Annotated in this window: 43 protein-coding genes and 1 tRNA gene (2 of these 44 only partly in view); 19 read left to right on the top strand and 25 right to left on the bottom strand. The window is 59.6% G+C overall.

What is annotated here, in order from left to right; all coding sequences use genetic code 11:
- From QMK54_RS04075 to QMK54_RS04060, 4 genes are all read right to left on the bottom strand, one after another.
- A protein-coding gene (locus tag QMK54_RS04075; protein WP_178081855.1) for a FadR/GntR family transcriptional regulator crosses the window boundary here: on the bottom strand, nt 1–745 show its 5' portion. Its footprint begins 5 nt before the window's first position; only the first 745 of its 750 coding nucleotides appear in the window; it begins with the start codon at nt 743–745; its stop codon lies beyond the left edge, outside the window.
- A gap of 189 nt (nt 746–934) precedes the next feature.
- Nucleotides 935–2662 (bottom strand): ABC transporter ATP-binding protein/permease, encoded by a 1728-nt coding sequence (locus QMK54_RS04070; protein ID WP_110661190.1) that lies wholly within the window; start codon nt 2660–2662, stop codon nt 935–937.
- Between the two features lie 97 nt (nt 2663–2759).
- Nucleotides 2760–3320: a response regulator transcription factor gene (locus tag QMK54_RS04065; protein ID WP_007981466.1), complete on the bottom strand. Its 561-nt coding sequence runs from the start codon at nt 3318–3320 to the stop codon at nt 2760–2762.
- Complete coding sequence (locus QMK54_RS04060) at nt 3313–4575, bottom strand: ATP-binding protein (protein WP_110663068.1); 1263 nt, start codon at nt 4573–4575, stop codon at nt 3313–3315. Before QMK54_RS04060 ends, QMK54_RS04065 begins: the two co-directional genes overlap by 8 nt.
- A 313-nt stretch (nt 4576–4888) precedes the next feature.
- Between QMK54_RS04060 and QMK54_RS04055 the strand changes: the two genes are divergently transcribed.
- From QMK54_RS04055 to QMK54_RS04015, 9 genes are all read left to right on the top strand, one after another.
- Nucleotides 4889–5605 (top strand): SIMPL domain-containing protein, encoded by a 717-nt coding sequence (locus QMK54_RS04055; RefSeq protein WP_320402113.1) that lies wholly within the window; start codon nt 4889–4891, stop codon nt 5603–5605.
- Nucleotides 5606–6079: 474 nt separating this feature from the next.
- Nucleotides 6080–7705 (top strand): ABC transporter substrate-binding protein, encoded by a 1626-nt coding sequence (locus QMK54_RS04050; protein ID WP_110659986.1) that lies wholly within the window; start codon nt 6080–6082, stop codon nt 7703–7705.
- A 303-nt stretch (nt 7706–8008) separates the two neighbouring features.
- Nucleotides 8009–9610 carry an ABC transporter substrate-binding protein gene (locus QMK54_RS04045; protein WP_110659987.1) on the top strand — a complete coding sequence of 534 codons (1602 nt, stop codon included), beginning with the start codon at nt 8009–8011 and terminating at the stop codon, nt 9608–9610.
- Nucleotides 9611–9783: 173 nt separating this feature from the next.
- The gene (locus QMK54_RS04040; RefSeq protein ID WP_320402112.1) at nt 9784–11217 is read left to right on the top strand and encodes an OprD family porin; all 1434 of its coding nucleotides are present in this window, start codon (nt 9784–9786) and stop codon (nt 11215–11217) included.
- 78 nt (nt 11218–11295) lie between these two features.
- Nucleotides 11296–12891 carry an ABC transporter substrate-binding protein gene (locus QMK54_RS04035; protein WP_320402111.1) on the top strand — a complete coding sequence of 532 codons (1596 nt, stop codon included), beginning with the start codon at nt 11296–11298 and terminating at the stop codon, nt 12889–12891.
- A 73-nt stretch (nt 12892–12964) separates the two neighbouring features.
- Nucleotides 12965–13975, top strand: a complete 1011-nt coding sequence (locus tag QMK54_RS04030) for an ABC transporter permease subunit (protein ID WP_110659990.1) — start codon at nt 12965–12967, stop codon at nt 13973–13975.
- Between the two features lie 10 nt (nt 13976–13985).
- On the top strand, nt 13986–14897 hold the full coding sequence (locus QMK54_RS04025; RefSeq protein ID WP_110659991.1) for an ABC transporter permease subunit: 912 nt from the start codon (nt 13986–13988) through the stop codon (nt 14895–14897).
- Nucleotides 14898–14907: 10 nt separating this feature from the next.
- The gene (locus QMK54_RS04020) at nt 14908–15876 is read left to right on the top strand and encodes an oligopeptide/dipeptide ABC transporter ATP-binding protein (RefSeq protein ID WP_320402110.1); all 969 of its coding nucleotides are present in this window, start codon (nt 14908–14910) and stop codon (nt 15874–15876) included.
- Nucleotides 15876–16856, top strand: coding sequence for a peptide ABC transporter ATP-binding protein (locus tag QMK54_RS04015; protein WP_110659993.1), 981 nt, complete (start codon nt 15876–15878; stop codon nt 16854–16856). Before QMK54_RS04020 ends, QMK54_RS04015 begins: the two co-directional genes overlap by 1 nt.
- A gap of 172 nt (nt 16857–17028) precedes the next feature.
- Here QMK54_RS04015 and QMK54_RS04010 read toward each other — a convergent pair whose 3' ends face one another.
- From QMK54_RS04010 to QMK54_RS04000, 3 genes are all read right to left on the bottom strand, one after another.
- Nucleotides 17029–17286 (bottom strand): hypothetical protein, encoded by a 258-nt coding sequence (locus QMK54_RS04010; RefSeq protein ID WP_110659994.1) that lies wholly within the window; start codon nt 17284–17286, stop codon nt 17029–17031.
- 146 nt (nt 17287–17432) lie between these two features.
- Nucleotides 17433–18668 (bottom strand): MFS transporter, encoded by a 1236-nt coding sequence (locus QMK54_RS04005; protein ID WP_110659995.1) that lies wholly within the window; start codon nt 18666–18668, stop codon nt 17433–17435.
- A 206-nt stretch (nt 18669–18874) separates the two neighbouring features.
- On the bottom strand, nt 18875–20458 hold the full coding sequence (locus QMK54_RS04000; RefSeq protein ID WP_060541686.1) for a peptide chain release factor 3: 1584 nt from the start codon (nt 20456–20458) through the stop codon (nt 18875–18877).
- 440 nt (nt 20459–20898) lie between these two features.
- Here QMK54_RS04000 and QMK54_RS03990 point away from each other — a divergent pair, with 440 nt between their 5' ends.
- From QMK54_RS03990 to QMK54_RS03970, 5 genes are all read left to right on the top strand, one after another.
- Complete coding sequence (locus QMK54_RS03990) at nt 20899–21615, top strand: ABC transporter permease (RefSeq protein WP_110659996.1); 717 nt, start codon at nt 20899–20901, stop codon at nt 21613–21615.
- Nucleotides 21616–21635: 20 nt separating this feature from the next.
- Nucleotides 21636–22529, top strand: a complete 894-nt coding sequence (locus QMK54_RS03985; RefSeq protein WP_223594798.1) for a glycine betaine ABC transporter substrate-binding protein — start codon at nt 21636–21638, stop codon at nt 22527–22529.
- A gap of 12 nt (nt 22530–22541) precedes the next feature.
- On the top strand, nt 22542–23195 hold the full coding sequence (locus QMK54_RS03980) for an ABC transporter permease (RefSeq protein WP_320402109.1): 654 nt from the start codon (nt 22542–22544) through the stop codon (nt 23193–23195).
- Nucleotides 23192–24349, top strand: a complete 1158-nt coding sequence (locus tag QMK54_RS03975; protein WP_110659999.1) for a betaine/proline/choline family ABC transporter ATP-binding protein — start codon at nt 23192–23194, stop codon at nt 24347–24349. Before QMK54_RS03980 ends, QMK54_RS03975 begins: the two co-directional genes overlap by 4 nt.
- A gap of 684 nt (nt 24350–25033) precedes the next feature.
- Nucleotides 25034–26197: a type III PLP-dependent enzyme gene (locus QMK54_RS03970; RefSeq protein WP_110657157.1), complete on the top strand. Its 1164-nt coding sequence runs from the start codon at nt 25034–25036 to the stop codon at nt 26195–26197.
- A gap of 103 nt (nt 26198–26300) precedes the next feature.
- Here QMK54_RS03970 and QMK54_RS03965 read toward each other — a convergent pair whose 3' ends face one another.
- Both QMK54_RS03965 and QMK54_RS03960 read right to left on the bottom strand, forming a co-directional pair.
- Nucleotides 26301–27059, bottom strand: coding sequence for a tetratricopeptide repeat protein (locus QMK54_RS03965; RefSeq protein WP_320402108.1), 759 nt, complete (start codon nt 27057–27059; stop codon nt 26301–26303).
- Nucleotides 27060–27740, bottom strand: a complete 681-nt coding sequence (locus QMK54_RS03960; protein WP_223594792.1) for a Fe2+-dependent dioxygenase — start codon at nt 27738–27740, stop codon at nt 27060–27062. It abuts the gene before it with no gap.
- Nucleotides 27741–27946: 206 nt separating this feature from the next.
- On the opposite strand from QMK54_RS03960, the gene QMK54_RS03955 reads away from it, so the two are divergent.
- Complete coding sequence (locus QMK54_RS03955) at nt 27947–30271, top strand: TonB-dependent siderophore receptor (protein ID WP_320402107.1); 2325 nt, start codon at nt 27947–27949, stop codon at nt 30269–30271.
- Nucleotides 30272–30506: 235 nt separating this feature from the next.
- Nucleotides 30507–33035 (top strand): sulfite reductase flavoprotein subunit alpha, encoded by a 2529-nt coding sequence (locus tag QMK54_RS03950; RefSeq protein WP_320402106.1) that lies wholly within the window; start codon nt 30507–30509, stop codon nt 33033–33035.
- A 38-nt stretch (nt 33036–33073) separates the two neighbouring features.
- Here the strand turns inward: QMK54_RS03950 and QMK54_RS03945 are convergent, their stop codons facing one another.
- From QMK54_RS03945 to ptsP, 6 genes are all read right to left on the bottom strand, one after another.
- Nucleotides 33074–33973 carry a hypothetical protein gene (locus QMK54_RS03945; protein ID WP_320402105.1) on the bottom strand — a complete coding sequence of 300 codons (900 nt, stop codon included), beginning with the start codon at nt 33971–33973 and terminating at the stop codon, nt 33074–33076.
- 105 nt (nt 33974–34078) lie between these two features.
- Nucleotides 34079–36325 (bottom strand): alpha-xenorhabdolysin family binary toxin subunit A, encoded by a 2247-nt coding sequence (locus QMK54_RS03940; RefSeq protein WP_320402104.1) that lies wholly within the window; start codon nt 36323–36325, stop codon nt 34079–34081.
- A gap of 275 nt (nt 36326–36600) precedes the next feature.
- On the bottom strand, nt 36601–38190 hold the full coding sequence (locus QMK54_RS03935) for an alkaline phosphatase D family protein (protein WP_320402103.1): 1590 nt from the start codon (nt 38188–38190) through the stop codon (nt 36601–36603).
- A gap of 167 nt (nt 38191–38357) precedes the next feature.
- Entirely contained in the window at nt 38358–40097 is a 1740-nt protein-coding gene (locus tag QMK54_RS03930; protein ID WP_320402102.1) for a PTS fructose-like transporter subunit IIB, read from the bottom strand.
- Between the two features lie 11 nt (nt 40098–40108).
- On the bottom strand, nt 40109–41050 hold the full coding sequence (pfkB, locus tag QMK54_RS03925) for a 1-phosphofructokinase (protein ID WP_320402101.1): 942 nt from the start codon (nt 41048–41050) through the stop codon (nt 40109–40111).
- The gene (gene ptsP, locus QMK54_RS03920; RefSeq protein ID WP_320402100.1) at nt 41050–43911 is read right to left on the bottom strand and encodes a phosphoenolpyruvate--protein phosphotransferase; all 2862 of its coding nucleotides are present in this window, start codon (nt 43909–43911) and stop codon (nt 41050–41052) included. The genes pfkB and ptsP overlap by 1 nt, the downstream gene beginning before the upstream one ends.
- A gap of 290 nt (nt 43912–44201) precedes the next feature.
- Here ptsP and cra point away from each other — a divergent pair, with 290 nt between their 5' ends.
- Both cra and QMK54_RS03910 read left to right on the top strand, forming a co-directional pair.
- Nucleotides 44202–45197 (top strand): catabolite repressor/activator, encoded by a 996-nt coding sequence (gene cra / locus QMK54_RS03915; RefSeq protein WP_223594773.1) that lies wholly within the window; start codon nt 44202–44204, stop codon nt 45195–45197.
- Between the two features lie 3 nt (nt 45198–45200).
- Nucleotides 45201–45977 (top strand): TatD family hydrolase, encoded by a 777-nt coding sequence (locus tag QMK54_RS03910; RefSeq protein WP_320402099.1) that lies wholly within the window; start codon nt 45201–45203, stop codon nt 45975–45977.
- Here the strand turns inward: QMK54_RS03910 and QMK54_RS03905 are convergent, their stop codons facing one another.
- The 5 genes from QMK54_RS03905 to QMK54_RS03885 all read right to left on the bottom strand — a co-directional run bounded on the left by QMK54_RS03905 (nt 45978) and on the right by QMK54_RS03885 (nt 52580).
- A complete protein-coding gene (locus QMK54_RS03905; RefSeq protein WP_110657183.1) occupies nt 45978–46367 on the bottom strand; it encodes a hypothetical protein in 390 nt (129 codons plus the stop codon).
- A 244-nt stretch (nt 46368–46611) separates the two neighbouring features.
- Nucleotides 46612–47316: a methyl-accepting chemotaxis protein gene (locus QMK54_RS31175; RefSeq protein ID WP_411740867.1), complete on the bottom strand. Its 705-nt coding sequence runs from the start codon at nt 47314–47316 to the stop codon at nt 46612–46614.
- A gap of 1609 nt (nt 47317–48925) precedes the next feature.
- Nucleotides 48926–49762, bottom strand: a complete 837-nt coding sequence (ampE, locus tag QMK54_RS03895) for a regulatory signaling modulator protein AmpE (RefSeq protein ID WP_110657187.1) — start codon at nt 49760–49762, stop codon at nt 48926–48928.
- Complete coding sequence (ampD, locus tag QMK54_RS03890; protein WP_320402098.1) at nt 49759–50319, bottom strand: 1,6-anhydro-N-acetylmuramyl-L-alanine amidase AmpD; 561 nt, start codon at nt 50317–50319, stop codon at nt 49759–49761. The genes ampE and ampD overlap by 4 nt, the downstream gene beginning before the upstream one ends.
- 62 nt (nt 50320–50381) lie before the next feature.
- Entirely contained in the window at nt 50382–52580 is a 2199-nt protein-coding gene (locus tag QMK54_RS03885) for a DUF1631 domain-containing protein (RefSeq protein WP_320402097.1), read from the bottom strand.
- Nucleotides 52581–52844: 264 nt separating this feature from the next.
- Here QMK54_RS03885 and nadC point away from each other — a divergent pair, with 264 nt between their 5' ends.
- Nucleotides 52845–53693: a carboxylating nicotinate-nucleotide diphosphorylase gene (gene nadC, locus QMK54_RS03880; RefSeq protein WP_320402096.1), complete on the top strand. Its 849-nt coding sequence runs from the start codon at nt 52845–52847 to the stop codon at nt 53691–53693.
- Nucleotides 53694–53800: 107 nt separating this feature from the next.
- Here the strand turns inward: nadC and QMK54_RS03875 are convergent, their stop codons facing one another.
- The 5 genes from QMK54_RS03875 to truB all read right to left on the bottom strand — a co-directional run.
- Complete coding sequence (locus QMK54_RS03875; RefSeq protein ID WP_320402095.1) at nt 53801–54106, bottom strand: DUF6388 family protein; 306 nt, start codon at nt 54104–54106, stop codon at nt 53801–53803.
- 133 nt (nt 54107–54239) lie between these two features.
- Nucleotides 54240–54315: transfer RNA gene (locus tag QMK54_RS03870), tRNA-Thr, on the bottom strand.
- A gap of 138 nt (nt 54316–54453) precedes the next feature.
- Nucleotides 54454–56559 carry a polyribonucleotide nucleotidyltransferase gene (gene pnp, locus QMK54_RS03865; protein WP_053117036.1) on the bottom strand — a complete coding sequence of 702 codons (2106 nt, stop codon included), beginning with the start codon at nt 56557–56559 and terminating at the stop codon, nt 54454–54456.
- Nucleotides 56560–56765: 206 nt separating this feature from the next.
- On the bottom strand, nt 56766–57035 hold the full coding sequence (gene rpsO, locus QMK54_RS03860; protein WP_003177875.1) for a 30S ribosomal protein S15: 270 nt from the start codon (nt 57033–57035) through the stop codon (nt 56766–56768).
- Nucleotides 57036–57177: 142 nt separating this feature from the next.
- A protein-coding gene (gene truB, locus QMK54_RS03855; protein ID WP_223590049.1) for a tRNA pseudouridine(55) synthase TruB crosses the window boundary here: on the bottom strand, nt 57178–57671 show its 3' portion. Its footprint extends 424 nt past the window's final position; 494 of the gene's 918 nt are visible here — the last part of the coding sequence; its start codon lies beyond the right edge, outside the window; it ends in the stop codon at nt 57178–57180.

The following is a 57671-nucleotide window of genomic DNA, read 5'->3' as shown; positions in this document are numbered from 1 at the left end:
CGCGCTGCGCCTCAGCCTCTTCATGGGCATGACGCAACCGCTCACGGCTGTTGGTCAGGTGCAGGCGCATGGCCGCACGCGCCGCATCGGAATCCTGGCGGGCAATGGCGTCGTAGATTTCCTCGTGCTCACGGCTCAGGCGACCCATGTAGTGCTGCTGGTCGTCATGGGCCAGGCGCGCGGAGTTCAGCCGAGTGCGCGGAATGATGCTGGTGCCCAGGTGGGTCATGATGTCGGTGAAATAGCGGTTGCCGGTGGACAGCGCGATTTCGAGGTGGAAAGCGAAGTCCGAAGCCACGGCGTCACTGGCGTGGGCGGCACTTTCGTTCAACGCATCGAGGGCGGCGCGCATGTTGGCCAACTGTTCCGGACTGCGACGTTGCGCCGCCAGCCCGGCAGATTCCACTTCCAGGCTGATGCGCAGTTCCAGGATCGCCAGCACATCGCGCAAGGTCACCACGGTCGCCGGGTCGATACGGAAACCGCTCGGGCTCGGCGTGTCGAGCACGAAGGTGCCGATACCGTGGCGGGTTTCCACCTGCCCTGCCGCCTGCAAACGGGAAATCGCCTCGCGCACCACCGTGCGGCTGACACCATGGGCATCCATGATGGCCGACTCGGTAGGCAACTTGTCGCCACGCTTGAGATGACCGTCGCGGATCTGCTCGGACAGCACCGTCACCAGTTCCTGAGCGAGGCTGCGGCGCTTGCGAGGGAGGCGTGGTGTGTCGTTGAGGTTTTCCATGGTGAACATCTGTCTCGAAAGTTCGGCTGCTGAAAGCGCATCATAGCGCAACGCGGTTGTACGATCACCTTGCCCTTGTAGGAGCGAGCTTGCTCGCGATGGACTTGAACGCGCCGCGTTTATTCAGAAAGCACGCGTTATCGTTAGCCTCCATCGCGAGCAAGCTCGCGCCTACAAGGAACCGGGTGGTTATGCGGTCACCGCCTGGTCCACCAGATGGCCATTCTCGATACGAACATGCCGCGGATGGAAGCGCTTCAGGCTGCTGCGATGGCCGACGCTGACAATGCTCAGCCCCGGCAACTCATCGATCAACGCCTGATACAACGTGGCCTCGTCCTCTTCGTCCATCGCCGAAGTCGCTTCGTCCATGTACAGCCATTGCGGCGCATAGAGCAGTGCACGGGCAAAGGCCAGGCGCTGCTGCTCACCCGGCGACAACATGCGCTGCCAGTGGTTGGCTTCGTCGAGACGAGCAACCAGGTGCGGCAGGCGACAGGTTTCCAGCACCTGCACGTAGCGTTCGTTCGGGTAGGTATCGCCGGGCTGGGGATAACTAAGGACATCACGCAAGGTGCCAATCGGCAAATACGGCTTTTGCGGCAGGAACAGGTAGCGCGCCGCCGGCAGGCGAATACTGCCGTGGCCGGCCGGCCACAGATGTCCCATCGCCCGCAGCAAGGTCGACTTGCCGCTGCCGGAACGACCGCTGAGCATCACACGCTCGCCCTCCTCCACGGTCATGTCGGCGTTGGTCAGCAGGTGACGACCTTCAGCCAGATCGAGGCCGAGGTTGTGCACCTTCAGCGCCGAGCCCGAATTCTGTACGTCGATGGCCGGCGCACGCTCTTCGTTGTCAGTCATGGCCTGATGGAAGCTGAGCAGACGATCGCAGGTGGCGCGCCAGGAGGCGAGGCTCTGGTACGCACTGATGAACCAGCTGAAGCTTTCCTGCACATTGCCGAACGCCGAGCTGATCTGCATCAGTTCGCCGAGTTCGATCTTGCCGGCGAGATAACGCGGCGAGGCAACGATGAACGGGAAGATGATGGCGGCCTGACTGTAACCGGCGGTGAAGAACGTCAGGCGCTTGGACACCTTCATGATGTCCCAGAAGTTATGCCAGACCATCCCGAAGCGATTGCTCAACCGGCGATTTTCGTTCGGCTCGCCGTTGTACAACGCGATGCTTTCGGCATTCTCGCGAATTCGCACCATGGAGAAACGCAGGTCGGCTTCGAAGCGTTGTTGTTGGTTGTTCAGGCCGATCAGGCGACGACCGATCAAATGCGTCAACCAGCTACCGACCACCGCGTAAACCAGTACGCACCAGAACATGTAGCCGGGAATGGTGATGCCGAACACTTCAATACTGCCCGACACGCCCCACAGAATGATCGAGAACGACACCAGGCTGACGATATTGCGCAGCAGCCCGATACCCAGCTCAAGGGTGTTGGAGGTGAAGTTGTTGAGGTCTTCGGAAATCCGCTGGTCCGGGTTATCGGTGTAACCGCCCTGTTCCAGCTGGTAGTAATTCTTGTCGGCGAGCCAGCGCGCAAAGTGCTTTTCAGTCAGCCATGCCCGCCAGCGGATCGTCAGCATCTGGGTCAGATAGAGCCGGTACACCGCGCCGACGATCGCCACCGCGGCAATCGCGCAGAAGTACAGGATCAACTGCCAGAACGCCGCCTCGTCCTTCTTTTGCAGGGCGTTGTAGAAGTCCTTGTACCAGGTGTTGAACCACACCGAGATCCCCACGCTGATCAGCGACAGCGCAATCACCGCGATCAGCAGCGTCCAGGCCTTGGCCTTCTCTTCACTGCGCCAGTAAGGCGTGATCATCGCCCACACTTTGCGAAAAAACTGCCCGCGCACGGCGTCGTTGACCGCGGAATACTCAGCGTTCTGATTCATGGATAAGGCTCGATAAAGAAAAGTGCACACACGAACCGATCATAGATGATCGGTCCGGTTTGTCGCGAGATACGGCCCGCATTCGTTCAGCGCAGGTTCAGCGGCGAACGGGGCGCTTCTGCAGTTTGCGCTGCAGGGTGCGGCGGTGCATGCCCAGGGCACGGGCCGTGGCGGAGATGTTGCCCTCGTGCTCGGTCAGCACGCGCTGGATGTGCTCCCACTGCAGGCGGTCCACGGACATCGGGTTTTCCGGCACCAGGCTGTCGAGATCGGCGTGTTCGGACAGCAGCGCCGCCAACACGTCGTCCGCATCCGCCGGTTTGCACAGGTAATTGCAGGCACCGCGCTTGATCGCCTCGACGGCAGTGGCAATGCTCGAGTAACCGGTGAGGATCACCACGCGCATTTCCGGGTCCATTTCCAGCAACTTGGGCAGCAGCACCAGGCCGGAATCGCCGTCCATCTTCAGGTCCAGGGCGGCGTAATCCGGCAGATCGGCCTTGGCCAGCTCCAGGCCTTCCTCGGCGGAACTGGCGGTGCTGACGCGAAAACCCCGGCGGGCCATGGCGCGAGCCATGACGCGGGTGAATGTGGCGTCGTCATCGACCAGCAACAAATGCGGCAGTTCTTCGCCTTCGACTTGGATCTCTTCACTCATGTTCGTCTCCTCGGGCGACACGGGGCAGGCGCAGCTCGGTGAGCGTGCCACCTTCCTCATGACTGTAGAGTTTCACTGAGCCGCCGGCGCGTGTCACGCTGGCCTTGCTCAAAAACAGGCCCAGGCCGAAACCTTTGCCCTTGGTGGTAAAAAACGGTTTGCCGATTTGCTCGGCGATGGCCAGCGGCACACCGGCGCCGTGGTCACGAATGCTGATGGTGAGGTTTTCCCAATCCCAGTCCAGCGTCACTTGCAGCCCTTCCGGGCAGGCATCGGCGGCGTTGTTCAGCAGATTCAGCAACGCCTGGGTCAGGTCTGGTGGCGGCGCCATGCGAGGGACCGGGCCCTGGCCAAGGCGCTGGAAGCGATAGCTGGCTTCCGGGCGCATCAGGTGCCAGCGATTGAGGGCTTCGTCGAGCCAATCGGTGACATCCTGCATCTCCACCGCCAACCGACGATTGGCCTCCGCCGCCCGAACAAGCTGCTGCAAGGTTTCCTTGCACAGCTTGACCTGATCCTGCAGCACGCTCAGGTCGTCCTGCAACATCGGATCATGGTGATCCTGACGCATTTCCTTGAGCAGCACACTCATGGTCGCCAGCGGCGTACCCAATTCATGAGCCGCACCGGCGGCCTGGGTGGCGACGGCCAGCAGTTGCTGATCGCGTAGGCCCTCTTCGCGGCGAATGGCGCGCAATTCTTCCTGGCGGCGCAGCTCTTCGGCCATGCGCGCGGCGAAGAAGGTGATCACTGCGGCGGCGAGAGCGAAGCTCAGCCACATCCCGTATACCTGCAGGTTTTCCCGAGCGATGGGGAAGGTTTGCAGCGGGTAGAACTGCGCCAGCAACAGCGTGTACATCGTCAGCGCGATACCCGACAGGATCACCGAATAACGCCATGGCAACGTCACGGCGGCAATGGTCAGCGGCACCAGGTAATAGGAGACGAAGGGGTTGGTCGAACCACCGGAGAAGAACAGCAATGCGCTGTGGATAAACAGGTCGCAGGCCAGTTGCACAGCGTATTCGAGCTCGGTCACCGGCCACGAGGTGCGCAGGCGAATCGCCGTGAACACGCACAACAGCATTGAGCATGCGAGCGTCGCGGCCAGTTGAAACCAGGGCAGCGGCAACAATTCGAGCCAGTAGGCCAGGCCCACGGAACCTGCCTGGGCGGCCAGCACCAAGGTGCGGATGAACGTCAGCCGCCAGAGGTTCTGGCGAGTGGCGGAAGTGATTTGAACGGGGGCGAGCATGAGCTCTCCTGATGAGCGCTCCAGGCGGATCGCCGGGAGTATAACCAAGCACAGGGGCTGACAGGCAAAAGTGCGGCAAACGGCCACATGTAGGAGCTGGCTTGCCAGCGATGGACGTTAACGATAACGCGCGCATTCAGGATAAACGCGGCGCCCGCGACTCCATCGCTGGCAAGCCAGCTCCTACAAACAGCGAGTGGCAGCCATGCATCTGTATAGAAGTTGTAACTGTGCGAACCGGAACATAAAAGCTAGAGTCTGATGGTTTCACGCAGGACCGGATCATACCCCTGCGCACCTTCAAGGAGCCTTCATGCACACATTCCGCCGCAGCGCCGCCCTCCTCGCCCTGAGCCTTGGCACCGTCGCCAGTCTCCCGGCCCTGGCCGCCGACGAGCTTCATTACAACCAGATTTCCCTGCGCGCCGAAGTCAGTCAGGAAGTGGCCCGCGACCTGATGATCGTGACCCTCTATACCGAAGAACAGAACAGCGACCCGGCCAAACTCGCCGCCGACGTCAGCACCACCATGAACAAGGCGCTGGCCCAGTCCAAGCAAGTCAAGGACATCACCCTGCGTCAGGGCAGTCGCAACAGCTACCCGATCTATGACACCAAGGGCCAGAAAATCACCGGCTGGCGCGAGCGTGCCGAATTGCGCCTGGAAAGCTCGGACTTCGCCGCATTGTCGAAGCTGACCGGCGAACTGCTCACCGACCTGAAAATGGGCGGCATGGACTTCGCTATCGCCACCCCGACCCGCAAGGCCAGCGAAGACGCCCTGCTCAAGGACGCCGTGACCGCCTTCAAGGCCCGCGCCCAGCTTGCGACTGAGGCCCTGGGCGGCAAGGGCTACAAGATCGTCAACCTGAACCTCAACAGCAACGGTTATCCACAGCCTTACCTGCGCGCGCCGATGATGATGAAAGCCGCCGCCATGGACGCCGCACCGGTGACACCGGATGTTGAAGCCGGCACCAGCCAGGTGAGCATGACCGCCGATGGTTCGATTGAAGTGCTGATGCCTTGAGTCGATAGGCCCTGAACAAAAAAACGGCGATCACTCACATGATCGCCGTTTTTTTTGGGCAGTTTTCCGGCATGAGCTATAACTGGATAGACCACCGGGAAAAAGCCGGCAGTTGCATCGGGTGCAACTGAGTTCGATTGGCCACTATCGGCGCAACAATAACCACTCTTATTCACGCCATACCCACACCACAAAACAGGGGTATAAATAAGTAACACCCCGCCCTGATCGGGAGCACCCAGTGTTCATGGCGCACCGTAAAAGTGCGTCGTTTGCACCGTAAAAATGCCGCGCAAACGGTCAAATGCGTCAGGTTTTATACAAATGCGACATTAAGGTACGTTCGTGCCACCGTTTAAGGCTTGTAGTCGCTCTGGATCTTGCATTGGGTATGGCCCCTGCATAAGTATCCGCAGGCACGACTCACGAGGTCGTCCTCTAATTCCAAAAATGACAACAAATCATGAGGCCACCATGCTTAAACACGCGGTCATTCCGTTTCTAGTTGGCGCAAGCTTGCTAGCCAGCGCACCGTTCGCCCAAGCAGCGACCAACCTGGTGTTCTGCTCCGAAGGGAGCCCGGCCGGTTTCGATCCAGGTCAATACACCACCGGAACCGACTTCGACGCCTCTGCAGAAACCATGTTCAACCGCCTCACCCAGTTCGAGCGCGGCGGCACCGCCGTAATTCCTGGTCTGGCGACCAAGTGGGACATCTCCGATGACGGCCTGACCTACACCTTCCACCTGCGTGAAGGCGTCAAGTTCCACACCACCCCGTACTTCAAGCCGACTCGTGAGTTCAACGCCGACGACGTGCTGTTCACCTTTAATCGCATGATTAACAAGGATGACCCGTTCCGCAAAGCGTACCCGACCGAATTCCCGTACTTCACCGACATGGGGATGGACACCAACATCACCAAGATCGATAAAGTCGACGACCACACTGTCAAGTTCACCCTGAAAGAAGTTGATGCCGCGTTCATCCAGAACATGGCCATGAGCTTCGCTTCCGTACAGTCCGCCGAGTACGCTGCCCAGCTGCTCAAGGAAGGCAAGGCCGCCGACATCAACCAGAAGCCGGTCGGCACTGGTCCGTTCGTGTTCAAGAGCTACCAGAAAGACTCCAACATCCGCTACACCGGGAACAAGGACTACTGGAAGCCGGAAGACGTGAAGATCGACAACCTGATCTTCGCTATCACTACCGACCCGTCGGTGCGTATCCAGAAGCTGAAGAAGAACGAGTGCCAGGTCACCCTGTTCCCGCGTCCGGCCGACCTGAAAGCCCTGAAGGAAGACAAGACCCTGAAGGTGCCTGACCAGGCTGGTTTCAACCTCGGTTACATCGCCTATAACGTGATGGACAAGGTCAAGGGCAGCAACGAGCCAAACCCGCTGGCCCAGCTGAAAGTGCGTCAGGCACTGGACATGGCGGTCAACAAGCAACAGATCATCGACTCCGTGTACCAGGGCGCCGGTCAACTGGCCGTCAACGCCATGCCACCGACCCAGTGGTCCTACGACACTACCATCAAGGATGCGCCGTACAACCCTGAGAAAGCCAAGGAGCTGCTCAAGGAAGCTGGCGTGAAAGATGGCACGGAAATCGTTCTCTGGGCGATGCCGGTTCAGCGTCCGTACAACCCGAACGCCAAACTGATGGCAGAAATGCTGCAGTCCGACTGGTCCAAGATCGGCCTCAAGGTCAAGATCCAGAGCTACGAGTGGGGCGAGTACATCAAGCGCTCCAAAGGTGGCGAGAACCAGGCGATGCTGATTGGCTGGAGCGGTGACAATGGTGATCCGGACAACTGGCTGAACGTGCTGTTCGGCTGCGACTCGCTGGAAGGCAACAACTTCTCCAAATGGTGCGACAAGAAGTTCGACGGCATCGTCAAGGAAGCCAAGCGCACGACCGATCAGGCCAAGCGCACCGAACTGTACAAGCAGGCACAACACGTCCTCAAGGACGCGGTTCCAATGACACCTATCGCTCACTCGACGGTGTTCCAGCCTATGCGCGACAACGTGCAGGACTTCAAGATCAGCCCATTCGGCTTGAACTCCTTCTACGGCGTCAGCGTCAGCAAGTAAGGTTTTGCAACGGCGACGTTTCTGACGTCGCCGTTGCTTTATCTACCGAGCAAAGCAGGAATTTGCCTACATCCAAATCCGCAGCTGGCTACAGCATCGGGTAAGGACGCGTTGCCATTTCCTACGAGTCTTTAGGACTCTACGCATTTACTGCCGGACCCGTGGCTCATACCGTCGGGATCCGACCAGTGCATGCGTGGGTCATCGGTTACTGCTGCGTGCATGGCTTGAAATCAGTGATGCCTCTACGTCCGCGGACGGGACGGCGGCTCACTGACAACACATAAGAGAAAAGGGAGCGTTATGCGCCATACCTTGGTTTTATCCGCATTGCTGGGCACCGGCCTGTTGGCCGCCACTTCCATCAGCCAAGCCGCCAACAACAGCCTGGTGTTCTGCTCCGAAGGCAGCCCCGCCGGTTTCGACACGGCGCAGTACACCACTGCGACCGACAACGACGCCGCCGAGCCGCTGTACAACCGACTGGCAGAGTTTGAAAAAGGCGCGACCAACGTCGTACCGGGCCTGGCCACGAGCTGGGAAATTTCCGAGGACGGCCTCAAATACACGTTTCACCTGCGCGAAGGGGTGAAGTTTCACACCACCAAGTACTTCACGCCGACCCGCGATTTCAACGCCGATGACGTGCTGTTCACGTTCAATCGCATGCTCGATCCGCAACAACCTTTCCGTAAGGCTTATCCGACAGAGTTTCCGTATTTCAACGGCATGAGCCTGAACAAGAACATCGCCAAGGTCGAAAAGACCGGGCCGCTGACCGTGGTCTTTACGCTCAACAGCGTGGACGCCGCGTTCATCCAGAACATCGCCATGAGCTTCGCCGCCATCCTTTCGGCCGAGTACGCCGACAAGCTGCTGGCCGAAGGCAAACCGAGCGACATCAACCAGAAGCCGGTCGGTACCGGGCCGTTCGTGTTCAAGAGCTACCAGAAAGACTCGAACATCCGTTACACCGGTAACAAGCACTACTGGGACCCGAGCCGGGTCAAGCTCGACAACCTGATTTTCGCCATCAACACCGACGCCTCGGTGCGGGTGCAGAAACTCAAGGCCGGCGAGTGCCAGATCACCCTGCACCCGCGCCCCGCCGATGTGCCTGCGCTGAAGAACGACCCGGCGCTGCAACTGATCGAGAAGCCTGGCTTCAACCTCGGCTACATCGCCTACAACGTGCGCCACAAACCGTTCGACCAGCTCGAAGTACGCCAGGCGCTGGACATGGCGGTGAACAAGCAGGGCATTCTCAATGCCGTCTACCAGGGCGCGGGGCAACTGGCGGTCAACGCCATGCCGCCGACCCAATGGTCCTACGACGACACGATCAAGGACGCCGCCTACAACCCGGAAAAAGCCAAGGAATTGCTCAAGGCTGCCGGCGTCAAGGAAGGTACCGAAATCACTCTCTGGGCCATGCCGGTCCAGCGTCCGTACAACCCTAACGCCAAGTTGATGGCCGAGATGCTCCAGGCTGACTGGGCGAAGATCGGCCTCAAGGTGAAGATCGTCAGCTATGAGTGGGGCGAGTACATCAAGCGCACCAAGAATGGCGAGCACGACATCAGCCTGATTGGCTGGACCGGTGACAACGGTGATCCGGACAACTGGCTGGGCACGCTCTACAGCTGCGACGCCATTGGCGGTAACAACTACTCGATGTGGTGTGATCCGGCTTACGACAAGCTGATCAAGCAGGCCAAGGTCGTCACCGACCGAGACCAGCGCACCCTGCTCTACAAACAGGCGCAGCAGTTGCTCAAGCAGCAAGTGCCGATCACGCCAGTCGCCCACTCAACGGTCAACCAGCCGCTGAGCGCCAAAATCGAAGGGTTCAAGGTGAGCCCGTTCGGTCGCAATGTTTTCTCGGGTGTCAGCATAGAAAAATAACCGATTAGCCAGAAATGCCGGGGGGCGGATTTTCCGCCCTCACGCAGACGCTTTGCCGTCTTTCGCCAATTTGGCCAACAGCAAACGTTTGCGTTGCCGTGAATGAGTTCTAAACCAATAGCCGGATCACAAAAAAAGACCGGCATAAAAAAAGAAAGTCAGGAGCTTTACCCATGAAACTGAGCAGCACCGCGTTATTGGCCTTGGCCATCAGCAGCGTAACCGCCACGGCTTACGCAGAATCCCAAAGCCAGGCTTTCACCCCGGTTACCGTGAACGAGAAAAGCGCCCAAAGCGAAGCCACCGGCTTTGTCGAAGGCCAGTCGATCACCGGCACCACGCGTAACTGGTACGCCAACGAGCAACTGCAACGCGGCGCCAAATTCGCCTACAAGAAAGACGGCGTTTCGACCCCGACCGATCGCCGGATCAACTGGGTCCAGGGCACCATCCTCAAGTACAACTCGGGCTTCACCGAAGGCACCGTAGGCTTCAGCACCGAAGTGGCGGCCTACAACGCCATCGCGCTGGACCGGGACCGCAAGGACCTGGCGTCCAACAACGGCGGCGCACCGGGCACGCGTCCAGGCGCAGGCAACAACCGTACCCTGACCAAGGAGGGCGGCGACGCTCAAGGCCAGTGGAGCAAACTGGGCCTGGCCAACGTCAAGGCCCGTGTCTCCAACACCACCCTGACCGCCGGCCGCATGAACTTCAGCAGCCCGATGGTCGACGTGATCGGCAACCGTGCACTGCCTTCGAGCTTCGAAGGTCTGGCCATCCACAGCGAAGAGCTGAACAACCTGGCCTTCGACCTGGCCACCTTCGACCGCAACTCACCGCGTACCGAAGAAAGCCAGCGCAAATTCCGCACCGAATACGCCAACGGCATCGTTGAAACGGACCACGTCTACACCGGCGGCCTGACCTACACCCCTTTTGCCAGCCTGACCACCAGCCTCTGGGCGACCCAGGCTGAAGACATCTGGAACCAGTACTACTTCGGCGCTTCCCACGTACTGGGCGACAGCCAGGTACTGAGCCTGACCACCGGCCTGAACTACTACAAAACCCAGGAAACCGGTAAGGCACTGATCGGCGACATCAACAACGACACCTACTCCCTGTCGTTCGGCCTGACCCACCAGGCCCACACCCTGACCTTCTCGTACCAGGAAGTGAACGGTAACGAGTACTTCGACTACCTGCACGAAACCAACGGCATCTACCTGGCCAACTCCCTGCTGTCGGACTTCAACGGCCCGAACGAAAAATCGTTCCAGGTGGCCTACGGTCTGAACATGGCCGAATACGGCGTACCAGGCCTGAAGTTCAACATCTACCAGGCGCGCGGCTGGGGTATCGACGGCACCCACTACACCGGCAACGGCGGCGTGGTTGGCAAAGGTTATGACGGCATCCAGTCCCAGGATGGCGAACACCACTATGAATACGGCATCGGCGCGACCTACGCCGTGCAGAGCGGCCCGCTCAAGGCCACCACGATCCGCGGTACCTACACCGCTCACCGTGCCAGCGAAAACCAGGCTGACGGCAGCATCAACGAGTTCCGTCTCGTGACCACGGTTCCATTCAACATCCTGTAATGCCGCTGCCGAACGGCGGGTTCCGCGATGAATCGGCCGTTCGGCTTTTGTCCTTTAACTGATTGCAGAGGGTTCTTGATGAAAATGCTTCCCCTACGTGCGGCCATCGCGGCTGCTTTGCTCAGTGTCGCTGTCGGTGTCTCGGCCAAGCCCCTGGTGGTTTGCACCGAAGCCAGCCCCGAAGGCTTCGACATGGTCCAGTACACGACTGCAGTCACCGCCGATGCCGTGGCCGAAACCATCTTCAATCGCCTGGCGGACTTCAAACCGGGTACCACCGAGGTGATTCCGGCGCTGGCTGATTCCTGGGACATCAGCGAAGACGGCCTGAGCTACACCTTCCATCTGCGTAAAGGCGTCAAGTTCCACACCACCGAATACTTCAAGCCGACCCGCGACATGAATGCCGATGACGTGGTCTGGAGCTTCCAGCGCCAGCTGGACCCGAATCATCCATGGCACAAACTGTCGAGCGTGGGTTTCCCGTACTTTGAAAGCATGGGCTTCAAGGAACTGCTGAAAAGCGTCGAGAAAGTCGACGACAACACAGTCAAGTTCACCCTGACCCGTCGCGAAGCGCCATTCCTGGCCGACATCGCCATGGCCTTCTCGTCGATCTACTCCGCCGAGTACGCCGATCAGTTGCTCAAGGCCAACAAGGCCGGTGACCTGAACAACAAGCCAGTCGGCACCGGTCCGTTCGTCTTCCAGCGTTACAACAAGGACGCCCAGGTTCGCTTCAAGGCCAACCCGGATTACTTCCGTGGCAAGCCACCGGCCGACTCGCTGATCCTGGCCATCGCCACCGACAACAACGTGCGCCTGCAAAAGCTCAAGGCCAACGAGTGCCAGGTCGCGCTGTATCCGAAGCCGGATGACATCCCGAGCATCAAGAAAGACCCGAACCTGAAGGTCGACGAACTGAACGCGATGACCGTTTCCTACGTCGCCATGAACACCACGCACAAGTTCATGAGTGATGTGCGGGTGCGCAAAGCCATCGACATCGCCTTCGACAAAGAGGCGTACGTCAATGCGTTGTTCGGCAAGGGCAATGCAACCGCTGCGGTCAACCCGTACCCGGACACCCTGCTGGGCTACAACCACGACCTGAAGAACCCGGCCCATGACCTGGACAAGGCTCGCGCCCTGCTCAAGGAAGCCGGCGTACCGGAAGGCACCACCTTCACCCTGTTCACCCGCAACGGTGGCGGTCCGACCAACCCGAACCCAATGCTCGGCGCGCAGATGATGCAAGCCGACCTGGCCAAGGTCGGAATCAAGATCGACATCCGCGTAATGGAATGGGGCGAAATGCTCAAACGCGCGAAAAACGGCGAGCACGACATGGTTTCCGCCGGATGGGCGGGCGATAACGGCGACCCGGATAACTTCCTGACGCCTATGCTCAGTTGTGAAGCGGCCAAGAACGGAGAAAACTACGCCCGCTGGTGCAATGACAAGTTCCAGGCGCTGCTCGACCAGGCTCGGGAAAAAACCGATCCAGTCGAGCGTGCAGCGCTCTACGAGCAGGCTCAGGTTATTTTTAACCAGGACCAGCCATGGATCAGCATGGCACACACTAGAATGTTTACCGCAATGCGCAACAACGTAGAGGGCTATCACATTAGTCCCCTCACCACGAATAACTTCGCCACCACCCAGGTGAAGTAGATAAGAAAACTCCCGGCATTCCTGACACAGGAATGCCGGGCACGCCTAACCGGCTGATGAGGTACACCTTACGATGTTTAGTTTTATTGCCCGCCGACTGGGGTTACTGATCCCCACGTTTTTCGGCATCACCTTGCTGACATTCGCGTTGATTCGCATGATCCCTGGCGACCCCGTGGAAGTCATGATGGGCGAACGCAGAGTCGACCCCGAAATGCACGCTCAGGCAATGGAACGCCTAGGTCTGAACAAACCCCTGTATGCCCAGTACCTGGATTACATCGGCAAACTGGCCCACGGCGATCTCGGTGAGTCCCTGCGCACCCGTGAAAGCGTCTGGACCGAATTCACCTCCCTGTTCCCCGCGACCCTGGAACTGTCCATGGCCGCTCTGCTGTTCGCCGGCGTCCTCGGCCTTCTGGCCGGGGTAATCGCGGCACTCAAGCGAGGGTCCCTGTTCGACCATGGGGTGATGGGCATCTCCCTGGCGGGATACTCGATGCCGATCTTCTGGTGGGGCCTGATCCTGATCATGTTCTTCTCGGTGAGCCTGGGCTGGACTCCGGTGTCCGGGCGGATCGACCTGCTCTACGACATCGAACCGCGCACCGGCTTCATGCTGATCGATACGCTGCTGGCCGATGACGTCAGTGCGTTCTTCGATGCCCTGCATCACCTGATCCTGCCGGCCATCGTGCTGGGCACCATCCCGCTGGCGGTCATCGCGCGGATGACCCGCTCCTCGATGCTCGAAGTGCTGCGCGAAGACTACATTCGCACCGCCAAGGCCAAGGGCCTGTCTCCGTCGCGCGTGGTGTTCGTGCACGGTCTGCGCAACGCCTTGATTCCGGTACTGACGGTGGTCGGCCTGCAAGTCGGCACCCTGCTGGCCGGTGCGGTCCTGACCGAAACCATCTTCTCCTGGCCCGGCATCGGCAAATGGCTGATCGAAGCCATTGGCGCCCGAGACTATCCCGTCGTGCAAAACGGCATCCTGTTAATCGCCTGCCTGGTGATTGTGGTCAACTTCGTAGTGGACATCCTCTACGGCTTTGCCAACCCACGCATCCGTCATCAGCGCTGAGATCATGACCATGACCACTCCAATTCCATCGGTAGCAGTCGATCAAAGCCTGCTGTACCCGTCTCCGTACAAAGAATTCTGGCAAGCGTTCGCCAAGAACAAAGGTGCCGTCGCCGGCCTGATGTTCATGCTGCTGGTGATTTTCTGCGCCATCTTCGCCCCGTGGGTCGCCCCTCACGACCCGAGCGAGCAGTACCGCGACTTCCTGCTGACCCCACCGGCCTGGCTGGAAGGTGGACAATTGCAGTTCCTGCTCGGCACCGATGAACTGGGCCGCGACCTGCTGTCGCGCCTGATCAATGGTTCGCGCCTGTCGTTGCTGATCGGTTTGTCGTCGGTGGTGATGTCGCTGATCCCGGGGATTCTCCTCGGCCTGTTCGCCGGGTTCTACCCGCGGGTGCTCGGCCCGACCATCATGCGTCTGATGGACATCATGCTGGCCCTGCCGTCGCTGCTGCTGGCCGTGGCGATTGTCGCCATCCTCGGCCCTGGCCTGATCAACACCATCATTGCCATCGCCGTGGTTTCGTTGCCGTCCTATGTTCGTCTGACCCGCGCCGCGGTGATGGGCGAACTGAACCGCGACTACGTGACCGCCGCGCGCCTGGCCGGTGCCGGCCTGCCACGCCTGATGTTCGTCACCGTGCTGCCCAACTGCATGGCGCCGCTGATCGTTCAGGCCACCCTGAGCTTCTCCTCGGCGATCCTCGATGCCGCCGCACTGGGCTTCCTCGGCCTTGGCGTACAACCGCCAACCCCTGAGTGGGGCACCATGCTGGCCTCGGCCCGCGACTACATCGAACGCGCCTGGTGGGTGGTGAGCCTGCCTGGCTTGACCATTTTGCTCAGCGTGCTGGCAATCAACTTGATGGGTGACGGCCTGCGCGACGCGCTGGACCCGAAACTCAAGAACGCCGCCTGAGGAGATTCCCATGTCATTGTTAGAAATCAAGAATCTCAACGTGCGCTTCGGCGACAAGAACGCCACGCCAGTAGTCGACGGCCTCGACCTGAAAGTCGACAAGGGCGAAGTACTGGCCATCGTTGGCGAGTCGGGTTCGGGCAAGTCCGTGACCATGATGGCGCTGATGGGGCTGATCGAGCATCCCGGCATCGTCACCGCCGACTCGCTCAGCTTCGACGGCAAGGACATGCTCAAGTTGAGCAATCGTCAGCGTCGGCAGATCGTCGGCAAAGACCTGTCGATGGTCTTCCAGGACCCGATGACCGCACTCAACCCGAGCTACACCGTCGGTTTCCAGATCGAAGAAGTGCTGCGCCTGCACCTGAAATTGTCCGGCAAACAAGCGCGCAAGCGCGCCATCGAACTGCTGGAGAAAGTCGAGATCCCGGGCGCCGCCAGCCGCATGGACGCCTACCCGCATCAACTCTCCGGTGGCATGAGCCAGCGTGTCGCGATTGCCATGGCGATTGCCGGCGAACCGAAACTGCTGATCGCCGACGAACCGACCACGGCACTCGACGTAACCATCCAGGCACAGATCATGGACCTGCTGCTGGCGTTGCAGAAAGAACAGAACATGGGCCTGGTGCTGATCACCCACGACCTCGCCGTCGTCGCCGAAACCGCCCAGCGCGTGTGCGTGATGTACGCCGGCCAAGCGGTCGAAGTCGGTCAGGTGCCACAGTTGTTCGACATTCCGGCGCACCCGTACAGCGAAGCGCTGCTCAAGGCGATTCCGGAACACAGCCAGGGTGCCGCGCGCCTGTCGACCCTGCCGGGTATCGTGCCCGGTCGCTACGACCGTCCGCAGGGTTGCCTGCTATCGCCGCGCTGCCCGTATGTGAAAGACAACTGCCGTCAACAACGTCCGACCCTTGACCCGAAAAGCAACAGCCTCGCTCGCTGCTTCTACCCGCTGAACCAGGAGGTGGCGTAATGGCCGTCGTTCTTACCGCCCGCGACCTGACCCGTCACTACGAAGTGTCCCGTGGCATGTTCAAGGGGCACGCCACCGTACGCGCGCTCAACGGTGTGTCGTTCGAACTGGAAGCCGGCAAGACCCTCGCCGTCGTGGGTGAATCGGGCTGCGGCAAATCCACCCTGGCCCGGGCCCTGACGCTGATCGAAGAACCGTCCTCCGGCTCCTTGAAAATCGCCGGCCAGGAAGTCGCCGGTGCCGACAAGGCCCAGCGCAAGCAACTGCGCAAAGACGTGCAGATGGTGTTCCAGAGCCCCTACGCGTCGTTGAACCCACGGCAAAAAGTCGGCGACCAGTTGGCTGAGCCGCTGCTGATCAACACCAACCTGAGCGCCGCGCAACGTCGCGAGAAAGTCCAGGCGATGATGAAGCAGGTGGGCTTGCGGCCCGAGCACTACCAGCGTTATCCGCACATGTTCTCTGGCGGTCAACGCCAGCGGATTGCCCTGGCCCGAGCGATGATGCTGCAGCCTAAAGTACTGGTGGCGGATGAGCCGACCTCGGCGCTGGACGTATCGATCCAGGCACAGGTGCTGAACCTGTTCATGGACCTGCAGCAGGAGTTCAACACCGCCTACGTGTTCATCTCCCACAACCTGGCGGTGGTGCAACACGTTGCCGATGACGTGATGGTGATGTACCTCGGTCGCCCGGTGGAAATGGGCCCGAAGAACGCCATCTACGAACGCCCTCTGCACCCTTACACCCAGGCGCTGTTGTCGGCCACGCCGACCATTCACCCGGACCCGAACAAACCGAAAATCAAGATCGTCGGCGAGTTGCCCAACCCGCTGAACCCGCCACCCGGCTGCGCCTTCCACAAGCGCTGCCCATACGCCACCGAGCGTTGCAGCACTGAAGAACCGGCCCTGCGCCTGCTCGACAGCCGCCAGGTGGCATGCCACCACGCCGAGCAATTCCTCGACGGCGCGGCGTAAGAATGTGGGAGCGGGCTTGCTCGCGAAAGCGTCATTCCAGTCAACATCAATGTCGACTGACAGATCGCCTTCGCGAGCAAGCCCGCTCCCACAGGTTAAGCGTTGTTAACCCAACCCCTTCTACTTCGATTGCGCATCGGTCTGGTAGAGGGGGTTTTGTTTTATCGGCGGCTCACGTCTGGCTATCGCCCTCATCCTCATCATCGGAGTCCGGCTCATCGGTGGTCGAATCATCGCCGTTGTCAGCCCCACCCTGCCCCTGATCTCCCGGTTCCGATTCGGATTTGGCGAGCATCAACCCCGCGTATCCCGCTTGCCCGCTCGAAGCCTGCTCCCCGTGATCGATACACTCGGCCCACGCCGTCGACGTCCCGAGCGAAAGCATCACCAACACCTTCAACAACAGTAAAACGCGAAACAACCTGTTCATAGCCGATTCCTTCCTTTCGTAGAGTGCCTGTCTGGCGCTGAGTCAAATCTAGTTGCGATCAGCCGGGTTCTCCAGATTGGACGCTAATGAGCGAGTAGAAATGCCTTCGGCAGAAAGACTGGTTTCGAATAAATCCAATAGCCGGATCAGCTAAGCGAAACAGTTCGGCGGGGTTGTCCTTCAATTTGGTCTGGAGCGCGAGAGCGGGTGGCCTGATAAATCAGCGGTATGGACAATAGCGCCAACGCCGCACTGACCAGCCACACACTGTGCCCGCCAAAGTGACCGTACAACTGACCGCCAAGCACCGGCGACAACAGCGCACTCGCACTCCAGCTCATAAAAAACACGCCAAAGTACTGTCCGCTTTTTCCACTTTGCGCGTGCTGCATGACCAGCATATTCAGTGGCGGCACGAACAGTGCCTCGCCCAATGTCCAGACCACTGTCGACAGGCAGGCGTAGAACAGCCCGGAACCCAACGGCAACATACCGAGCCCACAGGCCAGCAACAGACTGCCCGCCACCAGTTGGCGGCGCGTACCCCAGCGTTCGCCCCAATGTGTCAACGGAATCTGTAACGACACCACCAATACGGCGTTCAATGCGAACTGCCAGCCGATGGCTTCGGTGCCCAGGCGATAGTAATCACGCAGATAGTTACCCAGCGTGCTGTAGACCGTGTCGAATGCCATCCCGAGCAAGGCCGTCGCCGCCAATAACCAGAGGAATGGTTTGTCGCGATAGGGCACGCTTGAGCCTGAGCCGCTGTCAGGTTTCTCGTCCGGGATCAGCACCGGTCGGCGCCATGTCGTGCGGACAAACCAGAGCAAGGCCAGCAGGGTCATGGCCGCGCTGGCGAAGAACACCCAGCGAAAATCGGTCTGCGCCAAAACGCCGCCCGCCACCCCGGCAGCGGCCATTCCGAGGTTCCGGGCTACCCGGCTCAAGGCTTGTGCCCGGGAACGCTGCGCAACCTCGCAATACTCCATGATCAACCGTTGATGCAGCGTACGGATCGCCCCGTCGACGGCCCCGCTGAGCACCAGCAATCCGGCCAGCAGCGGCACCTGCGTAACCAGCCCCAACAGGATCAGCCCCCATACTGAAATGAAGAACAGCGCTGCGGTCAGTCGCGCCGTGCGCACATGGTCGCTGAGCAACCCGCCAAGCATCGAACCGATCAGCAATCCGGCGCCATACGCCGACAACAGCCAGCCAACGGTTTCAATGGCCAGCCCCAGCTCCTGACGCAGGTACAACGCCATGAACAACTTGACCATGCTGCTCAGTCGATTGATGAACAGCAGCGCCGCGAGCACCCAGGCCATAACGCTGAAATAGCCGTCCAGCCTCAGTAGATGCGTCATTCCCTTGATCATCAAAATGGCCGCTGTTTGCGAAAGGTGCCTTGAACACTAAACGCCAACGACTTCCTTGTCGCGGGCAAATCTCCCCATAGGGCAAAAGCGGAGACGAGCTACAAATACGCAGGAAAAGACCTACGCAATCGTCTCCAGCGCAAAATCAATCCACAAAAAAAGCCCACTGTTTTCACAGTGGGCTTTCGGGTGTCGCCACTCAGCGCTTAGTGATGCTCTCGCGTCGCACGGAATTTCACGTCCGGCCAGCGCTCTTCCATCAGTGCCAGGTTAACCCGTGTAGGCGCGAGGTAGGTCAGGTGACCGCCGCCGTCCAGTGCCAGGTTTTCCACGGCCTTGTTGGAGAATTCCTCAAGCTTCTTCTTGTCGCTGCATTCGATCCAGCGTGCCGAGTAAACAGTGATCGGCTCGTAGGAGCATTCGACCTTGTATTCCTCTTTCAAACGGCTGGCAACCACATCGAACTGCAGCACACCGACGGCGCCGAGGATGATGTCGTTGCTGCGCTCCGGGAAGAACACCTGGGTCGCGCCTTCTTCGGCCAGCTGCTGCAGGCCCTGGCGCAGTTGCTTGGACTTCAGCGGATCTTTCAGGCGTACGCGGCGGAACAGTTCCGGGGCGAAGTGCGGGATACCGGTGAAACCCAGGACTTCGCCTTCGCTGAAGGTGTCGCCGATCTGGATGGTGCCGTGGTTGTGCAGACCGATGATGTCGCCGGCAAACGCCTCTTCCAGTTGCTCACGCTCGGAGGAGAAGAAGGTCAGCGCGTCGCCGATCCGCACGTCCTTGCCGGTGCGCACGTGGCGCATTTTCATGCCTTTTTCGTACTTGCCGGAGCAGATACGCATGAAGGCGATGCGGTCGCGGTGTTTCGGGTCCATGTTCGCCTGGATCTTGAAGATGAAGCCCGAGAACTTCTCTTCCACCGGCTCCACGGTACGCTCGTTGGCCACGCGTGCCAGCGGGCGCGGCGCCCAATCAACCACGGCGTCGAGCACGTGGTCGACACCGAAGTTGCCCAGTGCGGTACCGAAAAACACCGGGGTCAGTTGGCCGTCGAGGAACTCCTGCTGGTTGAACTCGTGGCAGGCGCCCTGCACCAGCTCAAGCTGTTCGATGAAACGCTCGTACTCGTCACCCAGGTGGGCGCGGGCTTCATCGGAATCGAGCTTCTCGATGATCTTGGTTTCGGTGCGCTCGTGGCCGTGACCGGCGGTGTACACGATGATGTAGTCGTCGGCGAGGTGATACACGCCCTTGAAATCACGGTAGCAACCAATCGGCCAGGTGATCGGCGCCGCCTTGATCTTGAGGACGGCTTCGATTTCGTCGAGCAGTTCGATCGGGTCGCGAATGTCACGGTCGAGTTTGTTGATGAAGCTGACGATCGGCGTGTCACGCAGACGGCAGACGTCCATCAGGGCGATGGTCCGAGGCTCTACACCTTTACCGCCGTCGAGAACCATCAACGCCGAGTCCACCGCCGTCAGGGTGCGGTAGGTATCTTCGGAGAAGTCTTCGTGGCCCGGGGTGTCGAGCAGGTTGATCATGTGCTCGCGATATGGGAACTGCATGACCGACGTGGTAATGGAAATACCACGCTGCTTTTCCATTTCCATCCAGTCGGAGGTGGCATGGCGGTCGGACTTACGAGATTTCACCGTACCGGCTACCGCAATCGCCTTGCCCATCAGCAAGAGCTTCTCGGTGATGGTGGTCTTACCGGCATCGGGGTGGGAAATAATGGCGAAAGTGCGGCGTTTCGCGACTTCGGCGGCCTGTTTGGTCATGGGAAATCGCCTGGCAGGTGATTCAAAAAAGGGCGCAGATTATAGCCCAAGTTGATCGAAGAACCGAACCGTTGAGCACATTAGGGGTGGCCAAATGCTGCTTCAGATGGGAACCTTTTAAAGCACGGAGACGTCCACTCCCCCGTTACGACCACTCGTCGGGGGCCTGAAACACCTGCAATTCGGCCTGACGAGGCTGTGCTCATGGCTCAACAAGCCGTGTGCGTACCCCCTGTAGGAGCGAGCCTGCTCGCGAAAAACGTCCAGACAATGCGTACATTCAGGTACCCAGCGTTATCGTTGACGACCATCGCGAGCAAGCTCGCTCCTACAGGGAAACGCGCTCGGCATGAGCTGCTTATCGCGATCACTTTTTCGGCAGCCAGGAATGGCCTTGCCACACGAAAAAGCGTTCGCCGACTGAAAAAAGGAGTCCGCCTGTGGCTATCCACTATGGCAAAGGGCTGATAGGAGGCGCGCTGGTATTCGCCCTTCTGGCCCTGCTGATCAACTGGATCGGCATCAACACGATCGAACACTACCGCGACGATTTGTTGTTTTACCTGCAAGCTCATCTGATTCTCGTCCTCGCTTCCATGCTGGCCGCCCTTGTCGTGGGCATTCCTGCCGGCATCCTCCTCAGCCGCCCGAACATGATCGGCCGTGCCGAGCGCTTCATGCAGTTCTTCAATATCGGCAACACCGTCCCGCCCCTCGCCGTCCTGGCCATCGCCCTCGGCATCCTCGGCATCGGCAGCGGCCCCGCCATCTTCGCCCTGTTCCTCGCCTCGCTACTGCCCATCGTGCGCAACACCTACGAAGGCCTGAAAAACGTTCAAGGCTCGCTCAAGGAAGCCGCCGTCGGCATCGGCATGACCCCGCGCCAGGTGCTGTGGAAAGTCGAATTGCCCAACGCAGTGCCGATCATCATCGGTGGCGTGCGCGTGGCGTTGGCGATCAATGTCGGGACCGCTCCGCTGGCGTTCCTTATTGGCGCCAACAGCCTTGGCAGCCTGATATTCCCCGGCATTGCCCTGAACAATCAGCCGCAATTGCTGCTCGGTGCCGCGTGCACCGCGTTGCTGGCCTTGTTGCTCGACGGCCTGGTGACACTCGCCAGCCGCCTCTGGCTCGAACGCGGCTTACGCCCGTCTTAAGCCCCGGCAAAGGAATCGTCATGAAAACATCAAGCTTTTTACTAGGCTGCATCCTGCTGTGCGCAGGATTTGCCCAGGCCGCGGAAAAACCGTTGATCCGCATCGGCGCCCGGGTGTTCACCGAACAGACCCTGCTGGCGGAGATCACTTCGCAGTACCTGCGCACCAAGGGTTACGACGTACAAGTGACCGGCGGCCTGGGCAGCAATCTGGCCCGCAGCGCCCACGAAAGTGGTCAGTTGGACATGCTCTGGGAATACACCGGCGTTTCGCTGGTGGCCTACAACCATGTCACTGAAAAACTCGACAGCGAACAGTCCTACGCACGAGTAAAAGAACTCGACGCGAAAAAAGGCCTGATCTGGCTCACCCCGTCGAAATTCAGCAACACCTACGCCCTCGCCCTGCCGAAGAACGTCGCCGACCAATACCCGCAGATCAACACCATCAGTGAACTGAACAGGGTGCTGCGCAAGGAGGCCAAGACCAACAACCTGGTGGCGCTGGACACCGAGTTCGCCAACCGCTCGGACGGCCTTGATGGCATGGTCAAGCTCTACGACATGAACCTGACCCGCAAGAACATCCGGCAGATGGATGCGGGTCTGGTCTACACGGCACTGCGCAACGGCCAGGTGTTTGCCGGCCTGGTCTACACAACTGACGGCCGCCTCAACGCTTTCAAGTTGAAACTGCTGGAAGACGACAAGCATTACTTCCCCGACTACACCGCAGCGCCCGTGGTGCGTCAGGCCTACCTCGATGCGCATCCGCAACTGGCCGCACAGCTCAAGCCGCTGGCTGAACTGTTCGACGACAACACCATGCGCGAGCTCAACGCACGGGTCGATGTCGATCACCAGAGCCCTTCAGCCGTTGCCGCCGATTTCCTGCGCCAACACCCGATCAATTAAGGAGGAAAAGTCATGGAATTTTTGAACGCCTTTTCCCATCTCGACTGGCCATTGGTCTTACACCTTACGTGGCAACACATCACCTTGGTCGGCATTGCCGTGACCCTGGCAATCCTGGTCGGCGTGCCGCTGGGCATCCTGATGACCCGCTTCCCGAGTCTCGCCGGTCCGTTGCAGGCCAGCGCCACGGTGTTGCTGACCGTACCGTCGATTGCCCTGTTCGGCCTGCTGCTGCCGTTCTATTCAATATTCGGCCAGGGCCTGGGGCCGATGCCGGCGATCACGGCGGTGTTTCTCTATTCGCTGCTGCCGATCATGCGTAACACCTACCTGGCCCTGACCAGCGTCGAACCAGGCATCCGTGAAGCCGCACGCGGCATCGGCATGACCTTCGGCCAGCGCCTGCGCATGGTCGAATTGCCCATCGCCGTGCCGGTGATCCTCGCTGGCGTACGCACTGCCGTGGTCATGAACATCGGCGTCATGACCATCGCCGCCACCATTGGCGCTGGCGGCCTCGGCGTACTCATCCTCGCTTCCATCAGCCGTAGCGACATGTCGATGCTGATCGTCGGTGCCGTGCTGGTCAGTGTGCTGGCAATCATCGCCGACCTGATCCTGCAAGTGCTGCAACGTTCGCTGACTCCAAAAGGACTCCTGAAATGATCGAACTTCAAAACCTCAGCAAGACCTTCCAAAGCAACGGTAAAGATGTGAAAGCCGTGGACTCGGTAAGCCTGACCGTCAATGAAGGCGAAATCTGTGTGTTCCTCGGGCCATCGGGTTGCGGCAAAAGCACCACGCTGAAAATGATCAACCGCCTGATCAAACCCACCTCGGGCAAGATCCTGATCAACGGCGAAGACACCACCGGCCTCGATGAAGTGACGCTGCGCCGCAACATCGGCTACGTGATCCAGCAGATCGGCCTGTTCCCGAACATGACCATCGAAGAGAACATCGTGGTCGTGCCGAAACTCCTCGGCTGGGACAAGCAGAAATGCCACGACCGCGCCCGCGAGTTGATGAGCATGATCAAGCTTGAACCCAAGCAATACCTGCATCGTTATCCACGAGAACTGTCCGGTGGCCAACAGCAGCGGATCGGCGTAATTCGCGCACTGGCGGCGGATGCACCGCTGCTGCTGATGGACGAACCGTTCGGCGCGGTCGACCCGATCAACCGCGAGATGATCCAGAACGAATTCTTCGAAATGCAGCGGGCGCTGAACAAGACCGTGATCATGGTCAGCCATGACATCGACGAGGCGATCAAGCTCGGCGACAAGATCGCGATCTTCCGCGCCGGCAAGCTGTTGCAGATCGATCACCCGGACACGTTGCTCGCGCATCCGGCGGATGAGTTTGTCAGCAACTTCGTCGGCCAGGACAGCACGCTGAAACGCCTGTTGCTGGTGAAAGCCGAAGACGCGGCGGACAACGCGCCCTCCGTCAGCCCGCAAACCCCGGTGGCCGAAGCGCTGGAGTTGATGGATGAGCATGACCGACGCTACGTGGTGGTCACCTGTACCGAGAACAAAGCCCTGGGTTATGTAAGACGTCGCGACCTGCACCGTCAGACCGGCACCTGCGCGCAGTACCAACGCGAGTTCAACGCCACGGCGGCGTACGACGAGCACCTGCGCATCCTGCTATCGCGCATGTACGAGTTCAATCGTGCGTGGTTGCCGGTGATGGATGCCGAGCGGGTGTTTTTGGGTGAGGTGACCCAGGAGTCGATTGCTGCTTATTTAAGCTCAGGTCGTTCGCGCGGGATGAAGACCAATATCGTGTCGCCGGCCGAGGCGGTGGTGGCTTAAAAAAAAGCACACTTAAACACTGAATCTGTGGCGAGGGAGCTTGCTCCCGCTGGGTCGCGAAGCGGCCCCTCTTTCAAAAAAGAAGAGGACTGCTACGCAGTCCAGCGGGAGCAAGCTCCCTCGCCACATTATTTTTTGAACCGCTGATTTTTCAGCGGGTTTTAGGGCCTCGGATTTAGCGGAAAAAAATATCAACACCCACAGCCAAGCACGGCCTTCGAAAACCTGTGGTGCAACAGTCAAAATCCCCCTCAACCGACCTTCTCGCAGCCAACGTCGCCGAAGTTGACGCTATCGCACTTTCTAGCGAGTTAGCGCGCAAAAGCGTCGAACGTGCAGGTATTTTTAACACTTCGCAATTCTTCGGGAACATCCGGCTGTCATCTGAGTCGGTTACAAAGAGTGATGCCCGCGACGCGCGTCAGAAGAGTGCAAAAACGCGACATTTTTTGTTGATCTCAAGCCCCTCACGCCCTAAAGTTCGCGCCGAACGTCCATGCTGGAAACGATCCATCCGGCTCAAGTACTGACGACGAGACAGCAAGGCCAAGGGAAAGCGGCACTTCCCATGGCCTTTTTGCTTTCGGCGACATGCCTTGGGAAGTAGGCGAACCAAAGTGGGGATACGGAGGACGTTCATTTGCACCCATTGATTACTAATGTTTGCCACTAGGAGTCCCAAGTATGTCGATCCAGGTCGAAGACTATTTCGCGCGCGAAACCTTTCAGAAAATGAAGGCGTTCGCCGACAAGCAGGAAACCCCGTTCGTGGTGATCGACACCGCGATGATCAGCCAGGCCTATGACGACCTGCGCGCCGGTTTCGAATTCGCCAAGGTCTACTACGCGGTCAAGGCCAACCCGGCCGTCGAAATCATCGACCTGCTCAAGGAGAAAGGCTCGAGCTTCGACATCGCCTCTATCTATGAGCTGGATAAAGTGCTGGATCGCGGCGTCAGCGCCGACCACATCAGCTACGGCAACACCATCAAGAAGTCCAAGGACATCCGCTACTTCTACGAGAAGGGCGTGCGCCTGTTTGCCACCGACTCCGAAGCCGACCTGCGCAACATCGCCAAGGCTGCACCGGGCTCGAAAGTCTACGTGCGCATCCTGACCGAAGGCTCGACCACCGCCGACTGGCCTTTGTCGCGCAAGTTCGGTTGCCAGACCGACATGGCCATGGACCTGTTGATCCTCGCTCGCGACCTGGGCCTGGTGCCTTACGGCATCTCGTTCCACGTCGGCTCGCAGCAGCGCGACATCAGCGTCTGGGACGCGGCGATCGCCAAGGTCAAAGTGATCTTCGAGCGCCTGAAAGAAGAAGATGGCATTCACCTGAAGCTGATCAACATGGGTGGCGGCTTCCCGGCCAACTACATCACCCGCACCAACAGCCTGGAAACCTACGCCGAGGAAATCATCCGTTTCCTGAAGGAAGACTTCGGTGACGATCTGCCGGAAATCATCCTGGAACCAGGCCGTTCGTTGATCGCCAACGCCGGTATCCTGGTCAGTGAAGTGGTACTGGTCGCGCGCAAATCCCGCACTGCGGTCGAGCGTTGGGTGTACACGGATGTGGGCAAGTTCTCCGGCCTGATCGAAACCATGGACGAAGCCATCAAGTTCCCGATCTGGACCGAAAAGAAAGGCGAGATGGAAGAAGTGGTCATCGCCGGCCCAACCTGTGACAGCGCCGACATCATGTACGAAAACTACAAATACGGCCTGCCGCTGAACCTGGCCATCGGTGATCGCCTGTACTGGCTGTCGACCGGCGCATACACCACCAGCTACAGCGCCGTCGAGTTCAATGGCTTCCCGCCGCTGAAGTCGTTCTACGTGTAACACCCCCCTGTAGGAGCGAGCTTGCTCGCGATGAACCTGAGGATAACGCGCACATCCTGTATGAACGCGTTATCGTTAACGACCATCGCGAGCAACCTCGCTCCTACACGGTTTCCAACTGGTCGGCGCGCTGGAGGTACACGCTCGCCAGAGCCTGAATCCGCGGATCCGTTGCACTGGCCAGCGTCTGGCTCGCCACTCGCAGAAATTTCGGGTTGCCGTCGGACAGCGCCTTGCGCAGCCAGCCCAACGCCTCGTCGATATGGCCGGTGTGGGCCAATACCGCGGCGTAACTGAACTGCCCCCGAAAGTCCCCTCCCTCGGCCGAACGCCGGTACCAGTCGCGAGCCGCGCGCAAATCCATGGGACACACTCGTCCTTCTTCCAGGTATCGACCCAGCAGGTTCATCGATTTGGCATGGCCCAAGTGTGCCGCGCGTTGATAGAAACCGAACGCCGACGCCTGATCCTTGTTTACCCCGCGCCCGGTCGCCAGCAGATTGGCGTAGTTGTACATCGCCCAATCCAGCCCGGCCTGCGCCGCCACTCGATAATGCCGCGCCGCTATCGAAGTATCAGCAACACAGCCCCAACCATGTTCATGACAACGACCAAGCATGTTGCGCGCCATCAAGTGCCCTTGGCGGGCAGCGATGCCGAACCAGCTCAACGCCAGTGGCTGATCCTGGGCGATACCCTGGCCGTCGAGCAGGATCTGCCCGAGCAAGGCCTGGGCCTCGACTTCACCTTCACGCGCGGCGATCAGGATCGCCTGGGCCGCTCGCGCCGGGCTTTCGTCGAGCATGGCGCGCAGGCGCTCGCCGTCGAGCATTTCCTCGCGGCGCAAACGAAAGTCCGCCACTTACACCTCGACCCAGCGACGCAGCAGGTTGTGATAGGTGCCGGTCAGTCGGATCAGAGATGGATGATCGGGCACATCGCGGGTCAGTTGCTGGATGGCCCCATCCATCTCGAACAACAGGGCGCGCTGGCTGTCTTCGCGCACCAGGCTTTGGGTCCAGAAAAACGAGGCGAGGCGCGTTCCGCGTGTCACCGCGTTGACCTTGTGCAGGCTGGTGCCGGGGTACAGCAGCATGTCGCCGGCAGGCAATTTCACCCGCTGGGTGCCGAAGGTATCCTGAATTTCCAGCTCGCCGCCGTCGTAATCCTCGGGCTCGCTGAAGAACAGCGTGGCGGACAAATCCGTGCGTACCCGTTCGACGCTGCCCTTGGGCTGACGCACTGCGTTGTCGATGTGGAAGTCGAAACTGCCCCCGGCGGTGTAACAGTTCACCAGCGGAGGAAAGACCTTGTGCGGTAGCGCAGCCGACATGAACAGCGGATTTTTCCATAGCCGCTCCAGCATCGCCGCGCCGATCTCCTTGGCCAGCGGATGCCCTTCAGGCAATTGCAGATTGTGCTTGGCCTTGGCCGATTGGTAGCCGGCGGTGATCTTGCCATCGGCCCAATCGGCTTGCTCCAGAGCCTCGCGAATGCGCTGCACCTCATCTTTTCCGAACAGGCCGGGAATGTGCAGCAGCATGACAAGACACCTGGAAACAAAGGGACGCCAATGGTATTGATTCTTATTGCCCGTGTAAAACCCAACAGACGAATGAGTCAGCAAAAACCGTAAGGGTAAATTGTAAAGAATGTAAATTCAGTGCGAATAGTAATGTTTCGCAATTGTTACGAATACGTATTTACCCTATATTCCGCCGCCTCAAATCCTTGGGGAGGGGAATTCAAATGTCGCGTCAACAACCACAAGTACCGGTCAGTTCACCACGTTTGCTCGCATCCGCCATCGGCATGGCGATTACTGCCGGCTCCGCGGGCCACATGGCTTTCGCGGCGGAAAAAACCGACGAAAAAGCACCGGACAATGTGATTTCGCTGGGCGCCACCGCCATCACCGGCGAAGCTCAGGACGAGACGACCTACAACGTCGAGAAAGCCTCCTCGCCCAAGTACACCGCGCCGCTGATCGACACGCCGCGCTCGGTGACCGTGGTTCCGCAACAAGTCTTGAAAGACACCGGTTCGCTCAACCTGCAGGACGCGCTGCGCACTGTTCCTGGCATCACCTTCGGTGCCGGTGAAGGCGGTAACCCGCAAGGCGACCGTCCGTTCATCCGCGGCTTCGACGCCCAGGGCGACACCTACCTGGACGGCGTGCGCGATACCGGTTCCCAGAGCCGCGAGATCTTCGCCGTTGAATCGATCGAAGTCAGCAAAGGCCCGAACTCCGCGATCGGCGGCCGTGGCGCTGCCGGCGGCAGCATCAACCTGGTCAGCAAGAAAGCCCACCTGGGCGATTCGCTCGACGGTGGTTTCACCTGGGGCTCCGACCAGACCCAGCGTTATACCTTCGACGGCAACTACCAGTTCACCGACACCGCCGCTGGCCGTCTGAACCTGCTGAGCCACGAAAGCAACGTCGCCGGGCGTGACAGCGTCAACTACGACCGTTGGGGTGTGGCACCGTCCCTGGCTTTCGGCCTGGGCACCGACACTCGCGTCAACCTTGACTATTACCACCTCGAAAGCAACGACACGCCGGATTCGGGCATTCCCTACTCCATCCCGACCGGAGGCTCGACTGCGCGTACCAAGGCCAACCCGGACAAGCCGAATGACGGCGGCGACAGCAGCAATTTCTATGGTCTGACCGACCGCGACTTCCGTAAGACCCGCGTCGATACGGCGACCTTCGCCATCGAGCACGACCTGAGCGACGCACTGACCATCAAGAACACCCTGCGCCACGGCACCAGCATGCAGGATTACATCCTGACCCAGCCGGACGACAGCAAAGGCAACGTCAACAATGGCAGCGTGTGGCGCCGCGCGAATACCCGCGTGAGCAACACCGAGACCACCACCAACCAGACCGACCTGTTCGGTGATGTCTACATCGCCGGGTTCAAGAACAGCTTCTCCACCGGTGTCGAATACACCCACGAGGAAAGCGAAAAGTCCACGTACAACGTCAACACGGACACCACCCCGGGAACAGCCGCAGCGACCACCAACTGCTCGCCGGCACTGATCGGCGCACCTAGCGGCTACAACTGCACCTCGCTGTCCAACCCGAACCCGAATGATCCGTGGAACGGCGCCATCTCGCGCAACTATGCCGGCACCGACACCAAGGCCAACACCTACGCACTGTATGTGTTCGACACCCTGACGTTGTCCGAGCAGTGGCTGGTGAACATGGGCCTGCGCTACGACCATTTCGACACCGACTACAAGACTTTCAACGGTTCCAGCGTGACCACCTCCAAGGGCGATGACACCAGCGAATTCGTCACCGGTCAGTTCGGCGTGGTGTACAAACCAGCGGAAAACGGCAGCATCTATGCGTCCTACGCGACGTCCGCCACGCCACCGGGCAACGTCCTCGGTGAAGGCAGTGACGGCAACCCGCTGGGCGGCACACCGGATCGTAACGGCAACCTGCTGAAAAGCGACATGGAGCCGGAAACCACCAAGAACTACGAAATCGGCACCAAGTGGGACCTGCTGAACGATCGTCTGTCCCTGACCGCCGACATCTTCCGCACCGAGAAAGACAACGCTCGTGTGCAGACCAACACCACCACCTACGAAAACGTCGGCAAAACCCGCGTTCAAGGTGTCGAGCTGTCGGCCAGCGGCAAGCTCACCGACAAATGGCAAGTGTTCGCCGGTTACGCCTACATGGACAGCGAGCAAGTCGATGGTGGTGACCTGCCGGCAAACAAGGCCAACAACGGCAACGAACTGCCTAACACGCCGAAAAACAGTGCCAGCCTGTGGACGACCTACCAGGTCACGCCGAAGCTGACCATCGGTGGCGGTGCGTTCTATGTCGATGACGTGTTCGGCAGTGTTGCCAACACCACCATGGTTGATTCCTACGTTCGTTACGACGCGATGGCAGCCTACAAGCTGAGCAAAAACGTCGACCTGCAACTGAACGTGCAGAACCTGACCGACGAAACCTACTACGACAAGGCGTTCTCGACTCACTTCGCCAACCAGGCGGCTGGTCGTACCGCATTGCTGAGCACCAACTTCCACTTCTGATAGATGCGGAACCTGTGGGAGCGGGCTTGCTCGCGAAGGCGGTCCGTCGGCTGACATTTAAGTCGACTGACACACTGCCTTCGCGAGCAAGCCCGCTCCCACATAAAGTTCGCTCGACAGTCCAGGCCCCGCTCAACAGAACGGGGCCTTTGTGCGTAAAAAAGAATGCTTCTCGACAACCCCACGGCATAATGCGCGTCGTGATGAATAAATTTGAACGAACAAGGCGAGCGACGTGTTGAAGAAAACCCTGTTCCAGTTGCACTGGTTTTTCGGCATCAGCGCCGGGCTGGTCCTGGCCCTGATGGGCATCACCGGGGCGATGGTGTCGTTTCAGGACGAAATCCTGAATGCGCTCAACCCTTCTGTGTTGCAAGTCGAGAAACAGGTCGCCGGTGTGCTGCCGCCCGCCGAACTGGTGGAGCACATCGAAGCCGCGTCGGGCAAAAAAGTCGCGATGCTCACGGTGGAAACCGACAGTGGCAACGCCGCCAAAGTGTGGTTCACCCCGCCGCCGGGTGAGCGCCGAGGCGAGATGCGCTACTTCGATCCCTACACTGCCGAGTTCCTCGGTGATGCCACCGGCCAGGACTTCTTCGGGTTGATGCTGCAACTGCACCGTTTCCTCGCCATGGGCGATACGGGTCGGCAGATCACTGGCGCCTGCACCCTGATCCTGGTGTTCTTCTGCCTGTCCGGCCTGTACCTGCGCTGGCCTCGCCAGTGGAAAAGCTGGCGTGCCTGGCTGACCCTGGACTGGAAGAAAAAGGGTCGCAGCTTCAACTGGGACCTGCACTCGGTGGCTGGCACCTGGTGCCTGGTGTTTTACCTCCTGGCAGCGCTGACCGGGCTGTCCTGGTCCTACGAGTGGTACAACAAGGGCCTGACCCGGTTGCTCTCCGACTCACCGCAGACCGAACGCGTTCGCGGCGGACGTGGCCCCGCGCCGCAAGGTCCGGCACCAACAGCCGATTACGCGGCGATGTGGAGCAGCATCTACAGCGCAGCCGGCCCGCAACTCAGTTCCTATAACGTGCGCATGCCGCCAGTGGCCGGTCAACCAGCGACCGTTTACTTCCTGCTGAAAACTTCGCCGCATGACCGCGCCCTGAACCAGATCACCCTCGACCCGGCCACCGGCGTGGTCAAACGGGTTGATCGCTACAGCGACAAGAGCGTCAAGGCGCAACTGCTGACGAGCATCTATGCGCTGCACGTCGGCAGCTACTTCGGCACTGTCGGTCGGATCATCCTGACCCTCACCGCGTTGAGCATGCCGTTGTTCTTCGTCACTGGCTGGTTGCTGTACCTGGATCGTCGCCGCAAAAAACGCCAGATCAAGGATGCTCGCCAAGGCCTTGTACAACCGGGCAACGATGCACCGGCCTGGCTGATCGGTTTCGCCAGCCAGAGCGGGTTCGCCGAGCAACTGGCCTGGCAGACCGCCGGGCAATTGCAGGCCGCAGGCCTGCCGGTGAAGGTACAGCCGCTGGCGGACGTCAGCGAGCAGGATTTGCAGGACTCGAACAACGCACTGTTCGTCGTCAGCACCTTCGGTGACGGCGAAGCACCCGACAGCGCCAGGCGTTTCGAACGCAAGGTACTGGGCCGCACGCCGAGCCTGGATCGCCTGAACTACGCAGTCCTCGGCCTCGGCGACCGGCAGTACCAGCACTTCTGCGGATTCGCCAAGCGCCTGCACAGCTGGCTCGGCGAACGCGGCGGCAAGACCCTGTTCGCTCCAGTGGAAGTCGACAGCGGCGATCCTTACGCCCTGCGCCACTGGCAACAGCAACTGGGCCTGCTGACCGGCCACGCACCCGTCGACACCTGGCAGGCGCCCAACTACGACAACTGGACCCTGGTCCGGCGTGAACTGCTCAACCCGGACAGCAGCGGATCGCCTGTGTACTTGCTGGCCCTCAGCGCCCCGACCACCAGCAGTTGGCTGGCCGGTGATCTGGTGGAAGTCTTGCCGCGCAATTGCCCGTGGGCCATCGAGCATTTCCTCGACGGCCTGGGCATTCACGGAGAGACCAAGGTGCAGCTCAACGGCCTGGAGGAAACCCTCGAACAGGCCCTGGCCAGCCGCCAGTTGCCGCAAAACCGCGCCCATCTGGTCGGCCTGCACGCGCAGGCGCTGGCCGAGGCCCTCGTGCCGCTGGCCATGCGCGAATACTCGATTGCTTCGATTCCAGCCGACGGCGTGTTGGAATTGATCGTGCGCCAGGAAGTGCATGCCGATGGCAACCTCGGCGTCGGCTCCGGCTGGCTGACCGAACACGCGCCCGTGGGCAGTTCCATCAGCCTGCGCGTGCGGCGCAACAGTGGTTTCCATCTGCCAGCCCAACCGGTGCCGATGATCCTGCTGGGCAATGGCACGGGGCTGGCCGGCTTGCGCAGCCTGCTCAAGGCCCGGATTGCCGATGGTCAGCAACGTCACTGGCTGCTGTTTGGCGAGCGTAATCGTGAGCACGATTTCCTATGTCGCGCGGAACTGGAAGAATGGTTGATCAACGGTGATCTGGCGCGCCTCGACCTGGCCTTCTCGCGGGATCAGGCCGAGAAGATCTACGTACAGGATCGCTTGCGGGAGTCGGCCGAGGAACTGAAAAAGTGGCTGGCAGAGGATGCGGTGATTTATATCTGCGGCAGTATGCAGGGGATGGCTAGCGGGGTTGATCAGTTGCTGCAGGAAGTCCTCGGAGCAGCGCAGGTAGAAACGCTTATCGAACAAAACCGTTACCGCCGCGACGTCTACTGAGTGCAGCCGGATCTCATCCGGCTATAACTCTATGTTGCTCATTGTTCTTCAACAGCATATTTACCTTGATGGCGCATGAAGTCCGACCATTCCTGCAATCTGTCCATACGCAGTTGCAGTGGACCCAGCAAGCTGGCGACCAGGTCCAGCACCAAGAGCAAAGTCGAATACGTCGAGGAAGCGGTTATCGAGCAAAGCCTGTCAATCATCACCATCAATAACTGCTTGATCCTGTTCAGAAAATGACCGAAGTTGAACAGTGCGGAGGAGGAGGAAGCGTACACGCCAGTCAAACGATACAGCTCCAGCGTTTGAGGAGCAGGATCTCCTTTGTACGGTCTTCTGAAATCGAAGGGTGAGGTCCCGGAACCCGAAGGAGGCTTTTGCGGTGAGTAGCCGTACGCCTCTATTTTTTGTTTTCTTGCCGCAACGATGCGGTAGAACATTGGATGAATCCCTCGCTCCATCGAGGAAACATTCAATCTGTACCGTTCAACTGTTTTCAGGTGGGTGCGGCACCGGTCAACGAAAAAGCTCACGACTCCGGAAACGTTGTAAAGGCTGCAAATGGCAAGGTGCGGTTGCCAGAGGTCGAAAGGAGCGCACCCCAAAGTATCAATAGTCACCCGTCGGTAGCGTGTCACGCCTGGTTTGGCCTCAAGGAAAACCTGTCGAAGGTCGCGGGCTTGATCGATGCAGGCAAGCACTCCCGCCCGTAACTCCGCCACATCTTCCACCAGGGAGTGAAATCTGCAGAGTTGCGCATCAGCCTCTTCGCTCAACGCCTGCACATAGGCGCCTAGCACCTTTGATGTCTCAGGGGTTGAGTGAGTAATGAAATCCTTGTGGAGCACCTCGTTCAAGAACAATTTGTATGCGCGCAACGCAATAAAATCATCCTCCTGAAAAAATATGACATCCCTGTTCTCGTCGCTCATCGGCGTCTCCTGCGAGTATTCAATCCCGAGTAACACAATCAATAAAAAGCCGTGCATCGAGAGGCTCGACGCACGGCCATTCAAGGGCGGTATGAAACGTAATACTTACAGATTAGAAAGCTGATTCAGATAACCGGCAAAACCATTGGCGGTAGAGAGAAATTCTGAAATCTGCTTACTCAAGGGCGTAGCCTGATGAGCCCTCATCGAGTTCAAGAAACGCGACACTGTTTTGTCGATCTTTTCGAACTCTGCTACGTAGAGTTTGCGCTGCTCATTCATCTCGCCAAAAACATCGATGAGCTTTATTTTGTCGGTAGTGCTTCGTGCGCCTCGTTTTTCGGCAGTGATTTGCGCCTGCACCTCCACAGTCTTATCACGAAGGACTTGGTTCTGTTTTACCATCAAGACAAAGGAAACATCCTTTACTGCGCCCTGCAGATCCTGTTTCACTTTCTCGACCGCTGCCAGTACAAGTTCAACCTGAGATGGCTTCGCACCGAGCTTTTTAACCGTCTCGACATTCAGTTCGATATTCTTGATAACGCCGGAAATTCCGAGTTTATTGAGTTCATCCACAGCTTCGTTGATGACTGCACGTTTTTTTTCAAGATCAGTCAGGCTGGCATTCAAACGTTCCAATACGACTTCACGATCTGCAGCGTCATTAATCAACGAGGCTTTGAATCCCCGCACGGTTGTCTCATCGTAGACTGCGTTGAATTTCTCGAGACTTTCACTCAACGAATTGGAAATCTCACTGACGGATGCCTGTGACTCTTTTAACAACTCAGCCTGCTCCCCATGAATTTCATCGACCTCTTCAGAACCTTCTTGCAGTTCTTCCTCGAGTGACATTAACTGCCCAAGTGTGGATCTAAGTGCAAACTCGGTTTTCAGAGCCTTTTCCCTGACTGCGTTGGAGCCGATCGAAACATCGAGCGAAAGTGCTTGAAACTTTTCGCTCAAATCCGGGAGATAATCAGTTTTCAAGAACAACAACTTCGCCTCCACCGCGCTGTTGCGCAGTTTCGAACAACTGTCCTGAAAGACATTGGTTTGCACGGCAGGGTACATATCACTTTGCATTAAAGACCTCCTTGATCTTTTTCCTTGAAAACCGTATTCCCTCATGTATTCAACTTCCGCCTCGCGGAATAACTCAACCAGGGCATCAGCACTGTTGTGGATCGCGGCCCATGGCGCAGCGACCAAACGAAATTGAGTAATGAAGGCGAATAACCGAACACCGCCTTCGATCTTCGAGACCGCTTTTTCGGAGCTTTCGATGTACGCATGAAGCACGTTCCAGGTATGGACCACGTTATTTGTCGCCACTTCAGCATCCAGAGCGACCGTCTGCATATCCTGCATGTCACTTCTGATCCGTGCGATCGAGCCCAGGGTCTTGGACTTGCTCTCAAGGCTCTTGATGGCAGCTTCCTGAATGCCGCTCAGATCATTGCGCCGGGATCGTACATCTTCAGCTTCCACCCCGATATAGATGGCAACTCCCAACCCGATGAGCGAAAAGTTGCTAAACGACTCAAGCGATTTCAAAACCAGCGCCTTGTACTCTTTGTTCAACTCATCAATTTGATTGGCGCGCTCCTTGATCTCGTTATTCAAACTCTCGATGTCCGACGCGTACGTATTACTCTCGAGAGCCAGCGCCAGCAACTTGATAGTAGGAATGACATCGTTCGTCAGTTGTTGACTAAACGCGTTGAGATCGGTTTTGATTTCAACGGCCGTGCGCAGATACTCCTTGACGTGCTCGAAGATCAGATCCAGAACATCCCCCATATCCGGGATGGTGTCCGCTTCCAACGCAAGATCCGGGAACGGCTTGCCTTCTTTCACTTCCCAGTCGCGCAGTTCCTTGTAGTTGGTGATCTTGTGTGTACCCAGCGTCTTTGCCAGTTTGACTTCAGTGAAAATCTCCTCGACCGAAAGAAGATATACCCCCATGTTCAAACCAAACAGTTTCAAATGGGTTCCCGTCAGCATGATGCGAGAGCGCAGGGGGGACCACAGACTGGCATGCGAGTTTATCTTTCTAAAAGACGCGAGAAAGTCTTCAGTCGTGAAACCTTTGCCACCCTCTTCGTCGCCAAAACTCAGGTAAATCGCAAGGGCTCGCTCGTTGGTCGGAAGTGCCAGCCCTGCGGCTTCGTATTTTCGCAGGGAAATGATTTGAGCTTTGGTCAGTACCAATCCGTTTGCGCGAGTAATGTCATTCGCGGCCCCGGTCGACAAAGACATGAGCGTCTGGGGGACAACGGCTGCAAGATCTGCAATTTCTTCGTGATTTTTGCCTTCCAGGCTTTTTTCCCACAACACAGCGGACATAGCGATCCCTCTCTAAAAGTTAGACTCTTAACCAGACCATACAACTCTCACAGCCTGCTTATTCGTCATTAAGTTCAGAGAAGAAATTAAGCACACACCCAATATCGATCAAGCGATTAAATATATGAAAATATGAGAATTAGAAAACCTCAACAAACAAACATCAAATTCATCGACTAACGAGAACCACTGAAAGCCTCAATCAACATCAACACAGCAACCTCCAGACGCCAGCATTTGACAGTAATTACAAATAAACCCCGCAACTTTCAGTATCAGCTTCTTTTGCAAAAATCATTTCCCATAGAGCGAGCAAATACCGAGTCACACGGAGACAGTCTTTGCTCAAACACCGCCATGCCGTCCAGATCCCGCAACACCACGCTCAACTCCCCACTCTGCCCATCGATATTCACCTCGCCAAAAAACTGAAACCCGGCAAACGGCGAGGCGTTATGTGTAGGGGATGCCTTCTCGAATACCACTTCAGGGCCAAAGGTTTTATCCAGTGAGTCAGGCCCGAAACTGCCCGCATTCAACGGCCCGGCAATGAACTCCCAGAACGGCTCAAAGTCCTGGAACGCCGCCCGATCCGGATGGTAATGATGGGCCGCGCAGTAATGCACATCCGCCGTCAGGAACAGAAAATTACGCACCTGCCGCGCCCGCAGGAAGCCGAGCAATTCGGCGATTTCCAGTTCGCGCCCCTGGGCCGGGCCGGGGTCACCGTTGGCCACCGCTTCCCACCTCGTGACACCGGGGCTGACTTCACCGTCAGGCGCGCCAAGGCCGATGGACATGTCGGCGGCGATCACTTTCCATTGCGCGTTCGAGGCCTGCATTTCGCGCTTGAGCCAGTCCAGTTGCTCACGACCGAGAAACGGCTTGGCATCCCCCAGATTGTCGTCATTGGCCCCGCGATAGCTGCGCATGTCGAGCACGAACACATCGAGCAACGGCCCGTAACCGAGCTTGCGATAGATCCGCCCGCCGCCATCGGCACTCTGCATGCGCATCGGCGCGTATTCGAGCCAGGCCTGGCGTGCGCGGTCCACCAGGCTGTGGATATCTTTGCTCTGGTAACGCGCATCCAGCTGCTTTCCGGGCGACCAGTTGTTCAGCACTTCGTGGTCGTCCCACTGCCAGATCTGCGGAACCTCGGCATTGAAGCGGCGGATGTTTTCGTCCATCAGGTTGTAGCGATAATTACCACGATACTCATCGAGGGTCTCGGCGACTTTGCTCTTGGCCTCGGTGGTGATATTGCGCCACACCCGCCCGCCTTCCGTATTGAGCTGCGCCGGGATCGGGTTGTCGGCGTAAATGGTGTCGCCGCTGTGGATAAAAAAGTCCGGCAGACGCCGGCGCATCGCTTCGTAGATGCGCATGCCGCCGATATCCGGGTTGATCCCGAAGCCCTGGCCCGCCGTGTCGCCGCTCCAGATAAAACGGATGTCGCGCCGGGTCTGCGGCACGCTGCGCAAGTGACCGAACCAGGGTTCGCTGGCAACGCCGCTCTGGGCGTCTTCAAATTGCACGCGATAGAAAATCGCCTGGTCGGCGGGCAGCCCGGTGAGCTCGACCCGGGCGGTGAAATCGCTGCGCGTATCGGCCAGAAGCGAGACGAATCGCCGGGGGTTGGGAAACAGGCTGCGGGTGTCCCACTCCACCACCATCCGTGCGGGGCGGTCGCAGCGGCTCCAGATGATCGCCCGGTCGCCCTGCACGTCGCCGGACTGCACGCCATCGGTGAGTTGCGGCCGCTCCTTGAGCGAAGCGATCACCGCCGGCGCCAGCCCTGGCAGCAGCAATCCGGCACCGAGCGCTTGAACAACACGACGACGCCCGGGGTTGAAATCGCTCATGGTGTTCTCCCTGGAGTGGAAAACTAAAGCATGGTCTGACACACATCTTCCCAACACCACAGATCCCTTGTGGGAGCGGGCTTGCTCGCGAAGGCGTCGTGTCAGCCGAAACATTCTTTGCTGACACTCCGCTTTCGCGAGCAAGCCCGCTCCCACAGTTATTTGTGTCAGGCGGTGACGGGGTCTACCGCCAACTCCACCCCCTCCGGCCGCTTGACCAGCGCATACACCACCGCCGTCAACAGGCTCCCCGCCACGATCGCCAACAGATAAAGCAGCGCATGGTTGATCGCATTCGGGATCGCCAGCACGAACAACCCACCGTGGGGCGCCATCAGTTTGCAGCCGAAATACATCGACAGCGCACCGGTCAGCGCACCGCCGGCGATGCTCGCCGGGATCACCCGCAGCGGATCTTTCGCCGCAAAAGGAATCGCCCCTTCCGAGATGAAACACAACCCCAGCACCAGTGCGGCCTTACCGGCTTCGCGCTCAGTCTGGGCAAACTTGCGGCGGGCAATGAACGTGGCAATGCCCAGGCCAATCGGCGGCACCATGCCCGCGGCCATGGTCGCCGCCATCGGCGCGTAACTCTGCGACGCCAGCAGCCCGACCGAGAACGCATAGGCCGCCTTATTGATCGGCCCACCGAGGTCGACGCACATCATGCCGCCCAGCAATACACCCAGCAGAATCGCGTTGGTAGTGCCCATGCTGTCGAGGAAATGCGTGAGGCCGGCGAGCATCCCGGCCACCGGTTTGCCGACGACGTAGATCATCACCAGACCGGTGAACAGACTCGCCAGCAGCGGGATGATCAGGATCGGCTTGAGTGCCTCAAGGCTCTGCGGCAAACGCGCATATCTATTGATCGCCCTGGCCGCATAGCCGGAAAGAAAACCGGCAATGATCCCGCCGATGAAACCGGCGCCCAGGGTGCTCGCGAGCAGGCCGCCGATCATCCCCGGCGCCAGGCCCGGACGGTCGGCGATCGAATAGGCGATATAGCCCGCCAGCAGCGGCACCATCAACTTGAACGCGGTGTCGCCGCCGATCTGCATCAACGCCGCCGCCAGCGTGCCCTCTTCCTTGAACGCGGTGATGCCGAACACGAACGACAGGGCGATCATCAGGCCGCCGGCCACCACCATCGGCAACATGAACGACACGCCGGTCAGCAGGTGTTTATAGACGCCCGTCTTCTCCTGTTTGACCGTAGCTTGAGAAGCGCTCGATGCACTTTCCTGCCGGCCTTCGGCCAAGGCTTTGTTCAAGGTCGCTTCGGCTTGCTTGAGGGCAATGCCGGTGCCACAACGATAGATTTTCTTGCCGGCGAAACGCTCGGTGGCGACTTCGATATCGGCGGCCAGCAGCACCACATCGGCCTCGGCAATCGCCGCTGCGCTCAATGGATTGCGCGCGCCGACCGAACCCTGGGTTTCCACCTGCAAGTCATAGCCAAGGCGCTTGGCCGCTTGTTGCAAGGCTTCGGCGGCCATGAACGTGTGCGCCACGCCGGTCGGACACGCGGTAACGGCCACCAGTCGCGGTGTGCTTGGCGCAGCCGCCACAGGCTCTACGACGGCTTCGGCAGCGGCATAGACCTGAGCCTCCTGCGCACCGCGCCGCAGCACGCTTTCCACGTCTTGCAGGGCCTGGGCCGGGGTGCTCTGGAACACCCGCTTGCCGACAAACCGCGACATGTCCACCGGTGCGCTGGTCACCAGCAGCACCCACTCCGCCGCGTCGAGGGTGGCCGCCGACAGTTGCTTTTCGGGGTGCGCGGCATCGCTGACTTCGACACTGGTGCTCCAGCCCTGACGCTGGGCCGCGGCATCGAGCAGCCGGGCACACAGCACACTGGTGACCATGCCATTCGGGCAGGCCGTAACGATGGCTAACTTCATGACAAACCCTCTTATTGTTCTGTCAGGGGACGCACGCGCACACCCTGTTCGAGCTGCGCCAGTTGCGCCGCATCGCCAATGCCGAAACCGATCTGGGTCACCGCCATCGCGGCAATCGCCGTGGCCGTGCGCAAGGTCTGCTCCGGCGTATCGGCACTGAGCAAACCGTGGAGCATCCCCGCCAACAACGAGTCACCCGCGCCCACCGTGCTGGCGACGCTGACCCTGGGCGGCGTGGCATGCAGCGCCGAGCCGACGCTGAACCAATTCACGCCCTCGGCACCATGGGAAATCACCACATGCTCGATGCCCTGGGCGTGCAAGCGCTCCGCCGCCTTGGCCTGGGCACGGACCGACACGACCTCGCAGTCCAGCACTTCGGCCAGCTCTTCAGTGTTGGGTTTGATCAACCACGGACCGACCTTGAGCGCCTCGCGCAACGCATCGCCGCTGGTGTCGAGCGCGACGTTCAGACCCAGTTCCTTCAAGCGCAAAACCAACGTCTGCAACCATTTCGCGCTAACGCCCAACGGCAAACTGCCGGCGACCACCACCGCATCGTGCCCCGGGGCAATATGCTCCAGTCGATCCATCAAGGCCTGCTGCGCCGCTTCGCTGACCTGTGGTCCCGGCCCGTTGATGTCAGTGATGCGGCCGTCGCTTTCCGCCAGCTTGATGTTGCTGCGGGTCTCGCCCGGAACGCGGATGAAGGCATCGACAAAACCGCGTTTGGCAAACAATGTTTCGAACGCTTGCAGGTTGTCTTCGCCAAGAAAGCCACTGACGGTCAGCTGATGTCCGAGGTCCGCCAGCACTTGCGCCACGTTCACGCCTTTGCCGGCGGCGTGGGTGTGCATCACATCGCTGCGGTTGACCTGACCGGCCTCGAGGCGCGGCAACTGGACGGTGAGGTCCAGCGCCGGGTTGAGGGTCAGGGTAAGAATCCGGGCCATTACAGGGCCTCCACTAATGCACGCACTTCATTGGCACTGCCCACGGCCAGGGCCTGGCGGGCAAGGGTTTGAGTCTCAGTGAAGCCCAGTTCGCGAATTCGCGCCTTGACCTCGGCAATACTGCGCGCGCCGACGCTGAGTTCGTCCACGCCGAGACCGACCAGCACCGGCACCGCCAGCGGGTCGGCCGCCAGCTCGCCGCACACACCGACCCATTTACCGTGGGCGTGGGCCGCGCGCACGGTGATGTGGATCAGCTGCAGCACCGCCGGATGCAAGCCATCGGCCTGGGCCGACAGCGTCGGATGGCCACGGTCGATGGCCAGGGTGTATTGGGTCAGGTCGTTGGTACCGACGCTGAAAAAGTCGACCTCCTTGGCCAGCACCGGCGCCAGCAATGCCGCCGACGGTACTTCGATCATGATCCCCAGTTGCAGGTCGGCGACCGGGATTTCCTGGCGCAGGCGTTCGGTCATGTCACGGGCCTGGCGCCACTCGTCCACGCTGCCCACCATCGGGAACATGATCCGCAGCGGCCGGTTGTCGGCGGCCCGCAGCAAGGCGCGCAGTTGCGCTTCCATGATCTGCGGGCGCTGCAAGGTCAGGCGAATGCCGCGCACGCCGAGGAAGGGGTTTTCTTCCTTCGCGATCGGCCAGTACGGCAACGGTTTGTCGCCCCCGACATCGAGGGTGCGCACCACCAGCGGCCGCCCGGCCAGACCGTCGAGGACGCGGCGGTATTCGGCTTCCTGGGTTGCCTCGTCGGGCGCTTGCGGGTGGGCCATGAAAATCAGTTCGGTGCGCAACAGGCCAATGCCTTCGGCGCCCTGCTCGACCGCGCCAGTCACGCCAGCGCTTTCACCAATGTTGGCGAACACTTCGACGGCGTGGCCATCGGTGGTCAGCGCCGGTTGATGGCGCTGCTCGGCAGCTGCCTGCAAGCGTTGCTCGCGGGTATCGCGTTCGGCCGTGGCGCGCTGCAAGGTCGCCACGTCAGCGTCCACATGCAGGCGCCCACGCTGGCCATCGAGCAGCAGAGGCGTACCCGGCGCCAGCAGCAACACACCGGGGCCGGCACCGACCAGTGCCGGGATGCCCAGCGCCCGGGCAACAATCGCACTGTGCGCCGTGGCGCCACCCCGGGCGGTGAGAATCCCCGCCACGCGAGCCGGGTCGAGACGCGCGACGTCGGACGGACCGACCTCGTCCATCACCAGAATGTACGGCTGATCCGGTTCGCTCGGGGTTTCGATGCCGCTGAGCTGCATCAACACCCGACGGCCGATGTCGCGCAAGTCGGCGGCACGTTCCGCGAGCAAGGCATCCTGCAACGCTTCCTGCTGCCGGGCTGCCGCTTCAATCACGGCCATCCACGACGCCTCGGCGCTTTCGCCCTGCTTGAGGCGCGTATCGACCTCATCGGTCAGTTCCGGGTCGTCGAGCATCTCCTGGTGGGTGATGAAGATTTCGCGGATGGCTTTGCTCTTGCTGCGCTCGATCAAGCCCTGGATGTCACGGCGTACCTGCGCCAGGGCTTGCTGGAGACGCTCACGCTCGATGCCGGCGGACTCGCCGCGCAACGGGTAATCGATGGTTTGCAGCACTTGAATATGGGCCGGGCCGATGGCGATCCCCGGCGCGGCGGCAATCGCCTGAACCACACTGCCCGCCACCGGGGCGAGGACCACTTCGGCCATCTCGACAACGACTTCGCGTGCCTGGCTGACCGGCGGCAACGGTTCGACTTCTTCTCCGAGCCCTTCTTCGATGACGGCCAACAAGGCCGGCAATGCATCAGCCGCGATGCCCGGTTCGGCGATGATTTCCAGGACCTGACCCCGACGCGCGCCGAGGCTGAGCAACTTGCTCAAGCTCTTTACCGACACCGCGCTGTCGTGGCCATCGACAATGCGCACGCGGATATCACCGTCAAAACTCTTTGCCAGTTGCGCGAGGATTTTCGCCGGCCGCGCATGCAAACCGTGGGCGTTGGCCAACGCGATCCGTGCGCTGGGCCAGTCGGTGGGCACTTCGCCACCGAGCACTTCGAGGACTTTGCGGCTGCTGGTGGCGCGCCCCAGTTCATGGCCACGCCCTTCGATCAACAACGCGCAGAGGCGTTCGAGCAGGGCTTGATGAGCCTCACCGAGGCTGGCCAGGCAGAACAGTCCATTGAGCGGCTGGCCGAGGTAGCGCAGCGGTCTGTCCGGGGTGACGAAGGCCAGGCCCGGGCGCTTCACCGTCTGTTCGCTGTGCAGCCACCACAGGCCGTCGCCCAATGGCAGCGCTTCAACCTGTTGCAGCACGGCGGAAAACCCGTTGCTCACACAATCGGCTTGCCGCAACAAACGCGCGCCGCGCCAGACCAGCTCTTCGAAATCTTCGGCCGCCACACCCAGGCCGATCATCTGCGCATCCAGCGCCAGCTCCTGAGGCGCGCCTTGCAGCAACTTCAGCAAGGCTTCGGCGGAACCGGCGCGACGCAGGGCCTGGCCCAGGTCAGTCTCGCCGAGGGCGCGGGTGAGCAATTGCAACAGGCGCAGGTGTTCATCGGATTTGGCGGCGATGCCGATCGCCAGGTAAACGACATGACCGTCACCCCAGTCCACGCCATCGGGGAACTGCATCAGGCGCACGCCGGTGGTGTACACCAGGTCGCGGGTTTCGGGGGTACCGTGGGGGATGGCAATACCTTGACCGAGAAAGGTCGAGCCCTGGGCTTCCCGCGCCTGTAAACCGGCGAGATACCCCTCGGCAACCAGGCCGTCGGCGACCAGATGCCCGGCCAGCAAGTGCAGCGCTGCGGACTTATCCACAGCCGACTGGCCCATGGAAATCTGCTCTACAGTGAGCTCGAGCATGCTTTCTCCTTTTTGGCGCCTTGGGGCACCAGGTATTGTTTTGAATGAGTCAGCTTAGGCGCTTGGTCATCGCTTTTGGCGGTTTCACGGCAGAACCGGCCAAAGGCGCCTAAAACGTAGAAAATACGCTTGCTGAAACGTTTAATCTAGATCAGTTGGCACGTTACTCGATATTGGCCCATCCTTGAAGTCCAACTTGTCGGATGCGTTGCGACAATGGTCGCCTGCCTTAATCGGTTAGGATTGACGAAAATGTCGAGGCAATCTCGAAAAAACAAGGAAACAGCGGGTTGAAACTCAGTGATATTGCCCAGTTGGCCGGTGTGTCCGTTACCACCGCCAGCTATGTCATCAATGGCAAGGCCGAACAACAGCGCATCAGCAGCGCCACTGTCGAACGCGTGCGTGCGGTCGTCGAACAACATGGCTTCACGCCTAACCCACAGGCCGCCGGTTTGCGCAGCCGACACACGCGCACGTTGGGGTTCATTCTGCCGGATCTGGAAAACCCCAGTTACGCGCGAATCGCCAAATTGCTGGAGCAAGGTGCGCGAGCCCGGGGTTATCAGTTGCTGATCGCCAGTTCCGACGATGCCCCGGACAGCGAACGGCAATTGCTGCAACTGTTCCGCGCCCGGCGCTGTGACGCGTTGATCGTTGCCAGCTGCCTGCCGGCCGGCGACGACAGCTATCTGCAATTGCAGGCCAAGGGTATTCCAATCATCGCCATCGACCGGGTCATGGAACCCGAGCACTTCTGTTCGGTGATCAGTGATGACCGCGAGGCCAGCCTGCAACTGACCCGCAGCCTGCTGGAGCCGCAGCCCAAACAGATTGCCCTGATCGGCGCCCGGCCCGAGCTGAGCATCAGCCGGGAACGTTGTGCCGGCTTCAAGGAGGCCCTCGCCGGATTCAACGGTGAGGTGCTGATCGAAGAAGGCGAATCCTTCAGCCGCGAATGCGGCAAACAATTGATGGAGGAGTTGCTGCAGCGCCTGGGGCATTTGCCCGATGCGCTGGTGACCACGTCATACGTATTGCTTCAGGGCGTGTTCGATGCGCTGCACGATTTCCCGCTGAAAAACCGCCCGCTGCGCCTCGGCACATTCGGTGACACCCAGTTGCTGGACTTCTTGCCGCTACCGGTCAACGCCATGGCCCAGCAACACCAGTTGATCGCCGACAAAGCCCTCGCGCTCGCTCTGGCGGCCATCGAGCAGTCGGATTACCGACCCGGCGTGCAAGCCATCCCGCGGACGTTCAAGCAGCGTATTCTTCAGGACTGAGCCGTGGAGCTGATCGACACCCACACCCACCTGGATTTTCCGGATTTCGACGCCGACCGCCAGGCGCTGCTGGCCGAGAGCCGTGCCCTCGGGGTGCGGCGGATCGTGGTGTTGGGGGTTTATCAGGCCAATTGGCAGCGGGTCTGGGAGCTGGTGCAGAGTGACCCTGACCTGCACGCCGCGTTCGGGCTGCATCCGGTGTATCTGGACGATCATCGCCCGCAACACCTGAGCGAACTCGGTGACTGGCTGACCCGTCTGGCCGGCCATCGGCAACTGTGTGCGGTGGGCGAGATCGGCCTGGATTACTTCATCGAAACCCTCGACCGCGACCGCCAGCAGGCGTTGTTCGACGCGCAATTGCAATTGGCGGCGGATTTCAATCTTCCGGCATTGATCCATGTGCGGCGAAGCCATGCGGCGGTAATTGCCACGCTCAAACGGTTTCGCCTGAAACGGGCCGGCATCATCCACGCCTTTGCCGGCAGCAAGGAAGAGGCCCGCGAATACATCAAGCTCGGTTTCAAGCTCGGCCTTGGTGGCGCCCCGACCTGGCCGCAGGCGTTGCGCATGCACCGTGTGCTCGGCGAACTGCCGCTGGATTCGGTGGTGCTGGAAACCGACTCGCCGGACATGGCCCCGGCCATGTTCCCCGGCCAGCGCAACAGCCCGGCACACTTGCCGGCGATCTGCACGGCACTGGCGCAATGGATGGCGATCAGCCCGGAACAACTGGCGGCGACCAGCACCGCCAACAGCTGCGAAGTGTTCGGCTGGTAATCAGTCGACGTGAGCCTTGGCGGCTTCCAGGATTAGCGTCAAATGCTGGCGCTGGCGGAAATAACGGACCACTGCGAAGTAAACGAATACGGCGATCAGCGAAGCATTCAGCTGTTCGATGACACTGAGCATTCCCACCCACTCCATCACCAACGCCACCAGCAGGGCGGTGCAGACCATCACCCGCAGGCTGGCACGCAACGGTGTAAAAGAGTCGAGCGACTTGAAGCGCCTGATCTGTTCCGGGCAACGCAACTGCACCTGTTTCTGGCAGTGCGCACAGGCAAACGCTTCATTGATCGCAATGGCATTGAGCTGCCAGGGTTGCAATCGCAATGTGCGTTGACAGTGTGCGCAATACCCCTGGATCCCCATTGTTGCGACAGACATAACCAAGTTCCTCCATGCGGTAAGCGCGTCACTCTTCCTTGATCGTAATCAAGAATCCAGCGCACGGAGAGAATCAGGAGAATTCCCACCGGGAAGGGAAAAAAGCATTACAAAACTTTCCGAACATACAGCAAAACTGTGGGAGCGGGCTTGCTCGCGAAGACGGCGGCACATTCAACATCAATGTGCCTGACAGACCGCTTTCGCGAGCAAGCCCGCTCCCACATTTACATCCCGGCCAGTCTCAGACCCGGAATGCACTGATCAACTGCTTCAACTCCACGACCTGAGCCGACAACGCCCGACTGGCATCTTCGGTCTGATGCGCACCTTCAGCAGTACGCTCGCCGGCACGGTTGATCTCGACGATGTTCTGGTCGATGTCGTGGGCCACGGCAGTTTGCTGCTCCACCGCGGCGGCAATCTGCTGGTTCTGGTCGACGATCATGCCGACCGCTCCCAGAATGTTTTCCAGTGCCCGCTGGACCTTCTCCGACTGTCCCACCGTGCCATTGGCCATTTCATGGCTGGTGCCCATGGCCTTGACTGCGGCACCGACACCGCCATGAAGCCTGATGATCATCTGCTCGATTTCTTCGGTCGATTGCTGGGTGCGTTTGGCCAGGGTCCGGACTTCATCGGCGACCACGGCGAAACCACGGCCCTGCTCACCGGCCCGCGCTGCCTCGATGGCGGCATTGAGCGCCAGCAGGTTGGTCTGCTCGGCGATGCTCTTGATCACTTCCAGAACGCGGCTAATGGACTGGCTGTCGCTGGCCAGTTGATTGATCACCAACACCGATTGATCGATTTCGCTGGCCAGCGCGGCAATGCTGCCTTGCTGCGACTCCACCAGACCGCGACCGCTGATGGTTTCGTCGTTGACGCTGTGGGCGCTGCTCACCGCCGCCGCGGCACTGCGCGCCACTTCCTGGGAAGTGGCCGACATCTGGTTCATGGCAGTGGCCACTTGTTCGATCTGCGTGCGCTGCCCAGCGACGGCCTGGTTGCTTTGCGCGGAAACGCTCTCCACTTGCCCGGCCTGACGCTCGACTTCGCTGACGGTCTGCCCCACCCGCTCGATCAGGTCATGGATTTTCTTCACCGTGCCGTTGAATACCTCGCCCAGTTCCCCCAGCTCGTCACGGCTGTGGGCGCTGAAGGTCACCGTCATGTCGCCGGCCGCCACCTTGTCCATCACCGCCCCCAGGCGTTTGAGCGTGGTGCGGGTCGAGGCATAGAAAGCTCCGTAGAGATAAAAGATCAACACAAACACCACTGACAACGCCACGGCCTGCAGGACCATGTGCGTGCGGTTCTGGTCCAGGCGTTGCTGCAACTGCGGGCCCAGATACTTCAGGGTCGCTTCGTTGAGCTGATAAGTCTGGTCCATCAGGGCGCTGACTTGATCATAAAAGCCCTGCCATGGCGCATCGAGCGTGTCGGCCATGACCACTTGTTCTTCGAACAGCTCACTGGCTTTCTTCAACGATGCCCGACTGCTATCGGCCTGCACAGCCAGGGTGTCGCGCGCGGCCTTGCTGGAACCCAGGGCATCCTGCAACTTCAGGCCATACTCGGCCTGGAGCTTTTCAATCTGCGCCAGCAATTCATCGAATCGGGTACTCGAAGCCGAGTTGATGAAACCCTGCCCCAACGAATAAGAACCCATTGCCCGGCCTTCGCCCAGGATCTGGGTGACACGTGGCGTGACGAGGGTGACGAGCTCGCTCAACTGGCGCATGTCGCTCTGGTTGTCGCGACTGAGGCCGGACTGGCTAGTAATGAGCTGGCTGAAAATCTGCGCGCTGCCCACCAGCTTGCCGATCAGGGCGCTTTTGCTTTGCAGGGAGCTTTCCGTTTGCTGGGTCTTGAACGCGGCGATCATTTCATCGCGTTTGCCATCGAACACCGCGACCTGCTCCGGGTCGCTGGTCATCGCCGTCAGCCCTTGCAGGCGAGTCAGAATATTCTGCTCAAGGGCGCTGATTTTCGACTCGACATTGCCAGCCTTGCCGGATTGGCCGAGGCTGACATTGATCTGCACCAGGTTGTTCAGGGTTTCCAGATCGCGCCGCAGCGTCAGGCTGCTGCCCAACAGGTCGAGACTTTGCAGTTCGATGCGCGTGCCCTGGAATTCGCGATAGGAGTCACGCACCAGATAGAAGTTGGTCACCAGCATCGGCACCAGGAACAGTACGCTGATCAGGCTGAACTTCATGCCGAAGCTCAGGCGGTTCATCAGTGCGACAGCGGGATAGAGCAAGCTCTTCACTGGATGTCTCCCTTCAATTCTTATTTTTTTTATTGGCAGGCGCAGACAGACAGCAGATAGCCACTATTCGGCGCTATCTCTGTATAACTTAAATCGGCAGGAGGTTTTGTAACTTAAGGTTAACGACAGGGCGAAGCCCTCAGGACAAGTGATCGCCCCCTGTGTGGTGAGGGGGCTTGCCCCCGTCCGGCTGCGCAGCAGTCGTTGGTGGTGAGTTGAATGGGGCGGCTGCGCCACCCAGCGGGAGCAAGCTCCCTCGCCACAGCAGCCGTGGCTACATGGTCTAATGCAGGACCGTCCACAACGCAATCCCGGCATACCAGAGCACGGCGGCACGCAGCAGCATTTCCCAGATGCGGTCCAGATTGTTGATACCTTCCGCGCCGGCCACCGGCGCCGGAATTTCACCGGCCACCAGTCCGACTTTCTCGATCAATTGCGCGGCGCTGATGTTCCAGTTCAGCAGTTCATGCAGCATGACCCGGCTGACCGCGACAAAATTGCCGACCAACGCCAGGCTCGCCGCGAGCAGGCGCACCGGCACCCAGTCGAAGGCGTGACGCAGTTGCCCGGCGCGCTCGACCACCGCAGGGTTTTTCCCGTGTTCTTCGGCCAACGCGAGCAACCGATAACTCAGCGCCGCGACCGGCCCCAACAGGAAGTACCAGAAAATCACCGCGAAAAAGCTGTGGTAGGCCTCCCACAGCAAATGCCCTTCGACCCGCTCCAGCAGTTGCTCGCCACTGTCTGCGCAGATATCCAGATCGCGCTTGGCGACATGCGACGCTGCCTGCAGGTCCTCCCGACGCCAGGCATCGCGGAACGGCCCGAGATCGCCCAGCAGATCGCCGCGCCCCAGGCTGTAAATCACAACCAGCAAATGGATTGGCAACGCCAGCAACCCATAGGCCACCGGCTCGATGACGACCAGCAGCAGCCCCAGCAACGCTACCGGCAACAAGACCAGTATCGACAAGACCAGCCATGGCCGGTTTGAGAGTCGCGGGCTGGCCTCGAGCTTGTTCAGCTCGTGTATCCAGCCGCCGTCCCGCTGAACCCGATGGCGCAAGGCCGAGAACTTCTCAATCCACACCGCCAACAGCAACACCAGAAAACTCATTGCCCTTCCTCTTGTGCCAGAGCGGCACGATAGCGTGCCCAGTCAAACGCCGGCCCCGGATCGGTTTTGCGCCCGGGTGCAATATCGCTGTGCCCGCAGATGCGCTCTGTGGTGATCGCCGTGAACGCCTGCTGCAACTGGCGGGTCAAGGCCGTCAACGCGCTGTATTGCGCGTCGGTGAACGGCAGATCATCCGTGCCTTCGAGCTCGATGCCCACGGAAAAATCGTTACAGGTTTCCCGCCCCTCGAAACTCGAAACACCCGCATGCCACGCACGCTCAAGGCATGAAACAAACTGGGTGACGGTACCGTCGCGCTCGATCAGAAAGTGCGCGGACACTCGCAAATCCACGATCCCTTCAAAATAGGGATGTTCGGTGACATCCAGACGATTCTGGAAAAACTCCTGCACCTTGCCGGTAGCAAACTGCGCCGGTGGCAAGCTGATGTTGTGGATCACCAGCAGGGAAATTTCGCCTGTGGGGCGCGCATTGAAGTTGGGCGAGGGGCAGACATGCGCTCCCTGAATCCAACCGCTCGCGGGGTCCAACTGCATACCGATTCCTTCAACGTCGACTGTGTTGGCACAGTATGCCGCGATAATCCCCCGGGGCGCGATCACTTGCCGCGTTTGAGGCGCTTGAGGTTGCCGATCACCGACTCCAGAGCCCGCTCGAACAACAAGGTGTCGTCAAGCACTCGCGCCACACCATTGCGCAGCTCCAGGGCCAGGTCGGTGCGATTGCGCTCGAGCACTTTCATGCCGGTACGGTTGACGAAGATGTATTGGCCGCTGCTTTCAATGATCGCCACCAGTTTGCAGCGAAGGGTATTTTCCGCGTCCTCCTGAAACTCCACCCAGCTGCCCGCAAGCATTTGATCGACCTGACGCAAACCTGCATCGTCCGCAAACAAACGCACCGGCTCACTGTGCCCCTGACTTTCGTCAGCCGAGGGCAACATGATCGGTTCGCACACCTCAACCATCGCCGACGTATCGACGGCCGAATGCCCCGGTCCTTCCAGCGCCTGCACGTGCAAGCGCTCCAGTTCGCTGAAAAACTCGCGGGTGGCAAACGGATCGAACGCCGACGAGTTCAGCCCGTCGCGCAACGACTTGAGCAAACCGGGCACCAGGGCCAACATCCCGGCGGCATCGGTCTCATGGTGACGCTGAACGCTCCAGACCAACTGCTCCAGGGTGCGCACATCGGCATGCCACTCAGCTGACTGATCGCCATGCTTGAGGTATGTCAGCAGCAGTACCTTGCTCCAGGATTCCTGGGCAAACCCCACCACGACTCGCGGCAGGACGTTGCCAAACAACGCCTGGTTCAGCACCCGTTCGACATGCTGGCGAGCCAATCCGGTTTTGGCCCGTCCTTCCTCGGCGTCACGAATGCGTTGCTCGAGCAACTCGCTGCGCCGGCGCTCGTCCTGGGTAAACGCAAGAAAGTCGGCCAGCAATTCGGAAAAAATCGCCGGGTCATCGACAAAGTCATTCAACAAGCGCTGGACGACCTGATCGATGCGCACATACAGACTGTCACGCTCGTGATCATCACTGGCTCCCCAACCCATGGCCGCGTTGGCAATTTCGTTGAGCAGGCGTCGTGCCGGATGGCTGCTGCGACTGAAGAAACTCTTGTCGAGCACCGCCACCTTGACCAGTGGAATCTGCAATCGGCTGATCAGTGCCTTGAGGGAGTCCGGCAGGTTGCGATCATCGAGCATGCATTCGAAAAGCATGGCGACCAGGTTGATCACATCCTCATCGGCCTCCCCGAAAATCCGCGACCTGCCGCTTTTGACGCTGACCCGGGTCAGTAACTGTTCGAGCTGGTTGCGCAGGTCGAAATCATCTACGGCCGCCGGAGTCGGCACGTATTGCTGCAAATGCGACAACAGGCGCAACAGATCGCGCGTGGCAATCGGCTGCGCAGTGGCACTGACTTCGAGCGTTGGCGACAGGCTGCCGCGAACGTTGAACAGTAGCGCCTGCAACGCAGCAAACACCTCCTGGACATTCTCATCGATTGGTAGACCGATCGGCTCGGCGCGTGCGTCGATCGGTCCATCCTCGGCGCTGACGTCAGGTCGGTCCGCGGTTCGGCGTACCGGGGCCGGCTTGAGGTCGGGCAACACACCGGTGGCCAGCAGCAACTGGTTGGCTTCGGCGTAAAGTTGATCGGCCTCGCCGAGGACATAACGCTCGAACAACTGGAGGATAATCAGCTTGACCTTGATCTCCAGCCCCAGCTGGCGCGCAGCCTGCAAAAAGTACTCGCAGAGCATTGCCGGGCCCAGGGGGTTGTGCAGGTCGCCCGGTTCCTTGCCCAACAAGGCGCAGAGTCGGGCTGTCAGTTGGTCCAGGGCGAAACCGTCACGGTCCAGCGCCCGGCTGACCATCGCTTCCACCGCGACTGTGCGTTGCCGCTCGTCATCGGGTTGCGCGGTCAGAGCTTCGACCGCCAGGGTCTGGGGTAAGGTCGCAAGCACGCAATCGTATTGGGCAAGCCGGATGAACGCGGCGAAAACCTGCTCGAGAAACACCCGCTCGATGCTGTTGTGCTTGAGGCGCAAATCGCGCATCGCTTGAAAGAAGATGTACTGCTCGACGTCACAGCGGGCGCGGTCAGCCATTTCGAAGAGGGTATCGTCGGCGTTATCGAACAGCGCCTGCAATCCGTGTCGCAGTTGTTGCGTGGCCTTGTCGCGAACCTGGAGAAGAATCGCCGGCAGTCGGGCGAGTGGCGAGTGAGCCACCTGGTCGGTAGTTGCCTTGTACAAAGGCACTACATTCCCGTCGTTGTGCATTCGGCCTCCCTGGAACGGTAATGCATCGACCCGTCAAAGTAATGACGTCAAATATAAGTCTAATTATCTGGTAAAAGCTCACCTTTGTGCCAGAAGACTCTGCATCTGCTCTCAAACGGGCGTTTGCTCGGCATCGATGACAAGCGCCGACAATGTCAGGGATTCGACCAAATACAGGCACCCGTGCCAACGTAACGCGTGGATGCCTTGGGTTGGTCCATGCCATGGCCCTATAATCGGGCCACTTTGTTTGTGGAGTCCGTTATGCCGAATCTACGTCTCGCCGATCTGACCGCCGAAATCGAAGCCAACGTGCGCCGTGCGTTGCGTGAAGACATCGGCAGCGGCGACATCACCGCGCAGTTGATCCCGGCCGAACGCCTGGCCAAAGCCACCATCATTACCCGCGACGCCGCCGTGATCAGCGGCACCGCCTGGGTAGATGCCGTGTTTCGGCAACTGGACCCCCGGGTGGCGGTGCACTGGCAGGTTGCCGACGGTGAACGGGTGACACCCAATCAGGTGTTGTTCCACCTCGAAGGCCCTGCGCGCTCACTGCTGACCGGCGAACGCAGCGCCCTGAACTTCCTGCAAATGCTCTCCGGCGTGGCGACCCGCGCGCAGTACCTGGCGGACTTCGTGGCTGAGACTCAGGTCAAGCTGCTCGACACCCGTAAAACCTTGCCCGGGCTGCGCCTGGCGCAAAAATACGCCGTGACCTGCGGCGGTTGCCACAACCACCGCATCGGCCTGTATGACGCCTTCCTGATCAAGGAAAACCACATCGCCGCCAGCGGCGGCATCGCGCAGGCCATCGCCGCCGCGCACAAGATCGCTCCGGGCAAACCGGTCGAGATTGAAGTGGAAAGCCTGGATGAACTCAAGGAAGCGCTGGCGGCCGGTGCCGACATCATCATGCTCGACGAACTGAGCCTGGACGACATGCGCGAAGCCGTGCGCCTGAATGCCGGCAAGGCCAAACTGGAGGCCAGCGGCGGGATCAACGAAAGCACGTTGCTGCCGATCGCACAGACCGGGGTGGATTACATTTCGATCGGTGCGATGACCAAGGATGTGAAGGCGGTCGATCTGTCGATGCGACTCAGCATCTGAGAAGCAAAGCAATCGTGTAGGAGCCCGGCTTGCCGGCGATAGCGTCCTTGAGATCGCCATCGCCGGCAAGCCGGGCTCCTACAAAAGCGGCTTGGCAGGTAGGTTGCTCAAACCACCAGATTGTTCATCTCGCAGTACTCTTCCCACTCGACGCCCAACACCTCGGCCGCCTCCTTGTGCAGTTTCAGGCGTTCTGTCTCGTACTCCTCAGGCGTCGAGGTGTACTTGAGGGCCAGTTCCCATGGCTGCAAACCCTGGGCTTCGGCCTCGTCCTCGAAAGCCCATTGAATCTGGTCTTTCTGATCATCGGGACTCAAGTCCTTGATCTCGTCCATCAGCTCGGGGGCATCCAGCACGTACTTCTTCAGTGCTTCTTCGTGTATGGCTTCTTGGGTCAATTCTTTTATTGTCATGGCGTTCTCGTTGATCTGGGGAATGGAAGATGGATCTGGATCATCAAGGATCTCTCTGACGCAAAAAAACCGTATGAAGCACGGTTTATCTGGCCTTCAGAACCATTCGGGATCATCTGAAAACAAGTCTTGCTGGTGCCCGAGACAGGAATCGAACCTGCGACCTACGCGTTACGAGTGCGCTGCTCTACCGGCTGAGCTACACGGGCGGTGGGCTAAACCTAGCATTGACTTCAGGGGCAGGCAACTTCCGGAACGTCTCAATTTCCTGCAGACAAAAAAATGCCCCACAGCTTTCACTGCAGGGCATTTTTTACAACGCTGAAGCGGTCAGGCGTGAGGCGTAATTAAACGCCCGAAGCCTTGGCTGCTGCCACGTCTTTGATGGACAGCTTGATACGGCCGCGGTTGTCCACGTCCAGTACCAGTACTTCCACTTCCTGGCCTTCTTTCAGGATGTCGGTCACTTTCTCAACGCGAGCGTCGCTCAGCATCGAGATGTGAACCAGACCGTCCTTGCCCGGCAGGATGTTGACGAATGCGCCGAAGTCGACGATGCGCTCAACCTTGCCGACGTAGATCTTGCCGATTTCAGCTTCAGCGGTAATGCCCAGTACGCGCTGACGAGCAGCTTCTGCCGCTTCCTTGGTTTCGCCGAAGATCTTGATCGAACCGTCGTCTTCGATGTCGATCGAAGCCTTGGTCTCTTCACAGATCGCACGAATGGTCGCGCCGCCTTTACCGATAACGTCACGGATTTTGTCGGTGTCGATTTTCATCGCGATCATGGTCGGAGCGTTGGCCGACAGCTCGGTACGCGACTGGCCAATGATCTGGTTCATCTGGCCGAGGATGTTCAGGCGCGCTTCCAGGGCTTGGCCCAGAGCGATCTCCATGATCTCTTCGGTGATGCCTTTGATCTTGATGTCCATCTGCAGCGCGGTAACACCTTTGGCGGTACCAGCTACCTTGAAGTCCATGTCGCCCAGGTGGTCTTCGTCACCGAGGATGTCGGTCAGGACTGCGAATTTCTCGCCTTCTTTAACCAGACCCATGGCGATACCGGCAACCGGCGCTTTCATCGGCACACCAGCGTCCATCAGGGCCAGGGAAGCACCGCAAACGGAAGCCATCGAGCTCGAACCGTTGGATTCGGTGATTTCCGAAACCACACGGATGGTGTACGGGAACACGTCAGCGGCTGGCAGCATGGCCGAAACCGAACGACGGGCCAGACGGCCGTGACCGATTTCACGACGACCAGCGCCACCCATGCGACCACACTCGCCTACCGAGAACGGAGGGAAGTTGTAGTGCAGCATGAACGGGTCTTTTTTCTCGCCTTCCAGGGTGTCCAGCAGCTGTGCGTCACGGGCAGTGCCCAGTGTTGCAACAACCAGAGCCTGGGTTTCACCACGGGTGAACAGTGCCGAACCGTGAGTCTTCGGCAGAACGCCGACTTCGATGTTCAGTGGGCGTACGGTTTTGGTGTCGCGACCGTCGATACGTGGCTTGCCGTTTACGATGTTTTCGCGAACGGTGCGGTATTCGATTTCGCCGAAAGCAGCTTTGACTTCGCTGGACGAAGGCTGGCCTTCTTCACCGGACAGCTTGGCAACCACCTGATCCTTCAGCTCACCCAGGCGAGCGTAACGGTCGGCCTTGATGGTGATGGTGTAAGCCTGGGAGATCGCTTCGCCGAACTCGGCACGGATAGCGCCCAGCAGTTCGGTGGCTTCTGGAGCAGGAGCCCAGTTCCAGGTTGGCTTGGCAGCTTCAGCGGCCAGTTCTTTAACAGCGTTGATCACAACCTGGAATTCGTCGTGAGCAAACAGTACAGCGCCCAGCATCTGGTCTTCGGTCAGCTCTTTGGCTTCCGATTCAACCATCAGCACGGCGTCGGAAGTACCGGCAACGACCATGTCCAGGCTCGAAGCAGCTTGCTGCTCGTAAGTCGGGTTCAGCAGGTAGCCGGTGCTTTCGTGGAAAGCTACGCGAGCGGCGCCGATCGGGCCGTCGAACGGGATGCCCGAGATAGCCAGGGCAGCCGAGGTACCGATCATCGCAGCGATGTCCGGATCGGTCTTCTTGCTGGTCGAAACGACGGTGCAGACTACCTGCACTTCGTTCATGAAGCCTTCAGGGAACAGCGGACGGATCGGACGGTCGATCAGTCGGGAAGTCAGGGTTTCTTTCTCGGAAGGACGGCCTTCGCGCTTGAAGAAACCGCCAGGGATCTTACCGGCAGCGTAAGTCTTTTCCTGGTAGTGAACAGACAGAGGGAAGAAGCCCTTGCCTGGATCGGCTTGTTTTGCACCGACTACGGTCACCAATACGCTGACGTCGTCGTCAACGGTGACCAATACTGCGCCGGAGGCCTGACGGGCGATACGGCCAGTCTCGAGGGTAACGGTCGACTGACCGAACTGGAATTTTTTGATTACCGGGTTCACGGTGTCCTACCTTCTTTGTGGCTCTTGGGGGAACTGGTTTCTTGCGAAATTCTTGGGCAATGTCGGGAATCGGCCCGACTGGCTTGTCCAGGTGTTACTCAGGCAAAGCAGGTATCCAGATAAAACTTGAGGCTGGGAGCCTGCCATGCACCTGCGGGAAACCCGCTGGTGCACGACAGACAACCAACCTCTAGCGCAATCGCTTATTAGCGACGCAGACCCAGGCGACCGATCAGAGTCTGATAGCGACCCAGATCCTTGCCTTTCAGGTAGTCCAGCAGCTTACGACGCTGGTTTACCATGCGGATCAGACCACGACGGGAGTGGTGATCTTTACCGTTGGCCTTGAAGTGACCTTGCAGCTTGTTGATGTTGTGGGTCAGCAGTGCAACTTGCACTTCTGGCGAACCGGTGTCACCAACAGCTTGCTGGTAGTCAGCAACGATTTGAGCTTTTTCTTGAACGTCGAGAGCCATGAGGCAATCCTTTTATCAGGAAACTGTTTCAGAAAAACAGTTTCAACAGGCCAGGGACAAATCCCTGTATCTAAAAATGAGTAGTGACCGTGCCTGTTGACAGCCACCCTCGCCAGCCTGCTGTTACGCAGACTGGTTTCGGTCATTCTGACCGAATCAAACGACGAGGCGCGATGCGCCCGTCTTCGCTCACTTCACCGATACCGATGAAGCGACCATTGTGATCCTGTACCCGCACCATGCCGAACTTCGGAGCATCCGGGGCACGTACCGGCTGGCCGTTGAGCCAGTAGAACGCGCTCGCTTCCGAGAACTGCAACAGTGGCCAATCCAGCAGGCCGCTGTCCGATGGCATCAGGAAGCGATCGACCGCTTCGTTGCCGCCTTCGGCATGTACTGCTTCCAGCTCTTCCAGGGTAACCGTCTGCGCCAGGGTGAATGGCCCGGCCTGGGTACGTCGCAGTTCTGCAACGTAAGCACCACAACCGAGTTGCTCACCGATATCCTCCACCAGGGTGCGGATATAGGTGCCTTTGGTGCAATCCACCGACAGCCGCGCAGTATCACCTTCGAAGGCCAGCAATTCCAAGCGCGTAATAGTAACAGAACGCGGTTCGCGCTCCACTACTTCGCCTG

Origin of the sequence: Pseudomonas sp. P5_109 (assembly GCF_034009455.1) — a bacterium.
In the GTDB taxonomy this organism is placed as follows: Bacteria; Pseudomonadota; Gammaproteobacteria; order Pseudomonadales; family Pseudomonadaceae; genus Aquipseudomonas.
The sequence above is the reverse complement of the archived record's forward strand: the minus strand, read 5'-3'. Positions and strand labels throughout refer to the sequence as shown.

What these genes read in the sequence shown, in the direction of transcription:
- QMK54_RS04070 (WP_110661190.1), bottom strand. Translation starts at nt 2,662, where the DNA reads ATGAATCAGAACGCTGAGTATTCCGCGGTCAACGACGCCGTGCGCGGG.
- QMK54_RS04065 (WP_007981466.1), bottom strand. Translation starts at nt 3,320, where the DNA reads ATGAGTGAAGAGATCCAAGTCGAAGGCGAAGAACTGCCGCATTTGTTG.
- QMK54_RS04060 (WP_110663068.1), bottom strand. Translation starts at nt 4,575, where the DNA reads ATGCTCGCCCCCGTTCAAATCACTTCCGCCACTCGCCAGAACCTCTGG.
- QMK54_RS04055 (WP_320402113.1), top strand. Translation starts at nt 4,889, where the DNA reads ATGCACACATTCCGCCGCAGCGCCGCCCTCCTCGCCCTGAGCCTTGGC.
- QMK54_RS04050 (WP_110659986.1), top strand. Translation starts at nt 6,080, where the DNA reads ATGCTTAAACACGCGGTCATTCCGTTTCTAGTTGGCGCAAGCTTGCTA.
- QMK54_RS04045 (WP_110659987.1), top strand. Translation starts at nt 8,009, where the DNA reads ATGCGCCATACCTTGGTTTTATCCGCATTGCTGGGCACCGGCCTGTTG.
- QMK54_RS04040 (WP_320402112.1), top strand. Translation starts at nt 9,784, where the DNA reads ATGAAACTGAGCAGCACCGCGTTATTGGCCTTGGCCATCAGCAGCGTA.
- QMK54_RS04035 (WP_320402111.1), top strand. Translation starts at nt 11,296, where the DNA reads ATGAAAATGCTTCCCCTACGTGCGGCCATCGCGGCTGCTTTGCTCAGT.
- QMK54_RS04030 (WP_110659990.1), top strand. Translation starts at nt 12,965, where the DNA reads ATGTTTAGTTTTATTGCCCGCCGACTGGGGTTACTGATCCCCACGTTT.
- QMK54_RS04025 (WP_110659991.1), top strand. Translation starts at nt 13,986, where the DNA reads ATGACCACTCCAATTCCATCGGTAGCAGTCGATCAAAGCCTGCTGTAC.
- QMK54_RS04020 (WP_320402110.1), top strand. Translation starts at nt 14,908, where the DNA reads ATGTCATTGTTAGAAATCAAGAATCTCAACGTGCGCTTCGGCGACAAG.
- QMK54_RS04015 (WP_110659993.1), top strand. Translation starts at nt 15,876, where the DNA reads ATGGCCGTCGTTCTTACCGCCCGCGACCTGACCCGTCACTACGAAGTG.
- QMK54_RS04010 (WP_110659994.1), bottom strand. Translation starts at nt 17,286, where the DNA reads ATGAACAGGTTGTTTCGCGTTTTACTGTTGTTGAAGGTGTTGGTGATG.
- QMK54_RS04005 (WP_110659995.1), bottom strand. Translation starts at nt 18,668, where the DNA reads ATGATCAAGGGAATGACGCATCTACTGAGGCTGGACGGCTATTTCAGC.
- QMK54_RS04000 (WP_060541686.1), bottom strand. Translation starts at nt 20,458, where the DNA reads ATGACCAAACAGGCCGCCGAAGTCGCGAAACGCCGCACTTTCGCCATT.
- QMK54_RS03985 (WP_223594798.1), top strand. Translation starts at nt 21,636, where the DNA reads ATGAAAACATCAAGCTTTTTACTAGGCTGCATCCTGCTGTGCGCAGGA.
- QMK54_RS03980 (WP_320402109.1), top strand. Translation starts at nt 22,542, where the DNA reads ATGGAATTTTTGAACGCCTTTTCCCATCTCGACTGGCCATTGGTCTTA.
- QMK54_RS03975 (WP_110659999.1), top strand. Translation starts at nt 23,192, where the DNA reads ATGATCGAACTTCAAAACCTCAGCAAGACCTTCCAAAGCAACGGTAAA.
- QMK54_RS03970 (WP_110657157.1), top strand. Translation starts at nt 25,034, where the DNA reads ATGTCGATCCAGGTCGAAGACTATTTCGCGCGCGAAACCTTTCAGAAA.
- QMK54_RS03960 (WP_223594792.1), bottom strand. Translation starts at nt 27,740, where the DNA reads ATGCTGCTGCACATTCCCGGCCTGTTCGGAAAAGATGAGGTGCAGCGC.
- QMK54_RS03955 (WP_320402107.1), top strand. Translation starts at nt 27,947, where the DNA reads ATGTCGCGTCAACAACCACAAGTACCGGTCAGTTCACCACGTTTGCTC.
- QMK54_RS03945 (WP_320402105.1), bottom strand. Translation starts at nt 33,973, where the DNA reads ATGAGCGACGAGAACAGGGATGTCATATTTTTTCAGGAGGATGATTTT.
- QMK54_RS03940 (WP_320402104.1), bottom strand. Translation starts at nt 36,325, where the DNA reads ATGTCCGCTGTGTTGTGGGAAAAAAGCCTGGAAGGCAAAAATCACGAA.
- QMK54_RS03935 (WP_320402103.1), bottom strand. Translation starts at nt 38,190, where the DNA reads ATGAGCGATTTCAACCCCGGGCGTCGTCGTGTTGTTCAAGCGCTCGGT.
- QMK54_RS03930 (WP_320402102.1), bottom strand. Translation starts at nt 40,097, where the DNA reads ATGAAGTTAGCCATCGTTACGGCCTGCCCGAATGGCATGGTCACCAGT.
- pfkB (WP_320402101.1), bottom strand. Translation starts at nt 41,050, where the DNA reads ATGGCCCGGATTCTTACCCTGACCCTCAACCCGGCGCTGGACCTCACC.
- ptsP (WP_320402100.1), bottom strand. Translation starts at nt 43,911, where the DNA reads ATGCTCGAGCTCACTGTAGAGCAGATTTCCATGGGCCAGTCGGCTGTG.
- QMK54_RS03905 (WP_110657183.1), bottom strand. Translation starts at nt 46,367, where the DNA reads ATGTCTGTCGCAACAATGGGGATCCAGGGGTATTGCGCACACTGTCAA.
- QMK54_RS31175 (WP_411740867.1), bottom strand. Translation starts at nt 47,316, where the DNA reads ATGTCGGCCACTTCCCAGGAAGTGGCGCGCAGTGCCGCGGCGGCGGTG.
- ampE (WP_110657187.1), bottom strand. Translation starts at nt 49,762, where the DNA reads ATGAGTTTTCTGGTGTTGCTGTTGGCGGTGTGGATTGAGAAGTTCTCG.
- ampD (WP_320402098.1), bottom strand. Translation starts at nt 50,319, where the DNA reads ATGCAGTTGGACCCCGCGAGCGGTTGGATTCAGGGAGCGCATGTCTGC.
- QMK54_RS03885 (WP_320402097.1), bottom strand. Translation starts at nt 52,580, where the DNA reads ATGCACAACGACGGGAATGTAGTGCCTTTGTACAAGGCAACTACCGAC.
- nadC (WP_320402096.1), top strand. Translation starts at nt 52,845, where the DNA reads ATGCCGAATCTACGTCTCGCCGATCTGACCGCCGAAATCGAAGCCAAC.
- QMK54_RS03875 (WP_320402095.1), bottom strand. Translation starts at nt 54,106, where the DNA reads ATGACAATAAAAGAATTGACCCAAGAAGCCATACACGAAGAAGCACTG.
- rpsO (WP_003177875.1), bottom strand. Translation starts at nt 57,035, where the DNA reads ATGGCTCTCGACGTTCAAGAAAAAGCTCAAATCGTTGCTGACTACCAG.